The following is a 57,671-nucleotide window of genomic DNA, read 5'->3' as shown; positions in this document are numbered from 1 at the left end:
ATACAGTGGTCTGAAAACAGTGAATACCCGGTTGGGACTTCAGCACCAGTGGCATGATGAAAACGCCTTACGGATGACTTGGGGCATGGGCGGCTCTGGTGGCGGTGATCCGAAGGCAATTGGGCTGAAACGCTTCAATGTTTCCGGCAGTTTTCGCCTTGATCAACAGGAGATGGACGCACTTTCGGGCAGTGCAGACATCGACCTGCAGACATATGGTCGTATGCACCTGCTCTATGACTTCTACCAACCAGGTAAAACACCGGCCAGCTTCCGCGACCGTTTCTATCACGATTACGCAAGGGGAAGGCAGAGCGTGGCAAAGGGTAGCTGGCACCGACCGCTGACCCGTCGCCTGACAGGTTTGTTGGAGGTGAGCCGGCGATGGCGCGAAATAGGTAGCAGTGGTTCAGGCATGGCGGCCGAGTTGAACTACCGTGATGTCGATGGATGGAGACTGGAGTCCCGGCTGGACTACCTGACCTTGAACGGGGACGAATCGATCAGTCTTTATGGTCGGGTGAGAAAGGCGCTGACGGCGTTTGTCGAGTTGGAGCTTGAAGCTGTTTTGCAACGCAAAGAGACCCAACTCTCTGGAAGCAACCAGGCCATTGGCAGTGCCTTTCGCCTCAAGCGCAGGTTGAGAAAAGACCTCTTTATTGATCTGTTCGGTGAGTATATCGACCAAAGCGATCGTGATAATGAATATCGGCTGGGACTGAGTCTGCGTTACGACTTCTTCAAGATGCCACAGGCGGGTGTGCTGTGAAGATCCGGCTGACTTTCTCTCTCTGTCTGATGTTTTTTACCCTGATTGCGGTTTCCGCCGAGGTTGTCAAACAAGGGGATGAACCGAAATGGTGGGAGAAGCGCCGCCAGCGGGCCGATATCTTTTTTCCCCATAATGCACATCAGGAGATTATGAAAAACCGTGGTGATGTCTGCATGGCGTGCCACCCTTTCAGTGGGACAAAACTGACAGATCTGAAAATGCTCAGCAAGTTGGAGACTCTCTCCAACGAACCCTTGGAGGCGATTTGCCACGAGTGTCATGTGGCGGAGCGTTCCGCTCCCATTGCCTGCGAATACTGCCATCCCGATACCAGCACCATCCGACCCGAGGATCACGCTTTTGACTACAAGACGATCCACGGCGAAGCGGCAATCCAGGATCAGGTGGCCTGCCGTCTCTGTCATCTGGATCTGAGTTTTTGTACTGATTGCCACTTTCGGCGCAACAGTCCGCATCGTGTCAATCACCCGCTGGGTTACCGGGATCGCCACGGGCTTGAAGCGAGGATGGACCCTGCGACCTGCGGAAGTTGTCACAATGCCGGTTACTGCCGGGAGTGCCATAGAGGAGGCAATCCATGAGATGGCTCTGGATGATAATGATCTCTCTTTTATTGAGTGGCTGTGGCGGCGGAGACAGCGATGACGATGCCGACGCGATATCAGCAGCGGTTTCCGGACGGCTGTTGTTGGACAGTTCTCACGGCGATGGTGGTACCGCTTGGGGCCTGGAGGCCTGCGATAGCTGTCATGCTCTGGCGGTAATCCACAGTGACGCCCCGGCGTCCACTCAACAGCTTGTGCAACAGAAAGGCTACTCCACCTGTACCGGTTGTCACGGAGATAACGGCACAAGCCTGACTCGGCCCTGTTTGGTCTGCCATAACACGCAGGATCTGCCTGCTGATCCTCATCAGGATGGCGGCCAGGCTCACCATTTTTCTGGTGGCACCCCCGGTGCCTTGACCGATGCTGAGTGCCTCACCTGCCACTTTGGTTCTGATATGGATGGGTTTTTTGACTCCAACAGCGACTTGACCCTGTTTGCTGATGCTGCGGGTTTTCTTGCTCCCTACACCACTGAGACCGATTTCTGTCTGCGCTGTCACAACCGGGACCATCAGCAGCCGGGGTTTGAGATTGTCGGCAGTAGCTTCGATGATCCCCTGATTGCTCTGGAAGACGACTATCAGGTATTCGATTATCACGGCTGGCGGGATGGTAGCGGACAGGGTACCTATGCCGGTCTGCGCGACGGTTATCTCTACCCTGATCTGGTCAACTGCAGTGACTGTCATGCGATGCACGGCACCATCAACGACAAGCTGATCATCGATTCGTCGATCAAGGGAGTTCAACGGCTGGGTAATGCGATTCGTCTCTCGGCCTTTCCGGTGACCGTGGGTGCCAATGGTGACTACTCTCAGCTCTGCGTGCTCTGTCACGATATGGATATACCGCTGGATGATGCCGCCGTCGATAGCGGCAACGGACTCGATGGTGTGCATATGGTGGGTGAGGATTGCCGACCCTGCCACACCCACGGTGAAGCGGTGCAGGTGGGACTGTGAGAAACCTGTTTTTTTTCATCCTGATATTTATCTCCATCGGAGTGGTGGCGGCAGAGATAAAGCTTCCACCTCTACACCACCCGGTGGGGGTGAAGCTTGCTCAAGGGATGGAACCGCCGGAAGCCTTTCTCCTGGGTCGGCAGAGCGAGCTGATTTGCGATACCTGCCACGGCGTTAGCGACCTGGAAAAGATCCCGCTGGAAGAGGTGGACAGCAGTGTGGAGGACTTCCTGCTGCAGGGCCCCTACGATTCGTTGACAACCTTCTGCTATCTCTGTCATGAGAAGCAGGGCATGGAGCGTTTCAATGTGCACCTGATGTTCGATCAAGGGGGAAGATTGGATGAGCAACGCTGTCTCTATTGTCATCAGGAGAGCCCGGAACCGGAGCAGGTCACCGACCGCAGTCAATTGAAATTTCGGCTGCCTCTGGAGAACCTCTGCCTTGGCTGCCACCTGAAGACCCCTCACCTCAATACCCTGGCCCATCAGGTGGAGCCGAGCGAAGAGATCCGCGAGGCGATGATAAAAGCGGAAGAGAAACACCAGATCATCCTGCCTCTCGACAGCAGGAAACGGGTCACCTGTGTCACCTGCCATACCCCTCATGAACAGGGAGTGATCGACAGTGATCGGGCGGGTGGGAAACAGGTTGCGGACCATCCGGTGAACGAGGGTATCGGATATCGCAATGACCCCTGGAGCGGGGTCTATCTTGAAGACAAGAAAGTCCGGCTGGCCGAGCTGCAACAGACGCTGGACAAGACGATCGAGTTACCGGCCTACCGCAGGATCGAGAAGGAGATTCTGCTCCGATTACCGGCTAAAGACGGCAGCCTCTGTCAGGCCTGCCACCAATTTCAGGAGTAGCCGCAGCGATGGCGGAGAGTAGGTGGATCAGTCGGTTTTTTCGCGGGCGATGGTTGCGCTACAACATCATCGTGATCTCCTGCCTGATGTTGCTGTCCCCCTTCCTGTTTCTGCCGCAACTGGCGGGCAACGACGATCTCTGTGGCGGTCTCTGCATCCGTCGTTTCTACCTCATCTTCCCCGGCATGGGCTGGGACGACTTTGTCAGTCAGGTCAAGGTGGCGGCCATTGGTGTGGGCGCCCTGGCCATGATTCTCACGGTCACATTTTTCTTCGGCAGGCTCTGGTGTGGTTATCTTTGTCCCATGGGCGGTTTTCCAGAACTGGTCAGCCGACTCTTTCATGACCGATGGAAGATCGACTACCGTGTTCTGCCCCAAGTGCCGATCCGTTACGGCTATTTCATCACCTATCTGGTGGTGATGCCGGCGTTGGGCTTCAGTGCCTGTACCCTGTGTAACTTCATAACTATTCCGCGCATGTTCGAGGCTTTTGTCGGCGATGCCCGCGGCATTGTCTATCTAATCTCCACCGTCGGTGCGGTGAACCTGGCGCTGGTGATCCTGCTCGGTTTCTTTGCCAAATTGGGTCGTGGTTACTGCCAGTTTCTCTGCCCGGTGGGGGCCATCGACGGCATAATCAACCGCATCGGTGCAAAGCTCTCCTTCGTGCAGCGAATCCGTGTCGAACGCAGCAGGTGCACAGGTTGCCGGGATTGTGCCGAGGTCTGCATCTCCGGCGCAATCCGCATGGAGGATCGCATTGCGGAGGTTGACCAGCTCTCCTGCCTGGTCTGCCGGGAGTGTGTGATTGCCTGCGAGTGGGGAGCCATTGATTGGGTCACCCTGCCGCCGCAGAAGATGCCCGCCCGATTGAAGAAAGGAATTGAGGTCGCTCCTCCCCCGGTCTGGAGTGCGGTGGCTCCAAAAGGAGAGGGGAAAGAGAGACGAAAGTTACGCTGGTCCCTAATCCTTGTTGCTGTGCTGTTCGGCTTTGGTTTGATGATGGCAATCGTCACCGACGTCATTGGCGCACAACGACAGTCAGACCCAGATGGTTGTCTCGCCTGCCACGCCTTACCGGGACTGGCCTACGCTGATAAAGATGGAGTAATACGCGACTCCACCCTCTCATCAGACCACTATGCCGCTTCCATACACGGCAGTGTGCCCTGTACCGACTGTCATCGAAAAATCAAAGCGTTTCCCCACCGCCCGGAGAATGGCGAAGTGGACTGTGCCGCCGCCTGCCATCTGGAGGAACCGTCAAAGGGTGAGGCCTATACTCACAAGCCCATAGCCGAGGAGTTTCTTGCTTCGATTCATGGTCAGGGGCAAACCAAAGGTTTTACCGGGGCCAATCGAATCGACGAAGACCTTAACTATGCCCCTCCCTCCTGCCGTCGCTGTCACGCCAACACCCTCTACATTCCTGAAGAGAAGATGGCGCTGTTTCAGGAGGCGTTCAACCACGAGGAGCAGGCCTGTGGAAACTGTCATCAGGGCAAGGTATGGCGCGGCCAGATGGGGGGGCATATTCTGCGTCGTCTGGTGGGTGAGCGCTGGACCAAACAGGAGGAGGTGAAGGTCTGCAATGGCTGTCACCAGGACAGGGAGGCGATGAAACGGGTGGAACGTCAATCCACCTCCGACGGAAAAAAGAAAGCGGCTGACGCACACTTCGTACTTGCGTCAGACAGTTATGAGATGGGGCTTCACGGTCGACTGGTAGCTGCGAACAGTGAAGATGGCACCACCTGCAGCGAATGCCATGCTCCATCCGGAAGCCGTCACGGTATTTTACCTGCTGAGAACAAGGCGTCCGCTGTTCATGCTGACAATCTGAAACAGACCTGTACGGCTGCAGGATGTCATGGTTATGCTGCCCACCCTCTCAATAGCGGTTTCCTGCACACGGACATGCATGACTTGGACATAGTGCCTGCCTATTCCGACCTGAATCCGTTGAAACCTGGTAGATTCGACTCCAACTGGACCCGCACACTGGCCATCCTGACCCCCCCGGTGGCGTTATTTTTTGTCGCCGGTATGTTGTGGTCGCTGTTTGACTGGAAAAAACGGGATGCCAGGCCGATTCTCGGCGGGACGCTGTTCGAAAGACATATGCTGAAAAAGAAGCCGAAAAAGAAAAAGGCCGGGAAGAAAAAATTGTCGGTATCGGGGGGCAATCGGCCTGTTAGAGACAAGACGTGGTTTAAACGCATGAGACGATCGAAAAAACGGGCCTATTTCAAACAGGAGCAGGAGAGACTGAAACAAGCTTCCCGGCAAGATTCGAAAACGGAATCGGCCAACGGAGAGGGGGATGAAATCTCCAGCGATGCTTCACCGGGCAAAGATTCATGAGCATGTCTTGTTTTTTCAGTTACCTGATTCGGTTTCTACTCCTGAGTCTGTCTCTGTGGGCAGGAGTCTCACAGGCAGAAAGCCTCTACCTGCAGCAGACTAAGACGGTGGAGATCACGGAAAAGATGTTGGCCGAAACCCTGGAAAAACTGCAACAGTCGAAAATCCGGGAGCTGAGAGAGCCTTTGGCCGTGGCGCCTTTTCATAAACGGCAGCCAGTGAAGCCTGTAGTGGAAGAGACGTTCTGCAGTGATTGTCATGGGCCATTACCCCATAGCAAAGATGAACGCCAACGCAGCTTTCTCAATATGCACAGCCGCAAAGTGGCCTGCACCACCTGCCACTATCGTCCCGAGGGCATCACTCTGGACTATGCCTGGTATCCCACCGGGGATGACCCGGATAAGGACGAATCAGGGCGCATTACCCCATTCCATCAAGGAGAGCTGGTTGCGGTACCCGCTGTTGATCCCTTTGCTATCGAGTTGCAACGGCAGTGGCACCTTGCTGCCTTAACGGTAAAGGCACGGCTGCACCGACGCATACATGGTCCGCTAGAGAAGGATGGGCCTGGCTGTACCGATTGCCACCATCAGGATCAACGTTTTCTCGATCTCGAGGCGTTGGGGTTGAAACCGGAAGAGATCCGTTCGATCCGGACAAATCGCATCGCGCGTTTTTTGGGTCAGAAGAGTCCGGAGGGACAGCAGCTGCAACTGCGGGATCTGCTGCAATGAGCCTGCGTTGTGCCAAGCATCATCTGAAGGTGATGGTTTGGCTTTCTCTACTGTTTTTGCTCCCATTCAAAGTCAGCGGGTCGGCAACTTTTCTCTTCGATCTGAGTGGTGGTCTGAATCAACCCAGCGCGGTGTCGATTTTACCTGATGGACGTGCACTGGTCCTGGATGGACTGAATGGCCGGATTGTTTTGTTTGCCAATGATGGTTCCCCGCAGAACTCTTTTGGTAAGACAAAAGATAAACCGCTCAAACTGCCGATGGATCTGGCTATCGCCAATCAGCAAATCGTCGTTGCCGATAGCGGCAACCATCGCCTGGTGCTGTTTGGTCTAAATGGTGATCATCTTGGCTCAGTGCCGCTCCCCTCCGATAAGAGACCTGCGGAACCCACCGGGCTGATTGTGTTGGGGAGTGATGTCTACTGGAGCGATCGGGGCAACCATCGCATTTGCCGTACCCGTATCAAAACGGGAGAGACCCTGCAGTGTTGGGGCAAGTATGGAGAGGGTGAGGATAGCTTTCGTTTCCCATTCATGATCACCGCTGATGCAGATGAGTATCTGCACGTGGTGGATGTGCTGAACGGGCGGATTCAACTCTTCAATAGTCGGGGGCGAGCGTTTGGTGCCATCTCCCGCTTCGGCACCATGCCGGGAACCCTGCTCAGACCCAATGGCATCACGATGGATGATCAGGGTCAGCTATTTGTTTCCGACAACTACCTGGGTCATATCTCGTTGTTCAGGCATCGGCGCTTTGTCGGCCGATTGGCGGATGAGGTGGGGCAATCGATACGGTTTGACCAACCAGTGGGTTTGGCCCGCTGGCAGGATCGGCTCTACGTGGTTGAGATGGGAAAAAACCGGGTTCGGGTCTTTCGGTTAAATCAGCTTTGGGAGGATGCATCCGCGCAAATTACAGAGCAACAGATAGCGGAGCCAAGCCGAAAAAACTGCGTCACCTGCCATCTATCCTGGGCGCCGGATTATGCGCCAGATAAGGTCGAACATCCCCTCATCCCACCGGTTGCGGATGAACGCATGTGCCTCAGTTGCCACCACGGTGCGGTGATCGATTCCCGTGCTGCGTTGAAGCGGGGACACCAACACCCCGATCTACACCATCTCGATGCCGAGCAACCCCTGAAGTCTGTCGCAGAGCGTAAGGAGTCATTTGCCGAGGTTATGCCTCTGATAGATGGCAATACTCCCTACTGCGGCAGCTGTCACACGCCTCACGCAAAAAATGAGGAGGACACCGGCATTCATCCTGGTCACAATAATGCCTGGATGCGCCAGTCCAATAAGGATGGGGATCTCTGTGTTTTGTGCCACGAGGCGCATCAGAATAGTGAGGCGGTGGGAAATGCACTGCCGCAGAAAGCCAATCATCCATTGGGTATTCGGCTGCAGCAACCACCAGTGGAAGGGGCGAAGGGTTATGCTAAAGAGAGGGTTTTGCATAAGGGTTTACCTGACAATCTTAAACAACATGGTGGCCGGATTGCAGAGAACTCAGAGATGATGTGTGAAAGCTGTCATCGACTCCACGGTGCGGAGGGGGAGCCGCTTCTGTTATTGAAGAGGATTGAACTCTGCGCCGAATGCCATCCCAGGCAGGAGACGGCAGACAAAGAGGCCGCCCGTCACAAGGGCATACATCCGGTGCATGAAAAGCTGGAGCAGCCAATCACCATCGATGGCCGGAAGGTCACCTCGGTGGAGTGTGGAAGCTGCCACTATCCACATGGTGCCCTGGCTGATACCTCATTGTTGAATGTGAACAAAACGGAACAGTTATGCCAGGCATGCCATGAAAAGCAGCATGCAAATGGACGTGAGGAGGCGCGTGAAAAGGGCATCCATCCGATGAACGTTAAGCTGGAAAAACCAGTTCGGATCAACAACCGGGAGATCAGCGAAATTGGCTGTGAGAGCTGCCACAGTGTGCACGAGGGCCGGCCTGACACCCCCTCACTGGTGATGGAGAATAAAGCGGGTGAACTCTGTGCCGTCTGCCATCCGCGTCAACATGCAGAAGATAAGGAAGATGCACGGAAAAAGGGCGTGCATCCTGTGAATATGACCCTGGATGAAGCCGTCCAGATCGGGGAACGGCAGATCAAACAGGTGGATTGTCTGACCTGCCATTCGGTGCATGGCGGCAAACCCCACACGCCGTCACTGGTGATGCAGTACCAAGCGGGCGAACTTTGTGCGAAGTGTCATGAAGCCCAGGTTAAAGTACGGGATACGGACCATGATTTGCGCATCACTGCCCCAAAAAGCCAGAACCTGCTTGAAGAGCAGCCTGCCCATGCCGGGCTTTGCGGCAGCTGCCACAGTTTGCATCGGGGAAAAGACAGAGGCTCACCACTCTATATCGGCGCCACGCCGCCTGCCGATAGTAAAGAGCCGTCCTCGAAGCGTGACCGTATCTGCCTCTCCTGTCATCAAGAGAAGTCCGTGGCTGAGAAGGTGATCGTCGATCATTACGACCATCCTTTCCGGGATCTGGTTTTGCGATCGGACCCCAAAGTATTGCCACTGCTGGATGGAAAAGAGTCCAATGCGGCGTTTGGCAGGATTGGTTGTATTACCTGCCATGATCCCCATCGTTGGTCTCCCGCAGAAGCAGAAAAAAAGGGGCTCTCTCCAGTACAGGCCGAGAACAAAAAAGGCACCGTATTAAACAGCTTTCTGCGCAGAGTCGGTCCCAAGGGCACTTTCTGTGTCGACTGTCATGGGCTGGAGACTGCAGTGCGGTGGAAGTATTTCCATGACAAACGCGGTCGTCCACAACAGGCGGACTATATACGTTAGTTTGTAACTAAGGCCGGGATATCCAAAATGCTATATGCAGAGCGAGTAGCATTTTGACTTTAGAGTTCCCGTATATGGGATCCAAAAATTCCTCACCATCAGGCGACGGATTACAGACGTGTTCAATATGCTTAAAGCAATAGTTTTAGATAGAGAGCTCCCTATCCCATTATCGTGTTTTAAATAATGACGGGCTCGGTTTTCTCATATCAGGCACCTTTCCTGGATTCCTTGAAAACTGCTGATTCTTTTGGTGGATAGTCCAGGCTATCCCGCAGTTTTTCGCGAACTTCATCGGGAAATTCGGGCAGATTGAGTTCATTGGCATCCCGCCAACGAGAAACTGTTTTTTCTGCCTCTGTTTGCCGTTGTGAACTGGAATCCGGTTCTGTCTCTACGAGCAGGGACTGGTTGGGTGTGGTCAGATCAGCCCCCGCTTGCTTGACGATATCAAGCATCCGTAGTTGGATATCTTCAGCGATCTTCAGGAACTCTGCACGTTCCGTTGCAATGGTATTGACGCGTACCTCAATGTCGATGGCGTACTCCCCAATCTCCATTAGACGGGCGGAAGCTGATTCGGCATCAAGCCCCTGATGGGAATAGAGCATCTGCTGCAGTTCTATCAGGATATATCGCAACTGATCCGGTGTGGTATCGAGGCGCAGGTGGATTCTACGGTGGAAGGGGCGTTGGTCAATTTCACTGAAATTTTCCAGCTCCATATCAACAAAAATCGCATTAGGTATGGTGACGATCGTGCGGGTTAAGGTGACGTGGTCAAGGATTTTGTTACACCCAGTTAAGCCGCTTTTTTCTGCGCCATCATTTGCTGCTCAAAATCATTCGGACTCATATAATCCAGGTATGAATGCAGCCGCGTACTATTATAAAACATGGAAATATATTCCAATATGTCCTGCTGGGCTTCGTAACGTGTCTGGTAGCTTCTCCAATGCACCCGTTCCTGCTTGAGGCTGCCAAAGAAGCTTTCCACTACAGCATTATCCCAGCAGTCACCCTTCCTGCTCATACTGCCATTGATATCATGGGCTTTGAGTAACCGCCGAAAAGCCTTGCTGGCATATTGAGAACCACGATCTGAGTGGTGAATCAATCCGCCCTTCGGTCGACGTCGCCAGATCGCCATTTGCAATGCATCACAGACCAGCTTTGCCTTCATCCGGGAACTCATGCTCCAGCCGACCACTTTACGTGAATACAGGTCTATCACTACCGCCAGGTATAACCAGCCTTCCTGGGTCCATACATAAGTCACGTCCGCCGCATAGACATGATCGGGCTGGGCCACAGCAAACTCTCGCTTGAGCAGGTTGTTAAAAACCGACTGCTGGTGGTTACTGTTTGTCGTAACCTTATATTTCCTGCGCTGACGCGCCTGTACATTGGCTTCACGCATTAACTTCCTTGCCTTATTCCGACTCACCGGATAGCCCAGGACATTCAAGGCTTTTTTCATTCTGCGACTGCCATAAGTGTAGTCTGAACTCTTGGCGATATCCTCAACCCACTCCAGCATCTCCTGATGTATTCGGTCTGGCCTGTTACCCAAGCCCCTTTGATACTGGTAGTAACCATTACGACTCACACCCAAAACCTGACATTGCAAGCTGATTGGATAGGCATTCTTATGCTGGGTGATGAACGAATATTTCACTTCGTTTCTGCTGCAAAGAATACCGTTGCTTTTTTTAAGATTTCTTTCTCCATCTCAAGGCGTTTAACCTGAGCCTTGAGCTTCCTGATTTCTTCCTGTTCAGAACTCAACTTGCCATTGCCTCGAAATGCCTGCCCATCTTCTGCCTGATGTTCTTTCACCCAGCGCCCCAGCATTTGGGCATTGATGCCCAGACTGTTTGCTGCTTCCCTTCGAGTATATTCCTGCTCAAGAACCAGACTGACCGCGTCTAGCTTGAATTCCTTCGAATATTTCTTTCGTTCTTTCATTTTTCTACCTCAGTTAAGTCAATGATGCTTAACTGGGGTGTACCTGTCCATTGGACCACGTCAAGGTACGTATCTTGGTGGATCGCAGTCCGACTTCTTCGATGGTGCCCACAGTGGTCCCAAATTTACAGAAGTTGCCGACTTTTACCGGTTGTGCGGTATAAAGGGTGATAGCACCGATCAGGTTTTCGAGCGAGCGTTTGGAGGCCAGTGCGACGGCGATACTGCCGACACCCAATCCGGCTACCAGGGTAGTGACCTCGAAACCCATATTGTCGAGCCAGATGATTACAGCAAAGAGAAAGACAGTGACCTTGACAGCAGTTGTGGCAGGCCGCAGCAATAAAGAGGCGTTGTTACTGCCGCTTGCCTGCATACGATCGCCGAGGTGCCCAAAAGCCAGACCAATCACGCCTGCTGTGATCCAGGCGACTGCAATAATCATAAGAGTGCCGGCATCATAGATTGCCCGTGCCTGCAGCGATGGATGGATGTAATCAAAAAGTGAGCGAACAATCAGGACCATCAGGAGGAAACGACCAGGCCGCGCAACAAAATGTCTTCGCCTTGTATGGATAGGGGAGTCCGTGCGCCAAAATACGAGATTCAGTCCGGCAGTTATCCCCCAGGCGGTGAAGTAGGCGATGGTGACGATGATCAACAACATGACCCATTGCCAAAGATGCATGTTGAGAAAATGGAAAGAGGGAAGTTGCCTGGAAAACCAGTCTCCAACCTTTCCATGCCCGTAGTATTTGTAGAGCCTCGGTATTTGGGCAACGGTCTTGTTGGAGACTTTCCAGACATAGACCCCTTTTTCACGTGGTATCTTTTGCAACAGGATGGGGATCTGTCCATCGGGGGTGTCCAGCGTGGCAATATACTCGCGGTATTTTGGCAGCTCGTCGTCTAGATCCCCCTTGGGATTATTACTGATCCGTTCCATATCCACCCAGATGGTTCGGTTGGCAATGATTTGCAGCTTCCGCGCCAGCTCCTGATGGTCGTCCACAATGCCCGCAGGGAGGTTGCGAAAATCCATAAATTGAGTGGCCAACTCAAAGTTATAGTTGTCGAAGGCCGCGGCTATGCCTTTGACGGTGCCCTGTGGCGAGCCTCGGTTGAACTTATCATGAGGGATATCCGGTGAATTCGCCTGCTTGCCGGATGTTTCCGCTTCTGCCTGTGAGTCCAGGATTTCCTTGACTGAAGGAGGCGTGCCATCGGCTGCTGAGTAGGCCGGGAATGCACTGCACATCAAGGCTAACATGTAGAACAGCATTGGCTTCAGATTGGAAGACAGCAGGTTTAGTTTCATTATTCTTAACCTTTAACGTAACTATTCAGCTACCCCACGAAAGTGCGGAAAACATGGAATTGCAGGATGTGCTGAGCGTAGCACTACGCATCTTTCACGATTGATGCGGTTCGTTTTACTCGGCAACTGCTCCATGCGTTGCTCTACCTCTTGCATCCATGCAGTCGTCACCACATCCTACATGTTATCTCAGCATATACCATGCGCAGAAAAGAAACCCTTCAACAAACAAGGGTCTGTCAGTTTCTTGCTAGACTGCGTTTTTGCGGGGTTCTTCGGGACAGGTTCGAATTGCAGGTCCTGTGCAGTCATACTGCCGAGTATCAAGCCTCTTTTGGGAGGAAACCCTCTCTATCGGGTTCAATTTCCCCAAATGAAAACTTATGATAGTGCCGGGAATCAGCTATTGATTTCGTGAACAATACTCATCTGCCCGTACTACCAGGAAAATTACCACACGATGAAACAGAAAATTCTCACCATGCTTGAACTGCAGGATGCCATGAATACCAAGGTCAACAGCGATTGGCGATCGGCGGGTTATCCCTGGTATCGAGCGATCTGGACCGAATGTGCTGAGATGTTGGACCATTATGGCTGGAAGTGGTGGAAGCATCAGAAGCCGGATATGGAGCAGGTGCATCTGGAGATTGTGGATATCTGGCACTTTGCCTTGAGCGATCTGCTGATACGGCATGATTCGATGGAGGATGCGATGGAGGCAGCACTCGCTGGGCTTTCCCGACCGGCAGGGGGCGATGATTTTCGTGAATCGATTGAACAGATGGCACAGGAGACGATCCGTACCCAGTCTGCTGACATCACCCTGTTCGCGGCCATGATGGGATTAGGGGAGATGAATTTCGATCATCTATTCAAGACCTACGTGGGCAAGAATGTGCTCAATTTTTTTCGTCAGGATCACGGTTATAAAGAGGGTAGTTACATAAAAATCTGGAATGGGCGGGAGGATAACGAATATCTTGCCGAAATCCTCTCAGAGCTGGATCCGGACAGTGCCTCATTCAGCGAAGCGCTCTATCAGCGGTTGGAGCAGGTCTATCCGGCAGGGTAGTGTGCCCGGTTTACCCCATTTCATCACGTATAAAATGGACGATAACAACAGCTTTGGGTTGGCCTGAGCCAATCGCGGTCTCGAACAGCGTGACCTGGTTTGCTTCTGAGGTTGAGTCGAGGGGCAGTTTTATGCCCATTCGGCTGATGCGTAGGGATGTGGTGTGCATCCGTATGAGTTCATCAGGGTGCTGCAACTGTTCGATCAGGGCCTTGAGATAGACTTCCGGATTATTTGGATTCTGTTCCGGGTTCAGTGCGGCGGCCTGCTTCTCCTCTTCACTTAAAGCATGCTTCAGGTGGGATATCTGCTCTTTGACGTACTTTGTGATGTTTTCGAGCAGTGTCCACTTCAATGTGGTGCGAACAGCCTCTTCGGTCGGCTCAGGCGCCAAAAGCTGATGATCGGAAAAGACCACGGCAGTTTGCTGTACATCTCTCAGTAGCATCTCCCCCCGTCTCTCTGTTCCAAGGATGGTTTTCTCTTTGCAGGCCACAAAAACCAGGGTGAAAGCATCGGTGCGGCCAAGGTTATCCTTTGCATTGAAATAATGGTGCAGGGCACGGTTTTGGCTGAAGAGTTGCTGGACCTGCTCACTGTTTGAGAACAGGGCGTTGATCAGGTCGTTTTCGTTAAAACTGCGCTGGTTGACAGTGATAGCTTGGGGCAGGGGCGATACCAGATCGTCTATCCTGCCGAGCAGGTCATGGACGGGATTTTGCAGCTGCTTCAGATAGCTGCTTACACCGCGCAACTTTGGGTTGGTTCCCTCAACGACGGACTCTATTGCCCTGGCGACTCGTTCTGCATCGGCTCTTTCCCTGATTCGGTTGGATTGGCGCTCTTTCAGTAGATGTTGCAGTCGCTTAAATAGTGTCATTCTTTAGGCCAGTATTTTGTTTCGATACCGTCTCCCAGATCGGCCTCGATGAGGCGCCGGCGTACTTCGAGTAACCTCTCTATCAGTTTTGGCTCTTTCTCCTCATAGACTGCAGCATCCGGTGCACGTTTGACGACCACCCCCAGCAATTCAGTGATGGCATTGCCGATCGAGTTCTGACTGATGGTGACGATCAGTTGTCCGGCATCGTTTCGGTAGATCAACTGTTTGAATGCTGGCTGCCAGCGAATGGCATTGGCATATTTCGCATCGGTGATGCAGTGATCCCTGACTTTCTTTGCAGTGGCCAGAAAATCATTGTTGAAGAGCAGTGTGTGTTCTATCTGATCCGGGAAATGGGCATCCTTCGGTATCGGTGCATTGCGAGTGGACACCTGGGTAAAAAAGGTGCGATAGAAGTCGATAAAGCCTTTGAGGATAACATCGTATTCGCGCCAGAACCGTACATCACCCAGTGCTGCGGCACCCCCATCGATTTTCCAACTCGGAAGTCCTTGAGGATAGCCGGTCAATTCTATCCGGGATGAGTCGTCATCGACGAGCTTCAGGATCTTCATGTCGAGATTTTTGAAGAACTCCCGGTAGACGTCGTGCATATAGGACTCGAAGAGACTGTGCTGACCGCCATCTGTGAGATTCGGGTTGTTGGGGTCGGCCAGCTCAGCGTTTCGCAGCTGGGTCTTGTCGAAGACGATGAAGTGATTGTGCAGCATGCGGATGCTGGGGACGCCGGGGGAGGTGAGGGGCCAGGTGGCATCGAGACTCGCCTCTCCCGCCAGGATCAGTGCATCCTCCGGGTCGGGGTACTGCTCCAGCATATATTCAATGATGATCTGGTTCATCCGGTTCCAGACATGCTTCACGTCATCTGGCACCTGGGTGCGGCGTACCGGGCGCCCTAGCGGATTGAGAATGCATTTGGAGGTGTTGTAGATGATCGATGTATCGAACTCGTTGCTGTGCCCCAGTGCCTTGCGGTAGAGCAGCAGGTTCTCCGGATTCATCAACAGACCATTATTGTGCATCAGATCGTTGAGATTTTCCGTGCTGTTGAAAAATTCGTTGGGTTTCATCCCCTCGGGAACGTCCAGGGGAATAGGTCTGAAGGGGGTTACGATCTCTCTGGGGCCGTACTGCATAGTGACACACCTTGGAAGAATTCAAGTCTCAAGGCTTAATAGTCTCAATAATAGGGGGTTGTGACAATTACCGCACTTAGCTGTTCATCCTGAAGTCCTGTCGTTGTTCATGGTTCGGCACAAGACGGTGATGTGGGCTAGAATAGCCTCATCCGGAAGAGAGGGCCTGGACATGCTCGATTTTTTTCTTGTTTTGATATTCATGCTGCTCATCGTCTATGTGACTTATTGGATGAAAGATCGGTAATCCTATATTGTGATTCCCCCGTCACTTTTGAGGCAATGAGTACACGCTTGGAATCTATTGGCTGAGGAGCCTCTGATTAACTGGATCATTGTCATCTCGACCGTAGGGAGAGATCTCAAACTACAGGGTGCATAATAGGTTTCGAGGTATGAGATTTCTCACTACGTTCGAAATGGCAATTGATCAGAGGTTCCCTAAATATCCGACATGCGGGACTGCCGCTGTTTTCTCTTTCCATCTAAAACGACTGATTGAAATATAAGAAACCATGAGCGAAACAAATCAAACCTCCCTGACCATGAAGATTTTGATAGCCATGCTGGGAGGTGCTGTCTTAGGCGTCTTGTTGAACCTGTTTGTCAGTGAGGAGGGGCTGCTGCAGACCTATCTGATAGATGGTTTTTTGCTTGTGGTGGGTAAAATCTTCGTGGCTTCCCTCAAGATGATGGTGGTGCCGCTGGTGTTTGTATCGCTGGTTGGGGGCGTGACATCTCTGAGCGATATGTCGACCTTGGGACGTATGAGCGTCAAGGCGATTGCGTTCTATCTCTTTACCACGGCGGCGGCGATCACCATCGCCCTTTCGCTGGCAGTGGCTGTTGGCCCGGGGGAGGGTTTTGATGTGGCCGACAAGGCGGTTGAGTTTACCGGCAAAGAGGCTCCCCCTCTGACGGATGTGTTCATCAATCTGGTGCCCTCCAACCCCATTGAGGCGATGGCGACGGGCAACATGCTGCAGATCATCGTCTTTGCCATCCTGTTCGGTATCGCCATTACCCTGGCCGGCGAGCGGGGAAAACACGTATTGCGCCTCTTCAATGACCTGGATGTCGTTATCATGAAGATGGTAGAGGTCATCATGAAGCTGGCACCCTATGGTGTGTTTGCCTTGCTTGCCCGTACCTTTGCGACCCAGGGTATTGATCTGATTCTGCCGCTGGGGGCCTATTTTCTGACGTTGACCGCAGCGCTTTCGATCCATGCGCTGGGCACCTACCCGGTGCTGCTGCGCACCTTCTCCGGGCTCAACCCGCTGCACCTGTTGCGCAAGATGCGTGATCCCGCCACGTTTGCCTTTTCCACCGCCTCTTCCGGTGCAACGATTCCAGTGACCATGCGTACCGTGGAGAAGCGCATGGGGGTCGACAATTCTGTAGCCTCTTTCACTGTCCCACTGGGCGCTACAATTAACATGGATGGTACTGCGATGATGCAGGGGGTGGCGACAGTATTTATCGCCAACGTGTATGGTATCGATCTGGGTATTGGTGACTATCTGATGGTGGTGATGACCGCGACCCTTGCCTCAATTGGTACGGCAGCGGTACCCGGCGTGGGACTCGTCATGCTGACCATGGTGCTCAATCAGGTGGGTTTGCCGGTGGAGGGCATCGCCCTGATCATCGGGATCGACAGGCTACTGGATATGATGCGTACCGCGGTCAATGTGACCGGTGACTGTACTGTTTCATGCATCATCGCCAAGGGCGAAGGGGCACTGGATTTTGCGGTTTACAATGATCCTGATGCAGGTTCGGTGGAGGCCTCCACCGGCGACCTGGCGCACCCCGAACCCACTGAGGCCTAGATGTTGCAGGAGCGGCGCCTCGCCGCGATGACTCCGTAGATGGATAAATCGCGGCGGGGCGCCGCTCCTACAATTTTTTAAAGGAACGAAAGCACTTCCTGCTCGATATCCTCTTTTTCAATCACAGTCTTCTGTGTGATTTCTTTGCCGAAAAGCGCTTCGATGGGTGCCGGAATCGCCGTGTTGGCCTCCTTGGCAATGGATTTGAGTGCATCGAGGTCGTGGGCGTCGACTTCACCTGTCAGGGCATTGGCGATGGTGGGGGAGAACTTGGTCCACTCCGCAGTTGAGTAGACGATGGTTGCCAGCGGCTCTGTCTCGCTGGTCTCATGGGTCTTGAAACAGGTTGCCGTGTGCGGATCCATCAGGTAGCCATCCTGGAAAGCAGCCTGGATGTAATTTTTTCCCTCGGTATCGTCGCAATGATCCGCCGCGAAGATTTCCTGCAGGCGGGCGAGTTCTTCCGTAGTGAGTTCGTAGTGTTTCTCGTTGTCCAGTTGCTGCATCAGGGCTTTGGTGCGTTCCGCTCCGAAGAGATCAAAAAGTATCCGCTCGATGTTAGAGGACTTCAGAATATCCATTGCCGGGGAGGTGGTGGCGACCACTGAACGATCCCGCAGATCGTATTTGCCGTTATTGATGAGCTGGGTCAGGACATTGTTGCTGTTTGAGGCGATGAGGATCTTCTCCACCGGCAGCCCCATCTTCATGGCGTAGTAGCCCCCCAACGCATTGCCGAAATTGCCGCTGGGCACGTCAAGATAGACTTTGTCTCCCAGCGCAACGGCGTCCTGCCTGACCAGTTCCAGGTAGCTGTGGATGTGGTAGATCACCTGGAAGATGATACGGCCGAAATTCACCGAGTTGGCGGCCGAGAGCAGGGTATTTTTCTCCTGCAACTTGTCCCTGAAGCTGGTCGAACCAAGCAGTAGTTTCAGCGCATTCTGGGCATCGTCGAAATCTCCCTTGATGCCGATGACCTTAAGATTGGGCGCATTCTCGGTGACCATCTGCAGTCGCTGGACATCTGAGGTGCCGCCGTCGGGATAGAGGCAGGCAACCTTGACGTTGGGCTTGTTCTTGAAGGTCTCCAGGGCGGCGGGACCTGTGTCGCCACTGGTGGCCGCCAGGATCAGATAGTGCTCTCCGCGCTTCTGCGCCAGATCGGAAAGCACTACGCCGAAGGGTTGTAGCGCCATATCTTTAAAAGCGCGGGTCGGCCCGTGGTAAAGCTCGCTGACGAAGAGTCTATCCCCGACCTTGATTACCGGAACGGGGTTATTACTATCGTCAAAATCGTCATAGGTCGCTAGCGCCTTGTCGATGACCGCCGGATCGATATCGATCTCAAAGGCCCCCAAAACAGCCCGAGCCAAAGTCTTATAGTCGGCATCGAGGTGTTTTTCCAGAAATGGAATGCTCAGTTGAGGTAACGTCTCCGGGACGTAGATCCCGCCAAAAGAGGACATGGGGCTGAGGATGGCAGCAGAAAAGCTCACCTCTGCCGGGTGTTGGCCGTCGTTGCCGCGTGTTTCGATGAAGTTCATGGTTAGCCTGGCGCAATGGTCACGAGGGGCAGAATTATACCCGAGGCAGCCATTGGAAATCATCATCTCGGTTTCTGACGGACTCGGCAGTCGATTTGATCGAATAGCGGGTGTTTACGGTAACCGGGCATGGTGCAGGAATGGTGCTGATCCCATTGCAATTATCGGCTTCAGAAATGGAGGGTAGCGGTCGCTATATTCATTAGAGCAGGCGCTTATGCCAGATTATGCAGGATAAATGATGAACCCCAGCTTTTTTCGATCCACCCAGCTTATTCTACTGATGTTGGCGGCTTTTCTGCTGTTTGAGCCTGCGTTTGCCAATAAGTTTGAGACCATCGGTAGTGGTGTAGCCGGCTCATCTCGGATCAAGGCCGAATATATGGTGATTATTGGCTATGTCTCTGGTGGTGTGTTGCTTTTTACCAGTCTGCTCTCTTTTCTCATGGCCAATACAAATGCTCAAAACTTGAATTATGCGCTCTGGAAACAGTCTTCCGGGATGCTGCTTTTTATGGGGCTGGTTATCCTTGGTTTTGCTTTTTTTGCATAATGTCCGACTATCTTTCTATGACTTCCAGGGAATGGACGATTCCGGCGGTTGGTTTTTAATACATTACTTCACGACCAGATGACGATAATCATCAAGGAAGTTTGCAGCGACTTCCTTGATGGCCTGTTGGAAGGGAAAGCGATCCCGAACAGTCGGGTTGAGGTGGTTTTTGATTTTCTTTTTCTTACGGCCTGTGTCGCAGTCAACCAGATTGAGCCGAAGATCCGGCCAGTAGGCTGAATCAATATCGGACAAGGCGAATGGGATCTCCAGGTCTGCCAGCAGGAGCCGTTCGGCTCCAACCTGTCGACAGAGTGCCAGGTAGGGTTGATCCGTTTTTTTCAGTATTTGGCGGAGCGTTTTTACCTCTTGCTGCTTGATCTCTGCTTCATTGCCAAAAATATCCTCGGCAATGTTGATCAATTCTGCCGAGACCTGCCTGCCGAAATCAATGGCTGATTTATCTATGCCCACCCGCCTGTCGGCATCGGCCTGCACCAGTACTGTCAGGCTGGGTTTGGCCGGTGCTTGGATGGGTTTACTGACTGTGCTCGGGGCCAAAACCAGTGTCTCGGCAGTCTTGGCGAGTGGTTCCGGTGGTTGCGGTTGAGTGAGCACAGGTGCAGGTTTAAGGATCTGTTTCTTGGTGATTTTTACCGGGGGTTTGGATATCTGCTTCTCGATGACTTTTGCCGGTGGCTTGGATATCTGTTGGGTTGTCGCCTGCGGCACCGGGGGAGCTATGGGTTGTGTGGCTGAGGCAGTCGGGGTGGCTACAGGCTCAGGCTTCAGTTTTGGAGAATTTTTCTTTATTGGCTGAACGGGCGGAATGGCGCTCTCCTGCTGGGTGATTTCGGGTTTGGCAGGGAAACTCTCCTGTTTAGGTAAAACCTGCGTGGAGGAGGGTGGCGGGATTGAACTGGCTGTAGTTCCAGGTGGGGCCAGGTCCGCTGTTTGTTGCGGCAGTATCCTGGGTGCCAGCATCATCACCACCCCCAGGATGATCAGAATCAGAGAGGGGTTATTGACATCAATCTTGATGCCGAAGGCCTCAAAGCGGTTGCTCTGGCTCTTTTCGTCCTCAGAGGCGGTTTTTCCTGTGACGAAGATGAACAGGCCAACGATCAACAGGCCCAGACCGGCCCAGAAAAGCAGTGTGTCCAGCGGTAGCGGCATCAGGTTCCCTCATTGTTTGATTTCTTCCTGCCACTGATGCTGCATTTTGTGTGGCCTCACTGAAAATCTAACTCAAAAAGAACATTCACGCTAGATCGATTCCGAATATGGTGATACATCAATTAATATGAGTCACTGTCATCTCGACCGCTGGGAGGGATCTCAAACCAAGTTATTAAATGGTCAGACCAAACTTTCGAAGGTACAGCGAGGCAATAACATTTCAATCATCAATCCTCCTCCCGTAGTCCTGCATTTTCCACCAGAGTCACTGCTACATCTTCCAGTTCTTCATCTCCATTCTTATTCAGGAGCTCAGTAAAACCCTCCGAGTCGGGATGATGGGACAATAACCCCTGCAACAGATCTTTCGTCGAACGATCAGCATCCTCCATTATTTCTTTGGCCTGTCCCAAGACACCTGACAGTTGATCCAGCAGATTATCTATACGATCCAACCCGGATAGTTGAGGGTGCTCTGAGTTATCCAGCTTGCTGACTTCATGGTACTTTGTGGTTGCCACGCTGGTGAGACTATGACTCATTTCCATTGAAAAACCGACAATTTCATCTGTGTTGTATCCCAGGTTCATACCCTGTTCGAAAGCGGCCTGGATATCACCATCAAAAAATGACTCGCTCACCCCCTGAAGTGCATTGGTGAGATCCGTGATGGCTGTTAACTCATCATTGTCCAGATCGCCTTCAACAGAAAAAGAGAGGCGACTGTTAAAGCTCGATGAATAACTTGCGCTGATGGCTGTGTTTTCATCCGACTGATGGAAGGAAACAGCACTCTGTTCTCGTTGACTCTGCCGAAACTTCAAAGTCACTACATCGCCATCCTGGGTTTGGATTTGTAACTCAAATGCAGATTTCTCGACTTGTCGAAAACCCATCGATGCTTCAATCGTTTGAATGCCATCTGTTGACGTTGGTGCTTTTATATCCTGCTCCAGACCTTGCATAATCAGTTTCTTGACCGTTTTGATTCCTGATTTCACGGAATCATTGAGCAGTCCCATTCCATCCAGGGCATCCCTTGCATCCTCCAGACCTTGCTTGATACCGGATTTTGCCTGCTTTAGCAGGGATTCCAACTGATCCGGACTAGCGCCTTCGGCTTCAGCCTGTTTTAATCGGTTTTGTACAAATCCCAGTACATTGTTGGCAACAGTTTCTGCATCGAATGTATTATTGGAACGATCAACCGGCACGACCTGACTTGGAGAGCCAAGTATTCCCGAGAGTCTTTGATCGAGCACCTGCTGCACCCGGGTGAATGCATCGGATGGGTCAGAATTGCCTTTCACCACATCGACTTGGGGTGGTGTTTTTGGTGCCAGACTGAAATCACCGAAATTTGGCTGGAAATGCCTGAATTGATCAAGTTGATTGAGCGCCACACTGAACATTATTCATCCTCCAGGAAATGAATGCTTATGGTCGGTGTCGGCCTGTTGGTCAGTAACTTGAGAAATAATCATGAGTTTCCGGGCCGGTGCCCGAAAATCCTGGCATTGTGGTTTTATTTGTGGGGCTTCACGGGGATCTGGCTGAATGCGGAGTGCAGCGGATTGCAGGGATAAAAAAAGGGGCTACCGATTTCGGTAACCCCTTGATTTTATTTGGTAGGCGCGAGTGGATTCGAACCACCGACCCCCACCATGTCAACCTACACATACACCTCTCCATTCCATAACAAATAACAACATGAATCCCTTTGTTTTCATGGCCTAAACGCAATAACGACCCCCATCACTTGCGTTACTCTATAACATGCCATAACATACCGATACGGGGTGTCTGTTACTCCAGAAATTGATATTTGTTACTCCAGAACGACAAAACCCCAAGTGCCGCCCACCGGCCTTGGGGTTTCTAACCAGACCGGCAAACGAGGTGCTGATATGGCTACCAACAGTATACCAAAGACACCCAGTAACGGTTTCACCGATGCCTTTTTGCAACGAGTAAAACTAAAATCTACCGATAAGCGGTATGAATTGGCCGACAAAGACCAACGGGGCTTGCGTCTCCGGGTCTCCCCATCTGGCACCAGAACCTTTGTTTGGTACTACAGAAGTGGCAACACCACCAAATGCCACACCATCGGCCAATATCCAAGTGTCAGCCTGGCCAATGCCCGGAAGGAAGTTCGAGAGCGCAAAGTGAAATTGATGGATGGGGTGCAACCTCTTCAGGCCATCGACGGGGATGCCCCTAAAACGGTTAGAGAGTTGGGCGAGGTATTCTATGAAAAGCGCATAGTCGCGGTTCGCAAACGGCCCGATGCTGTCCGGCAGATACTCGACCACGATATCTATCCTGTTGTCGGCTCAAAGCGGCTGCGCTCTGTCACCTTGCAGATGCTCGGCGGCGTTATCGATACCGTAGTTGCCAGAGGGGCCAACACCCACGCTGGCAAGGTGCTGGCCGTCCTCAAGCAGATGTTCAGATGGGGGGAGGGCAGGGGCTTCATTGAGAGAAGTCCAGCCTATGCGATGAGTGCTGACGATTACGCTATCAGATCCGGGCAGAAAAGCCGGGCACTGGACACAGATCCCCACGGCAACCCATTGGCCAAGATGGTGGAGATACCGGCTCTTTGGGTTGCTCTCGATGCCGCTCCCAAACTTTCTCCCGCAATACGATATGGCGTGAAGGTATTGCTGCTGACCGGCGTACGGTCGCAGGAGTTGCGGCTTGCCAAGTGGCCAGACGTTGACCTGAAAAAAAGTGTTTGGACGATTCCCGTTTCAAATCAAAAAGTGAATCCAAAACAGATGACCAGCGCCAAGCCTTGGCAGGTGCCTCTCTCTCCATTGGCCATTGAGCAGTTCAGGAAGTTGGAGTATTACTCAATCAATCAGTATGTGATGCCTGGAAAGAAGGATGGGCCGCTCACCGATAAAGCAATCGGCCGGGCCGTCCGGCGTTTGTTTGAACTGAAAGCATCTGACGGCTCTCCCATCCTTCCGATTGAGAAGTTCTCTCCACATGACCTACGGCGAACCCTACGCTCCCATCTCGATAGGCTGGAAGTGCCTTTGCACATCAGTGAGTCCTGTCTCAATCATTCGCTGGGCAAGATCGTCCAGACCTATGCCACCAGCACCTATCTGGACGAGAGGCGGGAAGCCTTACAAAAATGGTCTGATGAGGTTTCTAGGGGGATTTAATAATGCTTGCGCTAGACACCCAGGAAAAGAAGGATCTGTTTGAGTTCTGGAAGAAGAGTTTCTCCCATGGCCCCGGTTATCATATTGCTCGTTTTACTCTCGCTGCCCGAGAAATACTTCGAAAAAATGGACTCAATACCACTGCTGAAGGCATACACGAGAATCCGCAGCCTTCTAGTTCTACTTTGTCAGATTCCATCACCCGGCAACCGACTGTTCCAGCGTCTGTTTTCGATATTGGGAGTCGATAGCCGCTTGTCGTTTACGATGCCGTTTCGTCATTTGCCGTAGTATTTCATCGCGTTCAATATCTCGCCGTGGCAGGAAGGCACGCAATAGCGATTCGATGTCTGAACAACTGAGTAAGGGGTGATCATCTTTTTGCACAATTCGCTCTTCGAGCATGAATAACATCGCCATCATGACCAAGGCCATATGGTGATGCCAGGATTTCCATTTACGGGCCTGATAATCAGCAAGACCTGATTCACTCTTACCATCCTGGAACGAACGCTCAACCCAGAACCGCTGCGCCTGCATCTTTGCAAGACAATGGGATGGCGTTTCTTCCGGTGCATTCGACAAGGTGTATTTAATCGTCTCCGGTGAATTGACCTCTCGTCGTACAATCAGGTGCCATTGATGTGCCTGGGCTTCTTTTCCATCCCAAAGCCAAACCCGATGATGCAGGATCTCGACGCGCAGTTTGCCCTTGCTGCTATCCCGTAATACCACTTGCTGCCACTCGCTGTCCCGTTGCTCATTGAGCCACTGGTCAACGCGCAGACGGGCTGCCTGGGCTTGCAGACGACTTCGACGACGACCGCGCGTTGTCGTGCTCTCCGGTATGAACGGCTGTGGATCTTCCAGGTAGACCTGTTGGTCTTTGTGGATGTCCACCACAAAGGTTTCACCCATCGCCTCCAAACCCCTCAGAAAAGCCGGATCCTTCCCGTATCCCCCATCTGCACCCACCCAGGCAAAACGCAGGCCAAGCGTCCTCTGATGACGCACCATCTCCAGCGCCAACTCTGACTTGCTTTGATGTTTCCGTTCAACTTCCGGGATACCCGCCTTGCGACAGCGAGCCGGGTTCGATACCCACTCTTTGGGTAGATAGAGACGTTCATCTATCAGCGTGGACAAGTGCCCTTTACCCAGTGCTGCGAATACACCAACCTGGCAGTTATCCACCTTGCCCTGGCGGCCATTCCATTGGCGTTTAACCCCCACTGAATGTTTACCCTTCTTGGCAAGGCCACTCTCATCGAGCAACAGACAGGTATCCGCGGTTCCACCCAGCCATTGATCGGCTTCCAGCGCCACTTGGTCTAACACCGCACGATGATCCCACGGGGACTCGGTGAGCATATGCTGGAGACGCTGATCATCTGCGCCTGCAACCACCTCTTCCATGCGTTCCATGTTCTTTCTCTGCGCTTGCATCAGGCCTTTGAGATAGTGTGTGACCGGTTGAAACACCGACCTCGTCTTGCTTCGAAAATGGGATTCAAAGCGGTACTGGAAACGTTGGAATCGCTCCGCTATGCGATCGATTCTACTTATGCGCGTATCAGGTAATTCAAATGACCTTGGTGCTTGTCATTTGATGCTCTTCCTTACGATGATTGCCAAGAAATTCACAGCATATATTTTATATTATTCAGTGAGTTACTTATAGATCTAATCTGACAAAGTAGAATTAAGACGGCCGAATATCGGGATACAAACCGGCAAGCAGTCTGGTATTGTCGTTATCGACATAGATCCGCGCAATGGCGGAGACGCGACCTTTTCAGACCTGATTGCCAAATATGGATCACTGCCTGACACCTTGCAATCAATTACAGGCGGTGGAGGCTATCACTTATTCTTCAAATACCCAGGGGGGAAACTCAAAGGCAAACTGGGTGCTGGTATTGATGTGAAGTCGGACGGCGGTTTTGTTGCCGCACCACCATCTGTGCATCCAGAGACGAAGAAGCACTACGAGTGGCGAAATGATTCTGATATTGCGGACATGCCTTCATGGATGCTTGACCTGTTAACCCAGGTAGCTATAAAGCGGGAAACAGTAGAAAACATCCCTGAAGGAGAGCGCAACGAGACACTATTCAAGATCGGGGCGGCGTTAAAGGGAAGCAAGTCTGCAAGGCAGATAGAAACTGCACTGCTGGAAGAAAACCTGATCCGGTGTGTCCCGCCATTACCTGACGAAGAAATCCACGCCATTGCTGCAAAGATATCAGCTTACGAATCAAATCTGTCATTTAAGACACGCTGGCAAAAAGCAATAACACGTGACGCCACGTTAAGCGCGTATCGGCGATTCATTATCCTTGCCTTATCGATCGACTACATGGATGAAAACGGCCGGAACTGCTACCCGGCAATGGAGACGCTTGCGATTGATCTTCACGTAAGCCGAACAGCATTAAGCAATGCGCTGGAGGCGGCAATCGAATGCGGATGGCTTGAACGATATCGCAGACCAAAACCCAAGCATTCAACAGGCAAACAGAAGTGGAGTTACGGATATATTGCAAAAATCAAGAAGCCTTGATGTTTACCGCGTGAACAACAAACAGCCTTTGATGTTCACCCCAGAACAAAAAGTGTCACCAAATGAACACAATCATTAAAAGATCATTGTCCCCTTCTTGTGCTTCCTCGTTCGGGTGCAATGAAACGAAACTCAGAGGAAACAAAATGGATAAAGAAACATCAGACAAACTACTCACAGTTAAACCACTCGACTTAGCTGGCTACCTGTTTGCCAAAGCAGAAGTTGACCCAGACAAATTCACCGAGCAGGAAGCGGCTGCAATCATTGAGGCGTTCACGCTTGCCCAGGCTGCCATTCAGGCTTATCTGGTAGACGGTTTGCCGTTTGAGCGGATTATTGCCGGGTTTAACCTTGTGGCACCTCTCGCACACCAAGTATTCCCACGACACATGATTGAGGCACAGTTCAGAAAAACCGAGCGTGACTTCAAGGGCGTGAGTGTTAATTGAATGCTGCGCAAGGTGGAAGAATAGACTCCTAGAGCAGAGATATTCAGTTTCTAATAGTAGGTAAGGCGTTCAACTCTTGCGGCGCGTTAAGGTACTGTGGTGACCCTTGTCTGAGGGTAACTTCGCATTGCAAAATATGACTAGGTATAGGTTTTTTTATGGAGTTTCCGTTTCATGCCATATGCGTCAATTAATGAATTATCGTTATTAACGGGCTTTTCACGCCGCACTGTTTCAAAGCGGCTTTCCGAGGCTGGCCTGGCGTCAAAAGGCAGAAAAGGGAGCGGTTATCAATTCGAAACGACTGCTGCCTTCCCCATCCTTTATGAGCTTGAAAAGCTGCGTTCAGTTAATGAATCATATGACCTCATAGAGCAAAGAGCGCGGTTAACTTTTCATCGGGCGAATTGTGCGCAATTGAAGGTGGATCAGTCGAGTGGTGAGCTAATCTCATCTGATTCCGTCTTGCAGCGATGGCATGCCTTGGTTACGTCTGTCCGCGCACAACTTTTATCACTTCCCAGTAAAGTCGCGCCGTTGGTTGTTGCGGAAGATCGAGTAACGCATGTCGAATTAATTATCCGAAAAGCTGTATATGAGGCACTCACCGAGCTGGCAGGAAGTGGACTATCATCGGATGTGGAAAGGCGCAAGTGTGTCGCGACGCTCAGGATGCGAAACGGGACATCCCAGTCCCCCTTTCGCCCTCGCTTGTCACGACAGCCTATTGTGCCCCGGCCGCCCTGCGTCCGTGCCGCTTCGCCACACCATTGCTTCGCTCGGCGCTGGCTACGCAGCACTACCTCAAATGGCTAGACGGCGTGTCGGATGCGCTTGCATATGGCCTCCGCTGGCTGCAGAACTTCGTTCTTCCGCCACTCCGGCCATACGCCCGCGCCTACGCCTTCCGGGGACTACGCGCCCTCGCTTCGCTCTCCATGGCGCGCAGCGTTTGAAATAAGCGTTTTAATTTTCATTTTTACCCAGTCTTGAATGATCAATGCTGTATTCTAAATATCAACAAATTTTGTCTACCGACTGTATAGACACTTTTAACACCGGGTTCAATTGCTACGCGCTTGCCTGTTGCGTTGTTGAAAGTAGGCGTCTCAACAGTGGCGGCGGAAGATGGAGCCATAAGGCCGGAGTCTTCTGGAATGACGTTGAAACTGCGCCATCAAAGATGGTGTGAAAACGTATGTCCAGGCTCCAGCTTTTGCTTTTGTGCCTGGACCTAAACAGGAGGGCATAAATGCACTCACGCAATCTCGATATCGAGTGGCAGCGCGCGCAAGATGAAGACCGTTCAGCGCCTGCTGTTTTAACGACTGAATACCCGGTTGACCGTGGCAGCTATATGGAAGTACTCGACTTGAGTTCTTCAAATAGCGTAGACCTGTCACGCGCACCGCTTCCCCTGATTGAATCTCACGATAACAGCAAGCTGAATGTTGGCGTGGTTGAAAACATCCGCGTTGAAAATCACGCGCTGCGTGGAACTGTCCGTTTAGGCAATTCAGCCAGAGCAAAGGAAGTATGGAGCGACATCAAAGCCGGGGTCGTTCGCAATTTATCAATTGGCTATCAGTGGAAGGACTACGTCGAAGACGGCGATACCATCCGTGTTACGCGATGGCTTCCCTACGAAACAAGTTTGGTAGCTGCCCCGGCAGACCCTAATTCGGGGCTGTACCGATCAGAGAATTTTGGAGTATCTAAAATGAATACCGAAGACAAAACCGAAAAACTTTCCCGTTCAGAGCGACGTTCTCGTGCGCAAACCGTAGAAGCAGAGCGCACAAGGATCTCTCAGATCACCAATCTCGCCGCCGTTCATGGTCAGGAAGCGCTCGCCCGGCATTTTGTGGACAATGGCAGGAGCCTGGAAGAATTCCGCCTTGCTGTTTTGGACGCTATCGAGACCAAGGGCGGCATTACCCGCGCTGAAGATCCCGAAGTTGGCTATGCTCATTTTATGCGAGGCCGAGAATATAGCCTTTCACGTGTGATCGCTGCGATGGCAGATCCCAAGTCCAGAGAGGATATCGGCTTTGAGCTGGAACTGTCGCAGGAAGAACAGCGTCGGCAGGGCAAGCGCACCAATGGCATTTTGGTGCCACTGTCCGCCATTATGAAACGCGACATCACCGCAGGCGGCACCGGCAGCAACTTGATCGGCACCGATCACCTCGAAAGCGCCTTTATCGATGTGCTGCGCAACCGTTCACATGTACTGAGTTTGGGCGTAACCATGCTGGAAGGTTTGGTGGGCGATGTATCCATTCCACGTAAAACCGGCAGTTCTACCGGTTACTGGATTGCTGGCGATGGCTCTGACTCACTCACAGAGTCCACCCCTGCTTTTGATGCGGTTTCGTTAAGTCCAAAAACTGTTGGCGGTCTGGTTGATTTCTCCCACAAGATGCTTGTCCAGAGTTCACCGGATATCGAGAACATTGTTCGTCAGGATTTGGCCGACATGCTGGCTGTAGAGATCGACGCCAAGGCGATTAATGGTTCCGGCGCATCGAACCAGCCCACCGGCGTACTCAATACCACCGGCATTGGCTCCGCCACCTACACTAACGGCGGCTCCCCGAGTTTTGCCGATATCGTGGGTCTGGAGGGTGATCTGGCAGCCGCTAACGCCGATATGGGCAATCTTGCCTATCTGGCTGCGCCTGCCATTGCCACCACCCTGAAAACTACCGACGTGGGGACTGATACCGGGCAGTTTATCTGGACTGCTGGCAATGAGCGCGGAACCGGCTCAATGAACGGTTTTCCGTCTCTCTACAGCGGAAACGTGCCTGCCGGTTATGCGTTGTTTGGCAATTGGTCTGATCTGGTCGTCGGTACTTGGGGATCGTTGGAGATCCTGGCCGATCCTTATGGCGCAGGGTTTGCAGCCGGTACGGTCAGTGTACGGGCCTTGATGGACATAGACTTTGCCGTGAGACATGCCGGAAGTTTCTCTGAAATACACGAGGCGGCAGTTTAAGCGGCTAATCCCCGCCGGGCCGGAGCAGATTGGTCTATCACTGAGGTGATTCTGTTCCGGGATGCCGCTCCCGATGCCTGCTAGCAGTGGGTGACACGCGGCATCTTTCCTGTCCAAGTCCCGGGCGGCTAGTTTCTGCCAAAGTTTGCTTGGGTGTCTGAGATGCTGGCGGATTTTTTTGGCTTCGGCAAATTCCGACTTCTCAATAAAAGGCGGTTCACCGTGGCCCGTCTTTTTTCCTCTCCCTGGACCATGAGTTGAGCGCCCCATCCCAGACATCATCTGCCCAGCTTTGCGCTCGGCTCTGATTCTTATCTCGGTGGCTTTGCGCTCGGCACGAATGCGAATCTCTTTCGCCTTCCTTTCTCCTGCTGATTTACCAAGAACTTGGTAAAACGTTCTCCGCGCGCGTTGGGGAACTGCTGACTTTCTTATGTGGCGACCTACATGGAAAGGGCAGGGTGGGCAGAGTAACTGGCCATTCCGGCGTTACTCCAGCCGTTACTCCAGGCAATAAAAAAGCCACCCCGATTTCTCGTAAGTGACTGATTTAATTGGTAGGCGCGAGTGGATTCGAACCACCGACCCCCACCATGTCAAGGTGGTGCTCTAACCAACTGAGCTACGCGCCTGCTAAGAGCGCGAATAATACAGGTGGATATATACGCATTGCAAGTGCCGGAACAGATTTTTTGCCCGCTTCCCGGAGCAGGCTGTTTCTGTGCCTACAGGCTGCAGAAAGGGTCGTCGACTTTTCTCTTTGGTTAGTGCTCGCCGGTCATTGGGACGAAGGCCACAGGCAGCAGACTCTTCTCGGTCACATTTCCGGATTCGTCCTTCTCAAGCAGAAGAAGATCCTGCCCGTAGAAACGTCCGCCAACGGGTAACACCAGGCGTCCTCCAGGTGCCAACTGATCCGGCAGGTGAGGGGGGACTTCTGTGGCTGCGGCTGTTACCAGAATGACATCGAAAGGAGCCTCCTCCGGCCAGCCGAAGTAACCATCGCCGATCCGGCTGATGATGTTCGGGTAATTCAACTCATCGAACCGTAACTTTGCCTCATCCGCCAATTCAGGGATGATCTCAATGCTGTATAGCTTCCGTACAAGGAGCGACATCACCGCTGTCTGATAGCCAGAGCCTGTACCGACCTCCAGCACACGATCCCCCGGCGAGGGATTAGCCAGGTCAGTCATCAAGGCGACGATAAAGGGTTGAGAGATCGTCTGCCCGCGACCGATCGGTAGCGGGCTGTTGTCGAAGGCGTGGCGGCGCATATTCACGTCGACAAAACGCTCACGGGGTACCTTTGCTATGGCATCCAGCACATTGGGACTCAGCTCTGAACGACCAATCATTCGACTGGCATAGCGGGCCTCATCGACAATATCCTGCAGCATTTCTTTGATGTTATGCATTGCCCTCTACTTGAAAAAGCACCCGACTCACTCGCCAATTGTGGACGATTTGAGAAAGTGTTGCATGGTTATTTGTCAATTTTCAGAAATTGATTTCACCATGAAAGATGAAATATGTTCGCCCATGGTCAGGGCGGTCATCCTCCCGAAAAAAGGTTGCCCTGAAAAGTAGAGGTTTCTCGCAAGTTGCACCTTGGTATTTAGTCTGGCCGATTGTTCTACCCCAGATATTTGTGAAGATGGAACTGTATTCCGCATCAACTACGACATAGTGATTCATTCGATGTGGAATTAAGAAAAACGCCTCTGAAAAAATAGCCAGCACTCACGCAACCAACCCTTTGTCCTGCAGCGTTTTTATCTGATCCCTTACCTGTGCAGCTTCCTCGAACTCAAGATCCCGGGCGTGGCGGTACATCTCATCCTCCAACTCCTTGATGCGTTTGGACATCTGTTGGGGAGTGAGACTGGCATACTCAGCCGCCTCTTCCGCCACCCTGGCATATGCGCCGGGAGATACGGGAGCGCCGGGATAAGCACCTTCCATGATATCGGCGATGGATTTGCGGATGGTCTGCGGGGTGATGCCATGTTTTTCATTGTGAGCGATCTGCTTCTCGCGTCGGCGATCAGTTTCATCTATTGCGCGGCGCATGGATCCGGTAATCTGATCACCGTAGAGAATGGCCTTGCCGTTGGCGTTACGGGCCGCCCGGCCAATGGTCTGTATCAGAGAACCTTCTGAACGCAGAAAACCCTCCTTGTCCGCATCGAGAATGGCAACCAGTGATACCTCCGGCATATCCAGCCCCTCGCGCAGGAGGTTGATGCCGATCAATACGTCGAATTTTCCGAGCCGCAGGTCGCGGATGATCTCTACCCGCTCTACAGTCTCGATATCGGAGTGGAGGTAGCGCACCCGCACGTCGTGATCGCCCAGGTAGTCAGTGAGATCTTCCGCCATGCGTTTTGTCAGTGTGGTCACAAGTACCCGCTCGGCCTTGTCAGCCCGTAGACGGATCTCGGAGAGCAGGTCATCGACCTGGCTGGTTGCTGGTCTGACTTCAACGGCAGGGTCTATCAAGCCTGTCGGCCGCACCACCTGTTCAACGATCGCGCCCGAGTGTCCCATTTCATAGTCACGGGGCGTGGCGGTGACGTAGATGGTCTGAGGTGAGCGGGCCTCATACTCCTCGAATTTGAGCGGACGGTTATCGAGCGCCGATGGCAGTCGAAAACCATACTCGACCAGGGTCTCCTTGCGCGAACGATCCCCCCGGAACATGCCACCGATCTGGGGGATGGTGACATGACTCTCATCCACCACCAGCAGCGACTCTTCCGGCAGATAGTCGAACAGCGTCGGCGGGGCTTCCCCTGATGCGCGTCCGGAGAGATAGCGGGAGTAGTTCTCGATGCCGGAGCAGTAACCCAACTCCAGAATCATCTCGATGTCGAAGCGGGTGCGCTGATCCAGCCGTTGCCGCTCCAGCAGTTTGTGGGCTGACTCCAACTGCTCCAGTCGTTCTTTGAGTTCCACTTTGATGTGATCCACGGCCCCGAGCAACTTCTCCCTGGGAGTGACATAGTGGCTTTTCGGGTAGACGGAGTAGCGGGGCACCTTGCGCAGCACTTCGCCGGTCAACGGGTCAAAAATGGAGAGTTGCTCAATCTCGTCGTCGAAGAGTTCTACTCTCAGTGCTTCAGCATCGGATTCCGCCGGATAGATATCGATCACCTCACCCCGTACGCGGAAGGTGGCGCGATGAAGTTCCACGTCATTTCGTTTGTACTGCAACTCTGCAAGTCGGTGCAGGATGTCGCGTTGGTTGATGATATCGCCCCTGGAGAGATGCAACATCATGCCCAGATAGGAACGAGGATCACCCAAACCGTAGATCGACGAAACGGTTGCGACGATGATCGTATCCCTGCGTTCCAGGAGCGCCTTGGTGGCTGAAAGCCGCATCTGCTCGATATGTTCGTTGATGGAGGCATCCTTCTCTATGAAAGTATCGGAGGCCGGCACGTAGGCTTCGGGCTGGTAATAGTCGTAATATGAGACGAAATACTCCACTGAGTTCTGGGGAAAAAACTCCTTGAATTCACCGTACAATTGGGCTGCAAGCGTCTTATTGGGGGCAAGAACCAGCGTTGGCCGCTGAGTTTCCTGAATCACATTGGCGATGGTGAAGGTTTTACCGGAACCGGTCACCCCCAGCAGTGTCATACCTGCCTCGCCATCGTGGAGGCCCTCCAGCAGCCTTTTGATCGCGGCTGGCTGGTCGCCTGCCGGGTCAAATTTGGACACTAATTGAAAATCTTTCGCCATCAGGGATTCTGCATCTCGGGATAATTGGATATTATTGCACGTTGTCGCCTCTCGAGAGAGGCACTCCAGATTCGTCTCTTTTGCCACGGAAACTACAAATGAACACAAAACTCTCTGTAAGGGTACAGGCCGTCAAACCCTCTCCCACCTTGGCGATCACCGCTCGCGCCGCTGAGATGCGCGCTGCCGGCAAGGATGTCATCGGGTTGGGCGCTGGAGAGCCGGATTTTGATACGCCGGAGCATATCAAGCAGGCTGCCATCGAAGCGATTAATAGCGGTTTCACGAAATACACTGCTGTGGACGGCACGCCGGGCCTGAAGAAAGCGATTATCGAAAAGTTCCGGAAAGACAACGGGTTTGAGTATAAGCCGGAGCAGATTCTGGTCTCCTGTGGCGGCAAGCAGAGCTTCTACAATCTTGCTCAGGCAACCCTGGATCCGGGTGATGAGGTCATCATCCCTGCGCCTTACTGGGTCTCCTACCCCGATATGGCCATCCTTGCCGGCGGCGTACCCGTGTTGGTCCAGGCGGGCGCTTCGCAAAAATTTAAGATCACCGCCGCGCAATTGGCTGCGGCGATTACCGATAAAACCCGGCTGTTTGTCATCAACAGCCCCTCAAATCCCACTGGTATGGCCTATACCAAAGAGGAGTTGACTGCTTTGGGTGAGGTGCTGAAGGAACACCCCAGGATTATCATCGCCACTGATGATATGTACGAGCATATTCTCTGGACCGAGGCTCCTTTCGTCAACATCCTCAATGCCTGTCCGGAACTGGTGGATCGTACCCTGGTGCTCAATGGTGTCTCGAAAGCCTACTCCATGACCGGTTGGCGCATTGGTTACGCCGGCGGCCCGGCGGAGATCATCAAGGCGATGAAGAAGATCCAGTCCCAGAGTACCTCCAACCCCACCTCAATCTCCCAGGTGGCGGCACAGGCAGCGCTGGAAGGTTCTCAGGACTGCATTAGCGATATGCTCAAATTCTTCAAGGAACGTCACGACTATGTGGTCGATCGACTGACCATGATGCCTGGCGTCGAGTGCCTGCCTTCAGACGGCACCTTCTACTGTTTTCCCAACATCGAGGGTGCGCTGGAAAATATCGAAGGGGTTGATAACGATATGGAACTCACCGAATACCTCATACAAAAGGCTGGAGTGGCACTGGTACCCGGCACTGCGTTTGGTCTGGGTGGTCATGTAAGGATTTCCATCGCCACCAGCATGGAGAACCTGCGGAATGCCCTGGACAGGATCGAAAAAGTGCTTGTCGGATAAATCTTTGCGTGTAGACTGGGTCCTGATGAGAAAATAGTTCCCGGCGCTGGCGCTCAGGTTCAAGGAGTGAACTGAACGGACCGGCCACACACCTCTACTGGAGGGACAGACATGGATGTCGTCCTGAATAGACAAACACCAGCCTGCACGGCCGGTTTCACGCTTCCCGAACTGCTTACCACCCTGAGTGTTGCACTGATTTTGCTCAGCGCGGGGGTACCCGCATATCGCACACTGGCGGCAAACAGCCAGATGAGTGGTGAAATCAACAGTTTCATCAGCCACCTGCAACTGACGCGCAGTACAGCCATCATGACCGGTGGTCTGGCTATCCTCTGCCCCAGTTCCGATGCACAAACCTGTCTCGACGAGCCACTCTGGCATGAAGGTTTCCTGCTCTATGCAGACACAAACGGTAACCGGCAACCCGACGATGCCGAAAAACGGATTCGCTATCAGAATGCGACGAGGCACTCCCTCATCAGCATGCGTTCGACTCAGGGCAGGCGCCGCATCATCTACCGGCCTGACGGTACCTCTCCCGGCAGCAACCTCACCTTAACCTTTTGTGATGTAACAGAAAACATTGATCCCAGGGCAGTTGTGGTATCGAATGCCGGCCGCCCCAGAATATCCAAAACCCGACCCAGTGGTGGTGAATTGAGCTGCAATTGACTATTTCTGCACTTCCCTATTGACGCTCGGGACCTGTGTCATTAATATGCGCGCTGCAACACAATTCCCCGGTAGCTCAGTCGGTAGAGCGGGTGACTGTTAATCACTAGGTCGGCAGTTCGAGCCTGTCCCGGGGAGCCAAATAAATCAAGGGCTTAGCGAGAAATCGCTAGGCCCTTTGTTTTTGGGGTAGCAACTGGGGTAGCGTTTCTCAAGGTTTCATAACACTAACCTTTGCTATCTCGATCAAAATTATTTTGCATTATCTCGACATCGCCCGGCACATCAATGGAGACTTTGGGTGAGGCGCTGGTGCCACCCAGCACCAAGTGCCTATCACTGCGAAATGGGAATATTGATCAGTATCTAATAATTTAATTTGACTTAAACTCAAAATCTATAATAATTATAGGTGGATTTGATTGTTTATGTTACTGACGTTTATTGGTATTCGCTAATGGGCGAGATAAAAGCTTTTAAAATGACGCGTGAGCGCTTTGAGACGCTGGTTAAAAGGTTGGCGACTGATTCGTCGAATATCACGTTCATAAATAACTGCACCGATGGAGATTGGGAACGTGCGGTCAACCACCGGCAAATGCTGGTTTGTTTACAAAAGGGCAGTGTCCTCTCAGATCCTCGATGGGATGAGGAAAGCCAGACCCACATAGGGAACATGGGCCGTTTTCACGCTGGTCAGGACATCGTTTTAGAAATAGCTGTAGAAAAAGAACAACACTTATACGTAATTAACGTCTGTCAGTAGTCAGTGACTACATGACGGGGGGTGTGAAATGAAAGAAGAATTGTATCAATACACCGGTTGTGGGTTGGATTATATCTATCTGACCAACGGTTATGACATAAAAGAGACTCCGTTTGGCGAAGGTGTCACCATTCGCAATCTCGATGGGTTGCACCGTGCTATTGCTGCCGATTTAGTCGATGACAGACCTAACTGGACCGGGGCAGAGCTACGTTTTATCCGTAAGGAGCTGGGCTTCACCCAGCAGACCCTTGGTGCGTTTGTGTCACGTGACGCCCAGACTGTCGCTCTTTGGGAAAAAGACAAGCAGCCAGTACCTGAAGAAGCCAGCAACATCATCCGTGGGATTTATAAAAGCCGTATGGAAGGCAACGTAGAGTTTGAAAAGATGATCGAGCGCATCAATGAACTTGATCGCCAAATCAATGATGCGGAAGAAAGAATAACAGCCTACAAAGCAGATGCCTCGGGATGGCACACTGCAAAAGCCGCCTAATCAGGCGGATCCTCCCCAACCCCTGCCAGATATGTGGCAGGGGGCTTTTTGCAGTACAAGCATTGATCCTCACTAGGAGCCTGTCGGATTTAACCAGTCCCATTTGATAAAATACTGTAAGCCAAAGAATAACGAACCGAAGTCAGTATGTCAGATAAATTCCGCACGATTAATCGAGACACCCCCTATCTGTTGCCGCCCTCATTACAGGACTGGCTACCAGAGAACCATTTGGCGCGATTTATCGTGGACATCGTAGAACAGCTGGATCTGAAAGAGCTGGAATCTCAATACGGTGGCGGAGGAAAAGCGCCCTACCATCCAGCCATTTTGCTTTCACTGCTGTTCTACGGTTACGCAACCGGCGTATTCTCCAGCCGAAAGTTGGAGCAAGCCACCTACGACTCCGTGGCCTTCCGGTTCATTACGGCAGACAGCCATCCAGACCATGACACCATCGCCACCTTTCGCAAACGCTTTCTCAAGGAGTTGAAGGGATTCTTTGTCCAGATATTAGTGATAGCCAAGGCGATGAGTCTTTTGAAGATAGGCAATGTGAGTTTGGATGGGACAAAGGTCAAGGCCAATGCCAGCAAACACAAGGCGATGAGTTGGGGGTATGCCAACAAGCTTGAAGAGCAGCTTCATCGTGAAGTCGAGCTGTTGCTGAAAAAGGCCGAACAGGCCGATGCAGAAGAAGAGCCGGAACTGGATATTCCAGAGGAACTCAAACGTCGTGAGGACCGGCTTGCTGCGATAGCCAAGGCTAAGAAAGAGATCGAACGAAGAGCGCGTGAGCGCTTTGAAAAAGAACGGGCGGAATACGAAGAGAAGGTGAAGCGGCGTAAGGAACGAGAGGAAAAGACAGGGAAGAAGGCCAGAGGTAGAGTGCCAAAGCCGCCAGAAGAAGGTCCACAGGAAAAAGACCAAGTCAATTTCACGGATGAGGAGTCACGCATCATGCCCTCATCGGAAGGGTTTGTTCAGGCCTATAACGCCCAAGCGGCAGTTGATACCGGTACCCACCTGATCGTGGAGAACCATATTACCCAGCAACCCAATGACAAACAGGAAATAGAACCTGCACTTGCACAACTGAAGGCAGCAGAAGAGCAGCTGGGAAAACCACAAGGTCTGTTGGCGGATACGGGTTACTTCAGTGAAGAGAATGTCAATCGTTGTGAAGCACAGGAGATCACCCCCTACCTCTCCGATAGCCGCGAACGGCACAACCTGCCGCTGGAAGAGCGGCTGAAACAGGTGCCGCCCTGCCCGGAAGATGCCGATATGTTAACCCGAATGAGGCATCGACTCAGTACACCGGAAGGCAAGGCCGTGTATGCCACACGGAAATCGACAGTTGAGACCGTCTTCGGCATTATCAAAGAAGTAATGGGATTTCGGCAATTTCACCTTCGAGGGAGTGATTCAGCGCAAGGTGAATGGAATCTGGTATGTACGGCATGGAACCTGAAGCGGATGCATGCGCTGGCAGGCTGAGATATCGACAAGGATAGGTCAGTCTTTCATAATTCACTGCCCTACATAGAGCTTATATTCCTACAGAGGCAGCGATTATGGGAAAAACACGGTGGGCCGGAAAATATCCCTGGCTCAATGGATCAAACCCGACAGACTCCTATCCCGATTGAATACCTGGCGCAGGCCTACGGGGTGGGTCTGGTTTCCGGGGCTTTGAGCATCCTTCTCTATATCTCGGCCATGGTGGCATTGGCGCTGGTGGCCAAGACCTTCGGCAGCTATGCGCTGGCGCTGCTGCAGATTGAGGATGGCAGCCGCTGGGGCAACGGACTTGCTGACTTTGTCATCATTGGCTTCGTGTTGATCAACCTGGAAGGCGCAAAAAACGTTGCGCGCCTGGAGAAACTGGTTGTCGGCCTCAAGTTGCTCATCCTGGTCGGCTTTGCCGTGGCAGGTTTAAGCGTCTTCGAGCCTGCACTGTTATCACCGACCCGTTATCCGCCCGCTACGCAAGTGCTCTACAGTCTGGCGATTACTTTTTTCGCCTTCGAGGGTTTCCGGGTCATTACCAACGCCGCCGAAGACATGCCTGACCCGGCGAGGACCTTGCCGCGGGCGATGTTTCTGGCCATTGGCGGCGTGCTGGTCATCTACATTGCCGTGGCTCTCGCGGTGTTCGGTAATCTCGATGCGCAACAGGTCGTCGATGCCAAGGACTACGCCCTGGCCGAGGCGGCAAAGCCGGTGTTCGGCGCGGCCGGGTTCAGTATCGTCGCCATTGCCGCGCTTGTATCGACCGCCTCGTCCATCAACGCCAACCTGTACGCGGTGACTAATGTCACCTACCAATTGGCGAAAGAGGGTGAACTGCCCTCGGCGTTTGGCAAGCCTTTCGGAAAATCCCGCGAAGGACTGATCATCAGCGCCGCATTTATCATCCTGCTTGGCCATGCATTCGATCTGTCCGAGATCGCCGCAGTCGGCTCGATCACCATCCTGATCGTGCACCTTATGGTGCATGCGGGTCACCTGCGATTGCGCGACGAGACCGGCGCACCGCTGGTTATGATCGTGTTGGCCATCGTGCTGATCCTTGGGGCGATCGGGTTTGCTTCCGCCTACGCATTGGAGAGTTCACCGCATATTTTGTGGTTGGTCGCCGCCAGCCTCGCCACCGCATTCCTGGCCGAAGCCTTGCTGCATCGACTGACCGGCCGCCGCGTACAAACCCGCACGCCCGATCGGTCGGCCTGATTGGTGATGCTCATGGCGAATATTGACTTGATGTTGATTGCGGTGGTCGTCGCCGTCGCGGTATTCGATTTCACCAATGGTTTTCATGACGCCGCTGATATGGTTGCCACTGCGATCGCCTCACGTGCGATGCGCCCGGCAGTTGCTATCGCACTGGTGACGGGCTTTACTTTCATTGCACCCTTTACTGTCGGATTGGCCGTCGCGGATACTATCGGTACCTTCGTCGATATCAGTGGTGTGGATGCGCGGACTGGACAGATTGTGATCATTGCCGCGCTGTTGGCCGCCGTTACCTACAATCTGGCTACCTGGTTGCTGGGCTATCCGTCCTCCTCATCCAACTCGCTGGCCGGCGGTCTGGTCGGGGCGGGGCTCTATGCGGCGGGAGCAGACAGCATCAACTGGGGGCTGGATTCACTGGGCGATATGAGCCTGGACGGCGTTATGAAGGTGATTGCCGGTCTGCTGTTTTCCCCGTTGATCGGTCTCGTCTTCGGTTTTGCGATCATGCGGATGTTCCGGCGACTGTTCCGGCGTTTCACGATGCGGGCCAAGGTTCTGTTCAACGCCTCGCAGTACTTCAGTGTTGCCTGGCTGGGCTTTTCCCACGGCGCCAATGATGCCCAGAAAGGCATGGCCATTATCGGCATGATGCTGCTGGCGACGGGCTCGACGAGTGATTTCTCTGTCCCGGATTGGGCCATCGTACTGTGTGCCTGCGCCATCACTCTCGGCACGATGTTTGGCGGTTGGCGAATCATCAAGACCCTGGGGTTTGGCCTGTACCGGCTGCGCACTGTGCATGCGGTCGCCAACCAGCTGAGCGCCGCAGCAGTCAACAGCCTGGCTACCTCGATCGGAGCACCCACCTCGACCACCCAGGTGGTGACCGCCACCCTGCTTGGCAATGGCGCTGCTGACAAGCCCGGCCATGTGCGCTGGCGTACTGCTGCAGGCATTGTCGCCGGCTGGTGGCTCAACCTGCCAATTTCGATTCTGCTCGGCGTAGTCTATACGTTGTTTTTGCTAAGCCTTTGGAGGAATTGAATATGGGCTTCATTCACGGACTACTTCTTCCTAAAGAGGTCGACTTCAACGCCGCGCTGCGCCACCAGGCCGACATTGCTGCGGATATGGTGAATCATCTCTATGATGCCTGTGCTGCGAGCAACCAGGTGCCCATCCCCGGCAACCCGGCTTTGCAAGCGATCGAATCGCTGTCGGCGCAGTCCCGCGAGACCAAGAGCCGCAACATGGCAGAGCTGCTGGATGTTTTCATCACCCCCTACGACAAGGAATCGATCTACCGCATGGTGGTGCAACTGGACTGGGTCGCGCTCAGCGTGAACCACTTCCGGCTGGAGGCCGAGGTCTACGATATCCATTCATTGCGTGAGTATGAGCCGATTCTTGCCAATCTGAAGACCATGATTGCCGCCCTGCAGGCTGCGCTCGGTGCATTGGATAGCCGGGATATCGCGGCGGTGGCCGACGCCAATGAACAGATTCATGTTCACTACGACCAGGTGGTCGGTGATTGCGCCCGCGCCACGGCTTCATTGATGCGCGGACCGGATCTGTTGCGCGTGATCCGGCACCAGGTGATGTTCCAGCAGCTCAAAGAGATTGCCAAACGCATTCATGTCACGGCCAATACACTCGAAGACATGGCGCTGAAGGTGGTTTGATCCCATGTTGGATTGATGCTGGTCAAGATAAGGTCACGAATTTCTACCATGGGCTTGGAACAGCGGGGCTTCACCCTCATCAGAACAATTGAACCCACTGCTAAGCGTTTACAGAATCCGCCCTGAAGGAGATATCAATGTTCCAGGAAATTCCCGTCAATGAAGAGAACATTTTCGCTTTCCGGGTAACAGGAAAGCTCACCCACGCCGACTATCAAGCCTTTCTGCCAACGCTGGAGGGGCTGATCGAACAGCAGGGCCGAATATCGCTACTGATCGAGTTCGACGGTTTCCGTGGCTGGGATCTGGAGGCCATGAGGGATGATTTCGAGTTCGGCATGGCGCACCGGGACGCTTTCGAGCGCTTCGCCATGGTGGGTGAAAATCGCTGGCAACGGTGGATGGCAGCAATGGCCAAGCCCTTCGTCGATGGCGAGGTGCGCTATTTCGAGCGTAATGATATACAGGCAGCCTGGGACTGGCTGCAAGAACCGGGTGATGCCACGCAATCCGAAACACTCCCGGACCCTGGTCCGTTCCACCATATACTGATGGCCACCGATTTTTCCGTAGGCGCAGAGCGCGCTGCACGGCGGGCCATGGAACTGGCCGGCTGTTATTCCGCCAGGTTGACCTTTCTGCAGGTGGTGGAAGATCTCGTTTTCTACGACGAGGCCTATGACCCCATCATTCCCGATCGTTTGGAACTCGACGAGCAAATGCAGGACATTGCCAAACAGCGCATGGCTAAGCTGCTGCAAGAGATTGCCGCCGGCACAAAGGTGCGGTCCGAGGTGCAGTTCGGTATGCCTCGTCACGCGATTCTGAGTTACTCTGTGGCGCAGGATGTCGACCTGATCGTGGTCGGTCGCCATGGTCATGGTGGAATTTCCCGTCTTCCTGGTTCCACGGCCAGCAGTTTGGTCAATAGCGCCTCCTGTGAAGTGCTGACTGTTCCTCTTGTCTAAATTCCCGTACAGGGAACTACGCACCCCAATTGAAGGATACGTGTTCCGATGTCTCTGCTGTTGCCTCTGATCGCCGGAATAGTCGTCGTCATACTGTTGCACCCGGCCTTGCAGGAACGGTGTGCATGGCGGGCCATGGTGACGCCGCTCGCCTCGATCATCGGTAGCGGGTTTTTGATTGTCGCCCCCTTGCTTGGCGCTATTGCGGGTGAGTATGCCTTGTGGGGCATGGCCCTGGTCGTACTGGCGGCTTATGGCATCGGCGAGGTCATTCGGTTCAACATCCGCTATGCCGAGCCGGAACTGGCGCGTGGTGAACGCCCCCTGCTGTTGTACACGGAGCGGGCCGGCAACTTTGCCCTGTCTGTGGCCTACGTCATCTCGGTGACCTTCTACCTGCGCCTGATGGCATCGTTCATCCTTGATGGCATTGGGATGCACGATGAATTCGCGGCCAAGATCCTGACCACGGTCGTGTTGCTTTTCATCGGCCTGGTGGGTTGGCGCCGGGGGCTGCGGAGCCTGGAGCGGCTGGAGCAATATTCGGTCAGTGTGAAGCTCGCCATCATTGTCGCGCTTTTACTCGGACTGGCGCTTTACGACGCAGGACACGCCTGGCAACTTGACGCCATCCACGCCGAGCCGGTAAGCAACACCGAGCGCCTGCGTATGCTGGCCGGGATGCTGCTGGTGGTGCAGGGGTTCGAGACATCCCGTTACCTGGGGGGAGAATATGGCGCCGCACTGCGCGTAAGCAGCATGCGGCAAGCACAGTGGTTGTCCGGGCTGATCTATCTCGTCTTTGTGGCCCTGTTCCTGCCCCTGCTGCCCGGCCTGGGCATGCAAAAGCCGGATGAGACCGCGATCATCTCACTGGCGGGGCAGGCGGCCTGGGTGCTGTCACCGATGTTGGTGGTTGCCGCAGTGATGAGCCAGTTCTCCGCTGCAGTCGCGGATACCGTCGGTGCAGGCGGGTTGATCGAGGAAGAATCGAGGCATCGTCTGAGCGCGCGGGGTGCCTACCCGTTGATCGTGGCTCTGGCCGTTGCTCTGGTCTGGATCGCAGATGTATTCGAAATCGTAACTTTGGCCTCGCGTGCGTTTGCCATCTACTACTTCGCTCAGGCGTTAGTGGCGTGGCAGGTGATTCCGAATGGTTGCCACTGGCGTGGCGCCTGTCAGTTGCTATTTGGTGTCATATCGCTGTTGTTGCTGGCGGTGGTTCTTTTTGCACGTCCTGTCGGGTGAGATGTCAGGATGGGCGATGATAGCAGGATACGGGATGAGCGCTCTGAAATGAGTGGCCCGGATTCCACGGAGGAGTACTATCTTGATTTGCAGTGCTCGACGTCGGTGAATCGGTAATGCGTAGCACCTGCTCAAGGCATGGCTCACAAGGCAGGGATCCCCTGGCTGAATTTCAAATGGAAGTGCTGGCTGTGGATTGCAGTGCGTTTTACAGAGTGTTTGGTCAGGCTTCCGGGGGGGGCTATCATAGTAGTAATCCTGAGTGTTTTTAGGCAGATATCTGGAGGTGGGCTGTGGATAAAATTTCAAGTATGGGAGCCTTCAAAAAGGCATTGTCCTCACTTTCCTTGGCTCAGCAGAGGAAAATTGGCGCCAAATTCATTGCGAACGTTTTGGACCTGACGGACGGTAGCTGCACCCAACATGCCCAAAATATTGCTGAGAAGAGTGATGTCACGCCGGAGGAGGTGGAAAATGCGTATCGTGCAGTGCACTCCGTTTACGTTGCTACAAATCCTCTTTCAGGTTTTGCAGAGATGGATTACCGAAAGCAGGCTGCGCATTTTGTTTCGGAAGCGTGCATGGTCTGTTTAGCGCCGACCCATGGCGACTACAGCACCCTCCATTTGGCCGATAAGGTAGCCGGTTATTGCCGCATGGCGCGCATGTGTTCCAACATCCAACATGACGCAGACAATCCCGGTTTGTCAGATGCGGAGGAGTCGTTGAACAAGGAAATCGACGCTCAATACAGAATCCTCAATTCTTTTCTGGAGAATGGTTGAGGTAGTTGTAGTCAAATCTGACCACCGCACTAGTGGGCCATGCGGATAATTCGGTATGTCTCAGAGCCGATGAGCGGGCGCGAATCAAGGCGTATTTCGCAGGGAATGGCCGGTCCTGTCCGGAAGTACCCGTCCAGGATTCGCTCGGAGGCTGCCTAAAGGACATAGTCGCACGAAAGGAAATCAGCACACGGTGTGATTGGGTATGCACTGGGTCTATCCGGCCCTGGATGTTGACGTCGACGATGAGCCGCTACCTGTTTTTTTAATGGAAGTGTCGGCAGAGAATATTCCGCTGAACTGACTCCTATGTGGGATGTGTTTTATGAAGCATCAGAAAACCGACAAATACCGCGACCAGGAGATTGAGAACGTTCTCAAGACACTGCAGTCCGACAGGCACCACGGTCTGGGTGGCGCTGAGGCTCGCCGGCGCCTGGCGGAGTATGGCCCGAACGAGATTGAGGAGCGGGAGGAGCCGCTGTGGCACCGTGTGTTTCGGCGTTTCTGGGGGCCGATACCCTGGATGATCGAGGCCGCCGCGATGATGTCGGCGCTGGTGCAGAAGTGGGAAGACTTTGCGATCATCCTGATCATGCTGCTGGTAAACGCCGGGCTGGATTTCTTCCAGGAACACCGTGCGCTGAACGCCCTGACGGCACTCAAGGCCCGCTTGGTCAACGAGGTGATCGCGCTGCGCGATGGCGTATTCGCAACGATCCCCACACGTGAGCTGGTGTCCGGCGACATCATCAAGCTGAAAATCGGCGACATCGTGCCCGCCGACGTCAAGCTCATGGACGGCGATTATCTGTCGATCGATCAGGCTGCCCTGACCGGCGAGTCACTGCCGGTGTCGAAGGAGGCCGGCGAGGTGGCCTATGCCAACACCATCGTCAAGCAGGGCGAGATGCTGGCGGTGGTCGTTAACACCGGTGCGCACACCGCATTCGCAAGCGTGGTATCGCTGGTGGCCAAGGCCAGCCTGGAGGAGCGCAGCCACTTCCAGAAGATGGTAATCCAGATCGGCAATTTCCTGATCCTGATTACACTGGCGCTGGTGGTGCTGATAATCCTGGTGGCGCTGTTCCGCCACGAGAGTCTGTTGGAGATCCTGCGCTTCTCACTGGTGCTGACCGTTGCCGCGATCCCGGTAGCCCTGCCGGCGGTGCTGTCGGTCACCATGGCGGTGGGCGCGGTCAACCTGGCGCGGCGCCAAGCCATCGTCTCGCGCCTGTCGGCGATTGAGGAGCTGGCCGGGGTGGACGTGTTCTGTTCCGACAAGACCGGCACCCTGACCCAAAACCGGATGCAGGTGGCCGAGCCGGTGTTGCTGGGCGGCTTCGATGCCGAAGAGCTGTTCCGGGTCGCGGCGCTGGCCTCCAAGCGGGAGAACAATGACCCGATGGAACTGCCGGTCTTCAACCATCTTGAGAAGCAGTTTCCGCAGGTTGCCCTGTCGGACTACCGGCAGACCCATTTTGTACCCTTCGATCCGGTCGGCAAACACACTGCCGCCACCATCGAGGGCCCAGAGGAGATTTTCACCGCCGTCAAGGGCGCGGCCCAGGTGTTGCTCAGCATGGCGGAACTGCCGGACGAGCAGGGCACGGCCGTGGTTGAACAGGTGGATCAACTCGCGAAGCGCGGCTACCGCACCCTGGCTGTCGGGCGTAAGTCTGGCAATCAGCCGCTGCAACTGATCGGCCTGATCCCACTCTATGACCCGCCGCGGGAGGACTCCGCAGAGGTGGTGCGGCAGATGCGCGACTATGGTGTTCGGGTAAAGATGATTACCGGCGATCACGTGGCCATCGCGCGCGAGGTCGGCCGGCTGCTGGGACTGGAGCAGGAAGCCATCCGCTCGTACCAGCTCAAGGGCTCGGGCAGCCAGGAACTGCTGGCCCTGGCCGAGGCGCTGACCGGTGCAATCTACCGGCGCCTGAAAGGCGATGTCTCGCTGCGTGAGGCCGAACGCTTCGCCGCTGAGGTGATGGCAAGCCTCAAGGAGTTGTACGACTCTCGGCTGCTGGAACGGGAGTTCATCCACACCCACGAATCGGCCATCGTCGAGATGATCGAATCGGTGGACATCTTTGCCGAGGTGGTGCCAGAGGACAAATACCGCATTGTCGACACGCTGCAGAAGGGGGGGCATATCGTCGGCATGACCGGCGACGGTGTCAACGACGCTCCGGCGCTAAAAAAGTCCGACTGCGGCTTCGCTGTAGACAATGCCACCGACGCGGCCCGCGCCGCCGCCGATATCGTGTTGACCGCACCCGGTCTGTCTGTGATCAACCACGCCATCGAGCAGGCGCGCATCACCTTTGAGCGCATGCAGAGCTACGCGATCTTCCGTATCGCCGAGACCATCCGCATCGTGTTGTTCATGACACTGTCGATCGTGGTGTTTAACTTCTACCCGATCACCGCGCTGATGATCATTCTGCTGGCGCTGCTCAACGACATCCCGATCCTGGCCATCGCCTATGACCGCACCCGGGTGGAACGCCGTCCGGTGCGCTGGGACATGCGCGAGTTGACGACACTGGCCAGCGTGCTGGGCGTGGCCGGGGTGATCTCCTCGTTTGTCTTGTTCTATCTGTTGCAGGAGTGGCAGTTCTCCCACGATGAGATCCGCACCTTCCTATTCCTGAAGCTCATTGTGGCCGGCCACAGCACCCTGTACATCACCCGTGCGCGCGGCTGGTTCTGGCAAAGGCCCTGGCCAGCACCGGTGTTGTTCTGGGCCACCTTTTGCACTGAGGTGATCGGCACGATCTTCGCTGCCGAGGGCTGGCTCATGACACCGATCGGCTGGACCTATGCCCTGATGATCTGGGGCTATGCGATGGTGTGGTTCCTGATCAACGACCTGGTGAAGGTGACGGCCAGCCGAATGATTCGCCAAAACGGTCATGGCCGAGCCGTATCCTCTGAATATCCGCGTGAGCAGGGTCTCGATGTGCCGGGTCGTCATTAAATTCCAGGAGATCCAATGACATCTGAAAGCCAAGACAATGTCCCACCCTTTCCCGCCGGGGAACACCGCGCAGACCCCCTACCCTGGCAGAAACCGAAGGACGCCGAAGACGACCCGCAGGTCAGGGAGCGCGTGTGCCGCATTATGGACAGTCCCGGCTATCGCCAGGCCGACGACGACCCGGATTTCCTCGATGGAAACGTGGCGCGCCCGATGCGCCTGGGGCTAGATTACCTCAAGCCGGAGGCCCTGCTGCAACAACACGGCGTGGAACACACCATCGTGGTCTTCGGCAGCACCCGGATCACCGAGCCGGCGCGCGCGCAGCGCCAGCTGACCTGCGCACAAGACGCGGTAATGGACGAGCCGGACGACCCGTACTTGCAACGGCGGGGGCACGTGGCCGAGCGCCTGCTGGCGAAGAGTCGTAACTACGAGGTCGCGCGCGAACTGGGCCGTCTGATCTGCCAATCCGGCAAGGGACCCCGGGATTGCCGCGTGACCCTGATGACTGGCGGCAGGCCGGGCATGATGGAGGCGGCCAATCGCGGCGCCTTTGATGCCGGTGCCAAGAGTATCGGCCTGAACATTACGCTGCCGCACGAACAATACCCGAACCTCTATATCACCCCAGAGCTGTGCTTTCAGACGCACTATTTTGCGATTCGTAAGCTGCATTTCCTGCTTCGCGCCCGTGCTCTGGCGGCCTTCCCGGGCGGCTACGGCACCCTGGACGAGCTGTTCGAGGCTCTGCTCCTGATCCAGACCCGCAAGATCGTACCCATCCCGGTGGTGCTGGTCGGGGAGGACTATTGGCGGCGCGCGGTGGACGTCGACTTTCTGGTCGAGGAGGGCGTGATCGACCTCGAGGACCGCAAGCTGTTGTGGTATGCGGAGACCGCCACAGAGATCTGGGAAGGTATCCGTCAGTGGCACCACAGGACCGGCAGCACAGCACTCAATGGAGAAGATGCACCATGAAGATTTCATTCCACTGCGTCGATCCGTTCGATCTGCTCCGGTGGTCTGGTCATACTCGTCAGCGACACCTAAAAGACCATGACCTATCTATTACACGGAGCTTGAATTGAAGATACTGCACTTCTTTGTACCTCTTCTGCTTCTTGCCTCCATAAGCGGTTGTAGTCCACCAGGAGATCGCATACCGGTTGTCGGCATCCTCGAATGGGAAAGATTGGAGCTGATTGCTGAAAGCAATGAGCCTGTTGCCCGGATAGAAATCCAGGAAGGCGAACAGGTCAACGCCGGCCAGGTTTTGTTGCGGCAGGATGCCACACGAGCCCAAAGCGACCTGGATGCCGCCCTTGCGGTTCAGGACCAGGCGCAAGCGAAGATGGATGAATTTTTGGCAGGCCCCCGGCCTGAAGAGCTTGCAGAGGCGAGAGCGGCGCGCGAGTCGGCCAGCGTTACCCTGCGGTTGGCAAAGGCTGAATACACGAGGGTCAAGAAGCTCCATCAAAAGGAACTGGCCAGTACAGAAGCGCTGGACAAAGCCGAAAGCGGCGAACTTTCCGCACAGGCCTCGTTGGCCCTTAATCAGGCCAGGCTCGACAAACTGTTGCATGGTACTCGTGCCGAGCAGATTGCCCAGGCGCGTGCCGCAGTGGCCGGTGCCATTGCCAGAGTGCGCCATGCCAAAATCAATTTGCAGCGCCTCGCGATAACCGCGCCGCAGGACGGCAGAATTGACAGCTTGCCCTTCATTGTCGGTGAGCATCCGCCACAGGGTAGCGTGGTGGCGGTACTATTGGTCGGTGAAACTCCATACGCACGGGTTTATGTTCCGGAACAGATGCGGGCAGGCATTCGTCCCGGCAGCCTTGTGGAAGTCAGGATCGACGGCATAGAGTCAGTGTATGCGGGGCGTGTGCGCACGATCAGCCGAGACCCCAGTTTTACCCCTTACTATTCGTTGACCGCCAACGATCGTTCCCGGCTGGTGTACCTGGCCAAAGTCGATTTGCTCGATGCAGATGCTGAAACGCTGAGTGCCGGTGCGCCCCTGGAGTTGAGTTTCGTCCCGGAAACAGGGAATGGACAGGACCAATGAGCACCGGGCCGGTCATCAGCAGTCATGGCCTGAGCCGGCGCTTTGGTGATCTGGTAGCAGTCGATAGCCTCGATCTGGTCGTGCCCAGATCGACTATTTACGGCTTTCTCGGCCCAAACGGGTCGGGTAAGACCACCACCATTCGCATGCTTTGCGGACTCATTCTGCCCAGCTCCGGGGAGGCCGAGGTGCTCGGCTACCGGGTGCCGCAACAGGCCGAGAAACTCAAACCTCATATTGGCTATATGACCCAGGAGTTTTCTCTCTATAACGATCTGACCGTGTTGGAAAATCTGCGCTTCATGGCGGATGTGTACCGTATCCCCAGTGCCAGGGTGAGAACCCGAATTGATGATGCGCTGGCAATGTACAGTTTACGAGCGCAACGCGATCAGTTTGCGGGCACCATGAGTGGCGGCCAGCGTCAACGACTGGCGTTGGCCGCCGCGACGCTGCACAAACCGGAACTGTTGCTGCTCGACGAGCCGACCAGTGCTGTGGACCCGCAAAGCCGGCGCGATTTTTGGGATGTGCTCTTTGAACTGGCGAGGCAGGGAGTGACGATCCTGGTATCGACTCACTACATGGACGAGGCTGAGCGTTGCCACCGCTTGGCGATTCTGGATCACGGGGTTAAAGTCGCTGATGGGGCGCCGACTGCGTTGATGGCTGATCTGGAAGCCACAGTGATCAGCATTCGGGCACCTGATGTCATTAAGTTCCGGCGGGAAATACTGGGATGGCCCGATGTCTACAGTGTGACCCAGTTGGGTGAGCAGCTGCGAGTTCTGATGTCACGCGACGCGTCGAATGCGGTCGAACTGGCATGCCAGCGCCTGGGTCCAATGGTCGAGCATAATCAGGTCAATGCCGTTGCGGCCAACCTCGAGGATGTGTTCGTCATGTCAACCCGCCAGGGGCGTGAGGCAGTGGCATGAGCTGGCGCCGGCTGTTGGCGGTAATACGCAAGGAAATCTGGCAGTTAAAGCGCGACCGCCTGACCTTTGCCATGATTTTAGGCATACCCGCCATGCAGATACTGATGTTCGGTTACGCGATCAACACCGATGTCAGGCATATCAATACCGCGGTGGTCGATCAGGCCAATACACAGTTGTCGCGTTCCTTTATTGCTGATATCCGCGCCAGCCAGGTGACCCAAGTGCGCTACCAGGTGGCACAGGCCAGCGAACTCGAAGACCTGATGCGCTCCGGTAAAATCAGTCTTGGTATTTTTGTTCCTGCTGATTTTGAACGGCGTATTCAGGATGACTCCCGCCCGGGGGTGCAATTGCTGGTTGACGGGAGCGACCCGATCATTCTCGGAGTGGCGCAGCAGCTGACGGCGATGCGGTTGAAGCAGGATACGCAGGCCGGGCTCCCGGTGACCGGCCCTCTCTTCGAGCTACGTAATTATTACAATCCTGAGCACCGTTCGGCAGTGAACGTGGTTCCCGGCCTCATCGGCGTGATCCTGACCATGACCATGATGATGTTCACGGCTGTCGCGATTGTGCGCGAGCGAGAGCGTGGCAACCTGGAACTGCTGATCAACACGCCGATTTCCACCTTCGAGCTGATGGTGGGTAAGGTGCTGCCGTATATCGTCATCGGTCTGGTGCAGGTTACCCTAGTGCTGGTACTTGGTATGTGGCTTTTCGACGTACCCTTACGCGGCAGCCTGTGGCATGTCTATGTTGTGTCGCTGATGCTGGTGGCCGCCAACCTCACTCTGGGATTACTGTTCTCGACCCTGGCCAGGAGTCAGTTTCAGGCCGTGCAAATGGCATTCTTCGTGATGTTGCCCTCCATCCTGCTCTCCGGCTTTATGTTCCCATTCGATGGCATGCCTAAGCTCGCGCAGTGGATTGCCGAGGTACTTCCGCTGACGCATTTCGTGCGCCTGATCCGGGGCGTGATGTTGCGGGGAGCAAGCCTGTCCGAGCTGTATGTCGAACTTGTCGCCCTGAGCCTGATCACCCTGGTGACACTGATCCTGGCAACATGGCGGTTCAGCAAACGCCTCGATTGATGTTGCCGGTGGACAAGTGTTGCCTGCACGACCCGATTCCCAGGTGTTTATCAGTACCCGCCAACCCAGGGCGATGGTTGGGACGGGCAATACCCCTTGGGGCAATGGGACTATCAAGAGATAGCAGGGGAGAGTAAATGAATGAAACAGTCCCGGTGATCGAGCAGCTCTTTCAATCGTTGCTCCCCAGTATCGAACACTTTCATTCACTGGCCTATTGGATGGCCTTTGTGGTGGCCTTTGCCGAGACCGCGTTGGTGGTTGGTCTGCTGGTGCCAGGTTCCACGTTGCTGCTTCTTCTGGGTGCACTGACCGCCACGGGGCATATCGATTTTGCCGGGGTGTTCTGGTTCGGCGTCACCGGAGCGGTACTTGGGGATAATCTCAATTACTGGCTGGGTAAGCGCTACGGGCAACACTGGCTCAAGAATGGCATCTGGTTCCTAAAACCCGAGCATTTCGAACAGGGACACGAGTTCTTCGACCGCAATGGTGCCAAGAGTGTTTTCCTAGGCCGATTCATCCCTAGCATCAAGGAGATTGCCCCCTTTGTCGCCGGCTCTGTCGGTATGCGCCAGCGGATTTTTCTCTTATGGAACCTGCTTGGGGGAATTGGTTGGGGAATACAATGGATTGGTGGGGGGTACCTGTTTGGCCAGTCACTCGCGCTGGCCCATGCTTGGATGTCGCGAATCGGTTTGCTGTTCCTTGCGATCCTGTTGCTGTGGCTGCTGCTTTGGTATGTGGAGCATATCCTGGTCCGCCAGGGACCGCAGATCTGGCTGCTGCTGAAGTCCCTGTACCGTTCGGTTGCCAGGGCACTGGCAGCTAATCTTTATCTGAAACAATTCAATCGCAGCCACCCCCGCCTGATGGGGTTTATCGATCAGCGACTCGATCGCAACCGTTTTTCGGGATTACCGTTGACCCTGCTTTCGATGTCCCTGCTGTACATCGCCATGCTCTTTGGCGGTATCGTTGAGGACTTCCTGACCTCCGACCCCATCGTGGCGGTGGATCATACAATGGCCCAACTGGTGGCACGCTTCCGCCCGCCCGAACTGATCCTGGCATTCACCTGGATCGCCGCTCTTGGCATTACGAAGGCGGCAGCTCCATTGATCCTGTTTGCCCTGGTTGGTGCCTGGTTTGCGAAAGGAAGATGGTTAGCGATTTCCCTGTTGGTATCAGCTGCCGGAACAACCGTCTTCACGCTATTGAGCAAGCTGGCCTTTCATCGCCCAAGACCTGTCGAAGCCATTTTACTGGAGCACTCCTTTTCTTTTCCCAGCGGTCATGCATCAATTGCTGTAGGCTTTTACGGATACCTCGGTATGTGCTGGTACGTGCCACGCAGGACCTCCGGTCACGCATCAATCGCTTGCTGGTGATTCTACTGGTTATCCTGGCGATTGGTTTAAGCCGAATCATGCTCGGTGTACACTACCTGAGTGATGTCTGGGCAGGCTACCTGGTAGGCGCAGGTTGGTTGGTCATTGCGATCACCTTCAGCGAATGGGCGACTCGTGATCAGCGGATCGATTGGTAGGCGGTGCTTGAACCGAAACAACGACGCCTGTTATGGCTGCTGGCGTTCGCAGCACTAGGAACCTGTCGGATTTAACCAGTCCCATTTGATAAAATACTGTAAGCCAAAGAATAACGAACCGAAGTCAGTATGTCAGATAAATTCCGCACGATTAATCGAGACACCCCCTATCTGTTGCCGCCCTCATTACAGGACTGGCTACCAGAGAACCATTTGGCGCGATTTATCGTGGACATCGTAGAACAGCTGGATCTGAAAGAGCTGGAATCTCAATACGGTGGCGGAGGAAAAGCACCCTACCATCCAGCCATTTTGCTTTCACTGCTGTTCTACGGTTACGCAACCGGCGTATTCTCCAGCCGAAAGTTGGAGCAAGCCACCTACGACTCCGTGGCCTTCCGGTTCATTACGGCAGACAGCCATCCAGACCATGACACCATCGCCACCTTTCGCAAACGCTTTCTCAAGGAGTTGAAGGGATTCTTTGTCCAGATATTAGTGATAGCCAAGGCGATGAGTCTTTTGAAGATAGGCAATGTGAGTTTGGATGGGACAAAGGTCAAGGCCAATGCCAGCAAACACAAGGCGATGAGTTGGGGGTATGCCAACAAGCTTGAAGAGCAGCTTCATCGTGAAGTCGAGCTGTTGCTGAAAAAGGCCGAACAGGCCGATGCAGAAGAAGAGCCGGAACTGGATATTCCAGAGGAACTCAAACGTCGTGAGGACCGGCTTGCTGCGATAGCCAAGGCTAAGAAAGAGATCGAACGAAGAGCGCGTGAGCGCTTTGAAAAAGAACGGGCGGAATACGAAGAGAAGGTGAAGCGGCGTAAGGAACGAGAGGAAAAGACAGGGAAGAAGGCCAGAGGTAGAGTGCCAAAGCCGCCAGAAGAAGGTCCACAGGAAAAAGACCAAGTCAATTTCACGGATGAGGAGTCACGCATCATGCCCTCATCGGAAGGGTTTGTTCAGGCCTATAACGCCCAAGCGGCAGTTGATACCGGTACCCACCTGATCGTGGAGAACCATATTACCCAGCAACCCAATGACAAACAGGAAATAGAACCTGCACTTGCACAACTGAAGGCAGCAGAAGAGCAGCTGGGAAAACCACAAGGTCTGTTGGCGGATACGGGTTACTTCAGTGAAGAGAATGTCAATCGTTGTGAAGCACAGGAGATCACCCCCTACCTCTCCGATAGCCGCGAACAGCACAACCTGCCGCTGGAAGAGCGGCTGAAACAGGTGCCGCCCTGCCCGGAAGATGCCGATATGTTAACCCGAATGAGGCATCGACTCAGTACACCGGAAGGCAAGGCCGTGTATGCCACACGGAAATCGACAGTTGAGACCGTCTTCGGCATTATCAAAGAAGTAATGGGATTTCGGCAATTTCACCTTCGAGGGAGTGATTCAGCGCAAGGTGAATGGAATCTGGTATGTACGGCATGGAACCTGAAGCGGATGCATGCGCTGGCAGGCTGAGATATCGACAAGGATAGGTCAGTCTTTCATAATTCACTGCCCTACATAGGGCTTATATTCCTACAGAGGCAGCGATTATGGGAAAAACACGGTGGGCCGGAAAATATCCCTGGCTCAATGGATCAAACCCGACAGACTCCTAGTGCAGGAAGGCTTCTGGCATCTTCTTTGTTCATGACGGCAGTATATCATGATCTATTAACATGCCGGGTTAATAACAAGCGACTGTGACGTCACATTGGTCAATCCATTGGCAGCACCTTTCAGCATTCTGAATGACACCTGTTCGGGCCAGACTTTGACCCCGGCGGCAAGTTGTACATTGGCGGTCAGTTTTGCGCCGACTGTCATAGGGATATTCAATGACAGCCTTGACATCCCATCGGATGGTCCGGATGAAGGTTCGGTGACAGTTAATCTGTCTGGTACCGGTGTGGTCGCGGGTGAGGATGATGGTGGTTTTGGAAGCACGGGTCCACTCGAACTGTTGTTTGGCTTGCTGGGTCTTGTATTTGTATTCGCTGCGCGCAATAGAGAACGAAGCGAAGGCGCGTAGTCCCAGATAGGCGTAGGTGCGGGCGTATGGCCGGGGTTGTGAAATAGGACTGGGGTGTCCGTTTCGCATCCTTAGCGTCACGTCACACTTGCTCGATGCATTCGGTAAAACTTATTAGGAAGTGAAACTATAAGCGTTTTTGTTCCCAGTAAGGCGTGTTCTGAGATCCATACAAATCAAGAGCTTAGCGAGAAATTGCTAGGCTCTTTGTTTATACGCCCCTCCTGATAGTTACTTTTTCAAATTGGCTTCCGTGAAAAATGGATTTTTCTCGCTAAGTCAATCCACCTGTTGCACTATTGGATCTGGGGTTCTTCATGGTTTTTTGGAGGGTTTGATGGCGGAGTGCTGCTGATGGGATTGAGTCTATTTCGGTCCAGTCAGGCTCATTGGTTTGAGGTCTATGTACCGCGAGATCAGACTGTCCATGCGATAGAGGTGCTGGCGGAGACAGGGGATGTTCAACTCGAACTGGATCCCAGGCAGACCACCCACCTCAATGTCAAAGGCATTAAATCCCTGATCAGGGAATTCGACAGTTTCTGCGGTTCACATAATCTCTCGTTGCCGTCGAATAATGCAATTCCTGCGCACTTGGTGGGTGAGCCTGAGGAAGTGGCTAAGTCGTCGGTGGAATATTTCAGGAGATGGGCTGCCCGGTTGTTCGCGATCCAGGATGTACTCAAATTGCTCCAGGGGGAAAAGGCCGATCTATCCCTCCTTGATGCTTGCCTGACGGCGCTTGAATCCAACGCCTCCGGTATCGAGTCTTTTTCCCACGATACGGATTTTCTCTTCAAAGGTGTCTATGCATGCCCTCAGCACCATCCGCTGAACGTTTCACTTAAAGAGATATTTTCCGAGAAAGTTTCCGGCGAAACCCATGACTTCTTTTTTCTGGCTGGTTTGCCTGACCGGAAACTGCTGGTCGATCATGTAGTTGAGTCTTCGGATTGTATTCAACTCGATGTACCAGAGTGGTTGCCGGGAGAGTGTGATGAGCAGAGGGCCGCTATTGATCTCCGAATGGAAGATCTGGACAAGGAGATTGCAGGACATATTGCTACGCTGAAGGCGTACTGGCGTGATGCAGAATTAAAGGAGGCACTTGCTAATATCGCTGTACTTCGCTGGTTCGTTGATTATTCGTCTCAATTGACTGCTCGCCAAAAGGTCTGTCACGTCACTGGTTGGACGACTGCATCCGGTCCCTCTGTTATCCGCAAAACTCTGGAAAAAGCGGGTATCCATGCGCTTACAAGGTATCCGACCCCATCCGTTACTGCAACGGCGCCGGTTACCGTGCTGCAGTCCTGGTGGGGCAAACCCTTTCAGATATTTGCCACTATGCCTGGACTGCCTGGGAAAGGAGAGATCAATCCCTATGTGGTTCTGCCCTTTGTTGTGCCGTTGATATTTGGTTTCATGTTCCCTGATCTTGGACATGGGTTTGTTTTGGTTTTGCTGGGGTTTGTGCTCTCCTTTCGCTGGCCGCAGTTACGTTTTTTCGTGCCATGCGGGATTGCTGCCATGCTCTTCGGTATCGCTTTTGGTGAGGTGTTCGGTCTCGAAGATGTAATTCCGGTGATATGGTTCAGACCGCTCCATGAGCCGGTCAGGGTGATCGTCATATCATTGGTGCTTGGTAGCGGACTGATACTGATGGGCTTGGTTTTTGCTGCGATTGAGGCGGCTTGGCAGAAGCGGCTGTTAAAGTGGTTTATGGTTGATGGCGCAGTTTTATTCCTCTATATCTGCGCGCTTGTCACGCTGTTTTTCCCTCAAGCATTCCCGCTGATAATTGTGGCTGTCGTGTGGTACATGATTGGTAGTCTTGTTATTCATCGGGATGAGGGTATTGCGGCGCTGCCTGGGATTATTGGGCGTATTCTGCACAGCAGTTATGAGTTGGTTATCAATAGCCTCTCTTTTATCCGGGTGGGTGCCTTTGAGCTGGCCCATATGGCAATGTCTTCTGCTGTATTTTCGATGGCAAATTTGATTGAAAGCTCAACGGGGCATTATCTGGTTCTTGTCATGGGCCACCTATTGGTTATTGGGATCGAGGCACTGTTGGTTTTTGTGCAAACAACACGCCTGATTTTGTTCGAATTCTTCATACGGTTTCTGCGTGCGGATGGCAGGGTATTTAGTCCATTGACACCACCTGTAAAAAAACCAAGAATATAATGATTTTGTGGTCGTGATCATTATTACAAAAGAATTCGCGTTTATACTTTCTCGATATCCTGAATTGCGAGAAAAAGTTTTTGGGAAGACCAATATTCATGTGCGGTATAGAGCAATGGCGATGTTTCCTTGCAAGGATTTATCTACTTGTCGTGGTGAGCCTTCCAGCGTTCGCTGAGCCACCCGACTCATCACCCATACCTGAGGCACGAGTGGCTCGTGCAGTATTTACCTCCGGAATTGAAGCTCGTGAACCATTAGACCGGATGGTGGTACTGGAAAACTCTGCCACCAGCATTTACTTTTTCACCGACCTGAGGAATTTGCAGGGGCGCAAGGTTACGCACCGGTGGGAGTTTGATGGCCAGGTGATATCTGAGATCCCCTTTGAAGTGGGTGGACCCCGCTGGCGGGTTTTTTCACAGAAGACCCTGAATCCCAACATGCTGGGTAAATGGACGGTTGTGGTTGTGGATCAGTCCGGCTGGCCTCTGCATGCGTCGATTTTTGAATACAAACCAGCGGAATAGACAG

General features: G+C 53.7%; 47 protein-coding genes and 2 tRNA genes (1 of these 49 running past the window's edge). 37 read left to right on the top strand and 12 right to left on the bottom strand.

Annotation, left to right across the window (positions count from 1 at the left end; translation table 11 throughout):
• The 7 genes from HPY30_00245 to HPY30_00215 all read left to right on the top strand — a co-directional run.
• Positions 1 to 769: the 3' portion of a hypothetical protein gene (locus HPY30_00245; protein ID QYZ64554.1), read on the top strand. Its footprint begins 464 nt before the window's first position; only the last 769 of its 1,233 coding nucleotides appear in the window; its start codon lies off the left edge, out of view; the stop codon is at positions 767 to 769.
• A 152-nt stretch (positions 770 to 921) separates the two neighbouring features.
• The gene (locus HPY30_00240) at positions 922 to 1,374 is read left to right on the top strand and encodes a hypothetical protein (GenBank protein QYZ67844.1); all 453 of its coding nucleotides are present in this window, start codon (positions 922 to 924) and stop codon (positions 1,372 to 1,374) included.
• Positions 1,371 to 2,363, top strand: a complete 993-nt coding sequence (locus tag HPY30_00235; protein QYZ64553.1) for a hypothetical protein — start codon at positions 1,371 to 1,373, stop codon at positions 2,361 to 2,363. The genes HPY30_00240 and HPY30_00235 overlap by 4 nt, the downstream gene beginning before the upstream one ends.
• Positions 2,360 to 3,232, top strand: a complete 873-nt coding sequence (locus HPY30_00230; GenBank protein QYZ64552.1) for a hypothetical protein — start codon at positions 2,360 to 2,362, stop codon at positions 3,230 to 3,232. The genes HPY30_00235 and HPY30_00230 overlap by 4 nt, the downstream gene beginning before the upstream one ends.
• A gap of 8 nt (positions 3,233 to 3,240) precedes the next feature.
• Positions 3,241 to 5,598 (top strand): 4Fe-4S binding protein, encoded by a 2,358-nt coding sequence (locus tag HPY30_00225; protein QYZ64551.1) that lies wholly within the window; start codon positions 3,241 to 3,243, stop codon positions 5,596 to 5,598.
• Entirely contained in the window at positions 5,595 to 6,335 is a 741-nt protein-coding gene (locus HPY30_00220) for a hypothetical protein (GenBank protein QYZ64550.1), read from the top strand. The genes HPY30_00225 and HPY30_00220 overlap by 4 nt, the downstream gene beginning before the upstream one ends.
• A complete protein-coding gene (locus HPY30_00215; protein QYZ64549.1) occupies positions 6,332 to 9,160 on the top strand; it encodes a hypothetical protein in 2,829 nt (942 codons plus the stop codon). The genes HPY30_00220 and HPY30_00215 overlap by 4 nt, the downstream gene beginning before the upstream one ends.
• 209 nt (positions 9,161 to 9,369) lie before the next feature.
• Here the strand turns inward: HPY30_00215 and HPY30_00210 are convergent, their stop codons facing one another.
• The 3 genes from HPY30_00210 to HPY30_00200 form a co-directional block, all read right to left on the bottom strand.
• The gene (locus tag HPY30_00210) at positions 9,370 to 9,948 is read right to left on the bottom strand and encodes a mechanosensitive ion channel (protein ID QYZ67843.1); all 579 of its coding nucleotides are present in this window, start codon (positions 9,946 to 9,948) and stop codon (positions 9,370 to 9,372) included.
• 14 nt (positions 9,949 to 9,962) lie between these two features.
• Positions 9,963 to 11,128, bottom strand: a protein-coding gene (locus tag HPY30_00205; protein QYZ64548.1) for an IS3 family transposase whose coding sequence is annotated in 2 segments (ribosomal slippage) — positions 9,963 to 10,867 and positions 10,867 to 11,128 — 1,167 coding nt in all. Because the reading frame shifts where the segments join, the coding sequence is not laid out codon by codon here.
• Positions 11,129 to 11,156: 28 nt separating this feature from the next.
• Complete coding sequence (locus HPY30_00200; GenBank protein QYZ64547.1) at positions 11,157 to 12,446, bottom strand: mechanosensitive ion channel; 1,290 nt, start codon at positions 12,444 to 12,446, stop codon at positions 11,157 to 11,159.
• A 460-nt stretch (positions 12,447 to 12,906) separates the two neighbouring features.
• Here HPY30_00200 and HPY30_00195 point away from each other — a divergent pair, with 460 nt between their 5' ends.
• The gene (locus HPY30_00195; GenBank protein ID QYZ64546.1) at positions 12,907 to 13,521 is read left to right on the top strand and encodes a dUTP diphosphatase; all 615 of its coding nucleotides are present in this window, start codon (positions 12,907 to 12,909) and stop codon (positions 13,519 to 13,521) included.
• Positions 13,522 to 13,531: 10 nt separating this feature from the next.
• Here the strand turns inward: HPY30_00195 and HPY30_00190 are convergent, their stop codons facing one another.
• Both HPY30_00190 and HPY30_00185 read right to left on the bottom strand, forming a co-directional pair.
• On the bottom strand, positions 13,532 to 14,401 hold the full coding sequence (locus HPY30_00190) for a hypothetical protein (GenBank protein QYZ64545.1): 870 nt from the start codon (positions 14,399 to 14,401) through the stop codon (positions 13,532 to 13,534).
• Entirely contained in the window at positions 14,398 to 15,561 is a 1,164-nt protein-coding gene (locus HPY30_00185; GenBank protein QYZ64544.1) for a hypothetical protein, read from the bottom strand. The genes HPY30_00190 and HPY30_00185 overlap by 4 nt, the downstream gene beginning before the upstream one ends.
• 515 nt (positions 15,562 to 16,076) lie before the next feature.
• On the opposite strand from HPY30_00185, the gene HPY30_00180 reads away from it, so the two are divergent.
• Entirely contained in the window at positions 16,077 to 17,396 is a 1,320-nt protein-coding gene (locus HPY30_00180; protein ID QYZ64543.1) for a dicarboxylate/amino acid:cation symporter, read from the top strand.
• 77 nt (positions 17,397 to 17,473) lie between these two features.
• Here the strand turns inward: HPY30_00180 and HPY30_00175 are convergent, their stop codons facing one another.
• The gene (locus tag HPY30_00175; protein ID QYZ64542.1) at positions 17,474 to 18,943 is read right to left on the bottom strand and encodes a threonine synthase; all 1,470 of its coding nucleotides are present in this window, start codon (positions 18,941 to 18,943) and stop codon (positions 17,474 to 17,476) included.
• Positions 18,944 to 19,181: 238 nt separating this feature from the next.
• Between HPY30_00175 and HPY30_00170 the strand changes: the two genes are divergently transcribed.
• Positions 19,182 to 19,496: a hypothetical protein gene (locus HPY30_00170; protein ID QYZ64541.1), complete on the top strand. Its 315-nt coding sequence runs from the start codon at positions 19,182 to 19,184 to the stop codon at positions 19,494 to 19,496.
• A 63-nt stretch (positions 19,497 to 19,559) separates the two neighbouring features.
• Here HPY30_00170 and HPY30_00165 read toward each other — a convergent pair whose 3' ends face one another.
• Entirely contained in the window at positions 19,560 to 20,672 is a 1,113-nt protein-coding gene (locus HPY30_00165) for a hypothetical protein (GenBank protein QYZ64540.1), read from the bottom strand.
• Positions 20,673 to 20,902: 230 nt separating this feature from the next.
• The gene (locus tag HPY30_00160; protein ID QYZ64539.1) at positions 20,903 to 22,087 is read right to left on the bottom strand and encodes a DUF5610 domain-containing protein; all 1,185 of its coding nucleotides are present in this window, start codon (positions 22,085 to 22,087) and stop codon (positions 20,903 to 20,905) included.
• A 495-nt stretch (positions 22,088 to 22,582) separates the two neighbouring features.
• On the opposite strand from HPY30_00160, the gene HPY30_00155 reads away from it, so the two are divergent.
• Positions 22,583 to 23,854: a tyrosine-type recombinase/integrase gene (locus HPY30_00155; GenBank protein QYZ64538.1), complete on the top strand. Its 1,272-nt coding sequence runs from the start codon at positions 22,583 to 22,585 to the stop codon at positions 23,852 to 23,854.
• Between the two features lie 198 nt (positions 23,855 to 24,052).
• Here HPY30_00155 and HPY30_00150 read toward each other — a convergent pair whose 3' ends face one another.
• Complete coding sequence (locus HPY30_00150; protein QYZ64537.1) at positions 24,053 to 25,300, bottom strand: IS701 family transposase; 1,248 nt, start codon at positions 25,298 to 25,300, stop codon at positions 24,053 to 24,055.
• A 271-nt stretch (positions 25,301 to 25,571) separates the two neighbouring features.
• Between HPY30_00150 and HPY30_00145 the strand changes: the two genes are divergently transcribed.
• The 3 genes from HPY30_00145 (at position 25,572) to HPY30_00135 (ending at position 29,870) form a co-directional block, all read left to right on the top strand.
• Positions 25,572 to 26,417 (top strand): hypothetical protein, encoded by an 846-nt coding sequence (locus HPY30_00145; protein QYZ67842.1) that lies wholly within the window; start codon positions 25,572 to 25,574, stop codon positions 26,415 to 26,417.
• A gap of 146 nt (positions 26,418 to 26,563) precedes the next feature.
• Positions 26,564 to 26,869, top strand: a complete 306-nt coding sequence (locus HPY30_00140; protein ID QYZ64536.1) for a hypothetical protein — start codon at positions 26,564 to 26,566, stop codon at positions 26,867 to 26,869.
• A gap of 1,252 nt (positions 26,870 to 28,121) precedes the next feature.
• Entirely contained in the window at positions 28,122 to 29,870 is a 1,749-nt protein-coding gene (locus tag HPY30_00135) for a phage major capsid protein (protein QYZ64535.1), read from the top strand.
• 555 nt (positions 29,871 to 30,425) lie between these two features.
• On the opposite strand, the gene HPY30_00130 is transcribed toward HPY30_00135, so the two are convergent.
• From HPY30_00130 to uvrB, 3 genes are all read right to left on the bottom strand, one after another.
• Positions 30,426 to 30,502, bottom strand: a tRNA-Val gene (locus HPY30_00130).
• A 132-nt stretch (positions 30,503 to 30,634) separates the two neighbouring features.
• A complete protein-coding gene (locus HPY30_00125; GenBank protein ID QYZ67841.1) occupies positions 30,635 to 31,270 on the bottom strand; it encodes a protein-L-isoaspartate(D-aspartate) O-methyltransferase in 636 nt (211 codons plus the stop codon).
• A gap of 343 nt (positions 31,271 to 31,613) precedes the next feature.
• Positions 31,614 to 33,620, bottom strand: coding sequence for an excinuclease ABC subunit UvrB (gene uvrB, locus HPY30_00120; protein QYZ64534.1), 2,007 nt, complete (start codon positions 33,618 to 33,620; stop codon positions 31,614 to 31,616).
• A gap of 98 nt (positions 33,621 to 33,718) precedes the next feature.
• Between uvrB and HPY30_00115 the strand changes: the two genes are divergently transcribed.
• From HPY30_00115 to HPY30_00005, 23 genes are all read left to right on the top strand, one after another.
• The gene (locus HPY30_00115; protein QYZ64533.1) at positions 33,719 to 34,906 is read left to right on the top strand and encodes a pyridoxal phosphate-dependent aminotransferase; all 1,188 of its coding nucleotides are present in this window, start codon (positions 33,719 to 33,721) and stop codon (positions 34,904 to 34,906) included.
• A gap of 111 nt (positions 34,907 to 35,017) precedes the next feature.
• Positions 35,018 to 35,581: a prepilin-type N-terminal cleavage/methylation domain-containing protein gene (locus HPY30_00110; protein QYZ67840.1), complete on the top strand. Its 564-nt coding sequence runs from the start codon at positions 35,018 to 35,020 to the stop codon at positions 35,579 to 35,581.
• Positions 35,582 to 35,646: 65 nt separating this feature from the next.
• Positions 35,647 to 35,722, top strand: a tRNA-Asn gene (locus tag HPY30_00105).
• 316 nt (positions 35,723 to 36,038) lie between these two features.
• Complete coding sequence (locus tag HPY30_00100) at positions 36,039 to 36,347, top strand: hypothetical protein (protein ID QYZ64532.1); 309 nt, start codon at positions 36,039 to 36,041, stop codon at positions 36,345 to 36,347.
• Between the two features lie 28 nt (positions 36,348 to 36,375).
• On the top strand, positions 36,376 to 36,843 hold the full coding sequence (locus tag HPY30_00095; GenBank protein ID QYZ64531.1) for a transcriptional regulator: 468 nt from the start codon (positions 36,376 to 36,378) through the stop codon (positions 36,841 to 36,843).
• 147 nt (positions 36,844 to 36,990) lie between these two features.
• Complete coding sequence (locus HPY30_00090) at positions 36,991 to 38,343, top strand: IS1182 family transposase (protein QYZ64530.1); 1,353 nt, start codon at positions 36,991 to 36,993, stop codon at positions 38,341 to 38,343.
• Between the two features lie 117 nt (positions 38,344 to 38,460).
• Positions 38,461 to 39,579 carry an APC family permease gene (locus tag HPY30_00085; GenBank protein QYZ64529.1) on the top strand — a complete coding sequence of 373 codons (1,119 nt, stop codon included), beginning with the start codon at positions 38,461 to 38,463 and terminating at the stop codon, positions 39,577 to 39,579.
• A 21-nt stretch (positions 39,580 to 39,600) separates the two neighbouring features.
• Positions 39,601 to 40,629 (top strand): inorganic phosphate transporter, encoded by a 1,029-nt coding sequence (locus HPY30_00080; GenBank protein ID QYZ67839.1) that lies wholly within the window; start codon positions 39,601 to 39,603, stop codon positions 40,627 to 40,629.
• Between the two features lie 2 nt (positions 40,630 to 40,631).
• Positions 40,632 to 41,270 carry a hypothetical protein gene (locus HPY30_00075; protein QYZ64528.1) on the top strand — a complete coding sequence of 213 codons (639 nt, stop codon included), beginning with the start codon at positions 40,632 to 40,634 and terminating at the stop codon, positions 41,268 to 41,270.
• A gap of 137 nt (positions 41,271 to 41,407) precedes the next feature.
• On the top strand, positions 41,408 to 42,238 hold the full coding sequence (locus HPY30_00070; GenBank protein ID QYZ64527.1) for a universal stress protein: 831 nt from the start codon (positions 41,408 to 41,410) through the stop codon (positions 42,236 to 42,238).
• A 48-nt stretch (positions 42,239 to 42,286) separates the two neighbouring features.
• A complete protein-coding gene (locus tag HPY30_00065) occupies positions 42,287 to 43,486 on the top strand; it encodes a hypothetical protein (GenBank protein ID QYZ64526.1) in 1,200 nt (399 codons plus the stop codon).
• 293 nt (positions 43,487 to 43,779) lie between these two features.
• Entirely contained in the window at positions 43,780 to 44,271 is a 492-nt protein-coding gene (locus HPY30_00060) for a hypothetical protein (GenBank protein QYZ64525.1), read from the top strand.
• Between the two features lie 325 nt (positions 44,272 to 44,596).
• Entirely contained in the window at positions 44,597 to 47,257 is a 2,661-nt protein-coding gene (locus HPY30_00055) for an HAD-IC family P-type ATPase (protein ID QYZ64524.1), read from the top strand.
• Positions 47,258 to 47,272: 15 nt separating this feature from the next.
• The gene (locus HPY30_00050; GenBank protein QYZ64523.1) at positions 47,273 to 48,238 is read left to right on the top strand and encodes an LOG family protein; all 966 of its coding nucleotides are present in this window, start codon (positions 47,273 to 47,275) and stop codon (positions 48,236 to 48,238) included.
• Between the two features lie 106 nt (positions 48,239 to 48,344).
• The gene (locus HPY30_00045; GenBank protein ID QYZ64522.1) at positions 48,345 to 49,328 is read left to right on the top strand and encodes an HlyD family efflux transporter periplasmic adaptor subunit; all 984 of its coding nucleotides are present in this window, start codon (positions 48,345 to 48,347) and stop codon (positions 49,326 to 49,328) included.
• Between the two features lie 14 nt (positions 49,329 to 49,342).
• Complete coding sequence (locus tag HPY30_00040; GenBank protein QYZ67838.1) at positions 49,343 to 50,266, top strand: ABC transporter ATP-binding protein; 924 nt, start codon at positions 49,343 to 49,345, stop codon at positions 50,264 to 50,266.
• Positions 50,263 to 51,360: an ABC transporter permease gene (locus HPY30_00035; protein ID QYZ64521.1), complete on the top strand. Its 1,098-nt coding sequence runs from the start codon at positions 50,263 to 50,265 to the stop codon at positions 51,358 to 51,360. Before HPY30_00040 ends, HPY30_00035 begins: the two co-directional genes overlap by 4 nt.
• A gap of 137 nt (positions 51,361 to 51,497) precedes the next feature.
• On the top strand, positions 51,498 to 52,751 hold the full coding sequence (locus HPY30_00030; GenBank protein QYZ64520.1) for a hypothetical protein: 1,254 nt from the start codon (positions 51,498 to 51,500) through the stop codon (positions 52,749 to 52,751).
• Positions 52,742 to 52,909, top strand: a complete 168-nt coding sequence (locus HPY30_00025) for a phosphatase PAP2 family protein (protein QYZ64519.1) — start codon at positions 52,742 to 52,744, stop codon at positions 52,907 to 52,909. Before HPY30_00030 ends, HPY30_00025 begins: the two co-directional genes overlap by 10 nt.
• A gap of 129 nt (positions 52,910 to 53,038) precedes the next feature.
• Positions 53,039 to 54,391, top strand: a complete 1,353-nt coding sequence (locus HPY30_00020) for an IS1182 family transposase (protein QYZ64518.1) — start codon at positions 53,039 to 53,041, stop codon at positions 54,389 to 54,391.
• Positions 54,392 to 54,641: 250 nt separating this feature from the next.
• Complete coding sequence (locus tag HPY30_00015) at positions 54,642 to 54,947, top strand: hypothetical protein (GenBank protein QYZ64517.1); 306 nt, start codon at positions 54,642 to 54,644, stop codon at positions 54,945 to 54,947.
• Between the two features lie 615 nt (positions 54,948 to 55,562).
• Positions 55,563 to 57,137, top strand: a complete 1,575-nt coding sequence (locus HPY30_00010; GenBank protein ID QYZ64516.1) for a hypothetical protein — start codon at positions 55,563 to 55,565, stop codon at positions 57,135 to 57,137.
• 212 nt (positions 57,138 to 57,349) lie between these two features.
• Positions 57,350 to 57,667 (top strand): DUF2914 domain-containing protein, encoded by a 318-nt coding sequence (locus HPY30_00005; GenBank protein QYZ64515.1) that lies wholly within the window; start codon positions 57,350 to 57,352, stop codon positions 57,665 to 57,667.
• The last annotated feature ends 4 nt before the right edge of the window (positions 57,668 to 57,671 follow it).

Source organism: Gammaproteobacteria bacterium (ex Lamellibrachia satsuma) (genome assembly GCA_019623805.1).
Classification (GTDB): domain Bacteria; phylum Pseudomonadota; class Gammaproteobacteria; order Chromatiales; family Chromatiaceae; genus QGON01.
The sequence above is the reverse complement of the archived record's forward strand: the minus strand, read 5'-3'. Positions and strand labels throughout refer to the sequence as shown.

Excerpts from the sequence above, each read along its gene's own strand:
- HPY30_00095 (QYZ64531.1), top strand. The coding sequence starts at position 36,376 with ATGAAAGAAGAATTGTATCAATACACCGGTTGTGGGTTGGATTATATC.
- HPY30_00160 (QYZ64539.1), bottom strand. The coding sequence starts at position 22,087 with ATGTTCAGTGTGGCGCTCAATCAACTTGATCAATTCAGGCATTTCCAG.
- HPY30_00020 (QYZ64518.1), top strand. The coding sequence starts at position 53,039 with ATGTCAGATAAATTCCGCACGATTAATCGAGACACCCCCTATCTGTTG.
- HPY30_00030 (QYZ64520.1), top strand. The coding sequence starts at position 51,498 with ATGAATGAAACAGTCCCGGTGATCGAGCAGCTCTTTCAATCGTTGCTC.
- HPY30_00055 (QYZ64524.1), top strand. The coding sequence starts at position 44,597 with ATGAAGCATCAGAAAACCGACAAATACCGCGACCAGGAGATTGAGAAC.
- HPY30_00085 (QYZ64529.1), top strand. The coding sequence starts at position 38,461 with ATGGATCAAACCCGACAGACTCCTATCCCGATTGAATACCTGGCGCAG.
- HPY30_00185 (QYZ64544.1), bottom strand. The coding sequence starts at position 15,561 with ATGCAGTACGGCCCCAGAGAGATCGTAACCCCCTTCAGACCTATTCCC.
- uvrB (QYZ64534.1), bottom strand. The coding sequence starts at position 33,620 with ATGGCGAAAGATTTTCAATTAGTGTCCAAATTTGACCCGGCAGGCGAC.
- HPY30_00155 (QYZ64538.1), top strand. The coding sequence starts at position 22,583 with ATGGCTACCAACAGTATACCAAAGACACCCAGTAACGGTTTCACCGAT.
- HPY30_00135 (QYZ64535.1), top strand. The coding sequence starts at position 28,122 with ATGCACTCACGCAATCTCGATATCGAGTGGCAGCGCGCGCAAGATGAA.
- HPY30_00110 (QYZ67840.1), top strand. The coding sequence starts at position 35,018 with ATGGATGTCGTCCTGAATAGACAAACACCAGCCTGCACGGCCGGTTTC.
- HPY30_00050 (QYZ64523.1), top strand. The coding sequence starts at position 47,273 with ATGACATCTGAAAGCCAAGACAATGTCCCACCCTTTCCCGCCGGGGAA.
- HPY30_00175 (QYZ64542.1), bottom strand. The coding sequence starts at position 18,943 with ATGAACTTCATCGAAACACGCGGCAACGACGGCCAACACCCGGCAGAG.
- HPY30_00215 (QYZ64549.1), top strand. The coding sequence starts at position 6,332 with ATGAGCCTGCGTTGTGCCAAGCATCATCTGAAGGTGATGGTTTGGCTT.
- HPY30_00150 (QYZ64537.1), bottom strand. The coding sequence starts at position 25,300 with ATGCAAGCGCAGAGAAAGAACATGGAACGCATGGAAGAGGTGGTTGCA.
- HPY30_00115 (QYZ64533.1), top strand. The coding sequence starts at position 33,719 with ATGAACACAAAACTCTCTGTAAGGGTACAGGCCGTCAAACCCTCTCCC.
- HPY30_00225 (QYZ64551.1), top strand. The coding sequence starts at position 3,241 with ATGGCGGAGAGTAGGTGGATCAGTCGGTTTTTTCGCGGGCGATGGTTG.
- HPY30_00190 (QYZ64545.1), bottom strand. The coding sequence starts at position 14,401 with ATGACACTATTTAAGCGACTGCAACATCTACTGAAAGAGCGCCAATCC.
- HPY30_00140 (QYZ64536.1), top strand. The coding sequence starts at position 26,564 with ATGGATAAAGAAACATCAGACAAACTACTCACAGTTAAACCACTCGAC.
- HPY30_00170 (QYZ64541.1), top strand. The coding sequence starts at position 19,182 with ATGATGAACCCCAGCTTTTTTCGATCCACCCAGCTTATTCTACTGATG.
- HPY30_00200 (QYZ64547.1), bottom strand. The coding sequence starts at position 12,446 with ATGAAACTAAACCTGCTGTCTTCCAATCTGAAGCCAATGCTGTTCTAC.
- HPY30_00090 (QYZ64530.1), top strand. The coding sequence starts at position 36,991 with ATGTCAGATAAATTCCGCACGATTAATCGAGACACCCCCTATCTGTTG.
- HPY30_00125 (QYZ67841.1), bottom strand. The coding sequence starts at position 31,270 with ATGCTGCAGGATATTGTCGATGAGGCCCGCTATGCCAGTCGAATGATT.
- HPY30_00195 (QYZ64546.1), top strand. The coding sequence starts at position 12,907 with ATGAAACAGAAAATTCTCACCATGCTTGAACTGCAGGATGCCATGAAT.
- HPY30_00070 (QYZ64527.1), top strand. The coding sequence starts at position 41,408 with ATGTTCCAGGAAATTCCCGTCAATGAAGAGAACATTTTCGCTTTCCGG.
- HPY30_00165 (QYZ64540.1), bottom strand. The coding sequence starts at position 20,672 with ATGCCGCTACCGCTGGACACACTGCTTTTCTGGGCCGGTCTGGGCCTG.
- HPY30_00100 (QYZ64532.1), top strand. The coding sequence starts at position 36,039 with ATGGGCGAGATAAAAGCTTTTAAAATGACGCGTGAGCGCTTTGAGACG.
- HPY30_00075 (QYZ64528.1), top strand. The coding sequence starts at position 40,632 with ATGGGCTTCATTCACGGACTACTTCTTCCTAAAGAGGTCGACTTCAAC.
- HPY30_00240 (QYZ67844.1), top strand. The coding sequence starts at position 922 with ATGAAAAACCGTGGTGATGTCTGCATGGCGTGCCACCCTTTCAGTGGG.
- HPY30_00220 (QYZ64550.1), top strand. The coding sequence starts at position 5,595 with ATGAGCATGTCTTGTTTTTTCAGTTACCTGATTCGGTTTCTACTCCTG.
- HPY30_00035 (QYZ64521.1), top strand. The coding sequence starts at position 50,263 with ATGAGCTGGCGCCGGCTGTTGGCGGTAATACGCAAGGAAATCTGGCAG.
- HPY30_00065 (QYZ64526.1), top strand. The coding sequence starts at position 42,287 with ATGTCTCTGCTGTTGCCTCTGATCGCCGGAATAGTCGTCGTCATACTG.
- HPY30_00180 (QYZ64543.1), top strand. The coding sequence starts at position 16,077 with ATGAGCGAAACAAATCAAACCTCCCTGACCATGAAGATTTTGATAGCC.
- HPY30_00235 (QYZ64553.1), top strand. The coding sequence starts at position 1,371 with ATGAGATGGCTCTGGATGATAATGATCTCTCTTTTATTGAGTGGCTGT.